Genomic DNA, 57,671 nt, shown 5'->3' with positions numbered 1-57,671 from the left:
CTTCGTAGGCGAAGGCGCGGCAAAGGCTACGCAGCGCGGCACGACCGTCTCTGCGGAGGCGAAAGCCTTCGTCACCAACTGGCTGCAAGAAGCCTATGGCGTTTCGCTGAAGTAAGCGGAACCCTCTCGGCCCCGGGTCAATCCCGGGGCCACCCCCCTTTATTCTAACATTTCGAGGTCGGTGCGATGGATCTGTTCGCAACCGCTCTGCCTGCGCTTGGCGAGGCATGGGCTCTAATTCTGCAACCTATGGTTCTGGGATATCTGGTGCTGGGCGTGGTCATGGGCCTCGCTGTCGGGGTCTTTCCCGGCCTCGGCGGGATCGCGGGACTGTCGCTGCTTTTGCCCTTCATGTTCGGCATGGACCCTGTGCTGGGTCTGGCGCTGATGATCGGCATGGTCGCGGTGGTGCCAACCTCTGACACATTCGCCTCGGTCCTCATGGGCATACCAGGGTCTTCGGCCAGCCAAGCCACGGTGCTCGATGGCTTTCCGATGGCCAAAAAGGGACAAGCCGCACGGGCGCTTTCGGCGGCTTTCACCTCATCGCTCTTCGGCGGTCTGGTTGGCGCGGCTTTCTTGACGATGTTCATCGTCATCGCGCGGCCCATCGTCCTGTCCTTCGGCCTGCCCGAAATGCTGATGATCTCGATCCTCGGTCTGTCGATGGTCGCGGTTCTGGCCGGGCGCGTGGCGCTCAAAGGTCTGGCGGCCGCGGGTCTCGGCCTGTTGATCGGCACCATCGGTGAGGCCGATGCGGGCGGTTCCCTGCGCATGGCGACCTATGACATCCCCTACCTCACAGACGGCTTGAAACTGGTGATCGTGGGTCTTGGCATCTTTGCCGTACCAGAAATCGTCTCGCTTTTGCGCCAAGACCGGGCGATTTCCAAAGAAGCCAAACTTGGCGCGGGCTGGGGTGAAGGCGTGCGTGATTGGGTTGCCAACAAATGGCTGTCGGTGCGCTGTTCGCTGATCGGCGTGGTCGTCGGCATCATCCCCGGCCTTGGTGGGTCAGTCGTTGACTGGATCGCCTATGGCCACGCGGTTCAAACGACGAAAGACAAATCGAATTTCGGCAAAGGCGAAGTGCGCGGCGTGATCGGGCCGGAAAGCTCGAACAACGCGAAAGAGGGCGGCGGCTTGGTCCCTACCCTGCTCTTCGGCATTCCGGGTTCTGGCTCGATGGCAATTTTCATCGGTGCCATCGCGCTTTTGGGCTCTGGCGAGATCGAAGTCGGCCCCTCGATGCTGCGCGACAACCTCGACATCACCTATTCCATCGTCTGGTTGCTGGCGCTGGCCAATGTCGTCGGCACGCTCTTGTGCATCGCGGCCTCGGGCGGCATTGCCAAGCTGACCACCATCCGCTTCACCTACCTCGCGCCGTTCCTCTTCATGCTGATCTCTTTCGCGGCGTTCCAGTCGGGGCAGAACTTCGAAGACATCCTCGCGCTCTTCGTGATCGGCCTAATCGGCATCTTCCTGCGCCGCTTCGACTGGTCGCGCCCAGCCTTCTTGATCGGCTTCGTGCTGTCCAACCCGGTCGAGAAATTCTCGAACCAAGCGTTCCAGATCGCATCGTTCCGGTTCCGCAAATCTTTTGAGGAAGGCATGGAGTATGTCTTCTCCCCCATCGTCATCGTGCTGCTGATCATCACTGTGGTCTCTGTCGTGCTGGGCCTGCGTCAAGCCAAGTCGATCATGGCCGAAGGCGACGTTCAGTCAGGCTCCAAACGCGCGCCGTTGGTCTTTTTGCTGATCATCATGGGCTACGTCGTGGCCGCGCTGATCAATGCCTCGCTGATCCCCGACTACAACATGACCGACAAGATCGTGCCGCTGGTCGTGGGGGGCATCGCCTTGGCCGCGCTGCTGATCTTGCTGGTGCAGATGATCCTGCGGCCTGAAGGAGATTCGATCTTTGCCGACAAGGAAGTCTCAGGCGAGGACGCTGATGCACCCTATGGCCTCTGGAGCACGCTCGCGTGGTTCGTGGGGCTGATCGTCGCCACCTATTTCGTCGGCTTTATCCTCGCGCTCTTGGGCTTTTTGATCAGCTTCCTGCGGGTTCGTGCACAGGCGCATTGGCCGAAAACCCTGATCCTGACCGCCTGCGGCATCGCGCTGATGTGCGTCATGGCCGGGGCACTCAACCGTGATTTCCCGCCGGGTCTGCTGCAAGGCGCAGTCGACCTGCCCTGGCCGCTGAACTGAGGAGTTTAGAGATGACACAGACAGCTATCCCCTATCTCTTCATGCGCGGCGGCACATCGCGCGGGCCATACTTCAACCGCGCGGATCTGCCTGAGGATCGCGAAACTCTGGCCGAAGTGCTGCTCGCCGTCGTCGGCTCCGGCCATCCGCTCAACATCGACGGCATCGGCGGCGGCGCGGCGGTGACCACCAAGGTCGCGATGCTTTCGCCTTCTGATGATGACTGGGCCGATGTGGATTATTTCTTTGCCCAAGTCTCGGTCGAGGACCGGTTGGTCGATTTCAAACCCACCTGCGGCAATATCCTGTCGGGTGTCGGCCCGGCGGCGGTCGAGTTGGGCCTCGTCCAACCCTCCGGCGATGTGACGGAGGTCAAGATCCACGCCGTCAACACCGGGGCCAAGGTGCTGTCCAAAGTGCTAACCCCCGGCGGCGTGCTCACCTATGACGGCGACACCGAGATCGCGGGCGTGCCCGGTGCCGGTGCGGCTGTCGCGTTGAACTTCATGGGCGTCGTCGGCTCTTCGACCGGAGCGTTTTTGCCCACGGGCAACATCCGCGATACCTTTGACGGGATCGAAGTCACCTGCATGGATGTCGCCATGCCGATGGTCATTGCCCGCGCGGCGGACTTTGGTCTGACGGGGTATGAAAGCGTCGCCGAACTCGACGCGAACAAAGATTTCTTCGCGCGGATGGAGGCAATTCGCCTTCAGGCCGGGGCCGCCATGGGCATGGGGGATGTGGCAAAATCCGTCACGCCAAAGTTCGGTCTGCTGGCCCCTGCGCGCGACGGCGGCACCATCGCGACGCGCTATTTCATGCCTTGGAACACGCATCCCTCCATGGCGGTGACCGGGGCGCAATGCCTCGCGTCCTGCGCGCTCACGCCCGGCAGTGTGGCCGATGGCCTGCTCGACCGCCCCACCCAAAGCCCCGCCGACGTTGTGCTCGAACATGCTTCTGGCACGATTGACGTGCTGGTGGATTATGACACGTCGGACGGCTTCGCGCTGAACTCTGCCGGTCTGCTGCGGACGGCGCGCAAGCTGGCGGATGGCTGTGTCTTTGTCCCCTCACGCATCTGGGAGGGTCGCTGACATGCCCGTGATGAACCTTCTTGTCGCCTTCAACGGCTCCGACGCCTCCGTCGCCGCATTGCGCTATGCCGCCTCACTGGCCAAACAGCGCGGCGCGCATGTCACGGCGATCCTTGCCCATACCGCGCATGAGGTGATCGACCGCCGCTCGCGCTGGATCCCCGAAGAGGCCCGCGCCCTATTGGAGGCTGCCAACAGCGAAATCTTGGCCGAAGTCACCCGCCGGTTCGAAGAGCTACGCCCGGCCCTTGGTCTGGGCGACGCGCTGGATTTCCGCGAGGAGACAGGCCGCGTCGACACGCTGCTTTCCGAAGGCGCGCGGTACTATGACATGCTGATCGTCGGTGCCCGCGCCGAGAGTGATGATGCCCATGTGACCCACCACCCAGACCGCATTGCGCTGCAATCCGGGCGACCGGTGATCGTGGTTCCGGCAGGCTATGACGCAGGCGCGCAGCATAGTCATGCGGCATTGGCGTGGGACGGCGGACGCGCCGCCGCGCGGGCACTGTCGGACAGCCTGCGCCTGCTTGAGGCCGATGGCCGGGTCAGCGTTTTGACGGTCGGCAAACGCACCTCTTGGCCGATCGCCGATCTGATGAGCCATCTTGACCGCCACGGCGTCGAAGCGGTGCATGAGAACTTCCCCACCACCCATCCGGTGGCGCAGACCCTGCTGTCCTACTGCGAGCGGCACGATCCCTCGCTGCTGGTGCTCGGTGCCTATGAGCACTCCAAATTCCGCGAAGATTTCCTTGGTGGCGTGACCGCCGAGGTGCTGGAAAAGATCAAAATCCCCGTTTTGTTGTCCCATTGAGAAGCGAATGATGACCAATTACGAGAAAATCCACGTCGCCCGCCGTGATCTGGAAAAACTGCGCGCCGAGTTGATCGCCAGCATCGGCACGCAGAAGGACCGCGACCCTGATCTGCTGATCCTGCATGAGCGGGTCAGCAAAGCGATCAACGCGCTATCCGCATAAGGTGCCGGGATGAAGGTCCATATCCTCGACGACTGGTTCGACACCCTGCGCGGGTTGCCTTGCTTTGACCTGCTGGCGGGACACGACGTGACCGTCTGGACGGATCATCAGCCTGACGAGGCGGTCTTGGCCGACCGTTTGCAGGATGCCGATTGCGTGGTGCTCTTTCGCGAGCGGACCAAGGTTACGCGGGGGCTGCTTGAGCGCCTGCCGAACCTGCGCCTGATCTCGCAACGTGGCGCTTATCCGCATGTGGATGTCGCGGCCTGCACCGATCAGGGCGTGCTGCTGTGTTCCAACAAAGGCGCGGATGGGGCCAACCACGCGGCAGCTGAACTAACCTTTGCACTGATCCTTTCAGCCATGCGGCAACTGCCGCAGCAGATGGCGAGCGCCAAGGCGGGCAACTGGCAGATGGGGGTCGGACGCAGCCTGCGCGGGCGGCGGCTGGGGCTTTATGGCTATGGGCGCATCGGGCGTGTTGTGTCCGATTATGCCCGCGCCTTTGGCATGGATGTTAACTGGTGGGGCTCTGACGCCGGACGCGCGCGGGCGAAAGCGGATGGTGAGACCGTCGCCGAAAGCCGCGCGGCGTTTTTCGGGTCCTGCGACGTGGTCTCCCTGCATCTGCGGCTGACACCTGAGACCCGCGGCAGTGTCACCGCGGAAGACCTCAGCGCCATGTCGCCCCGCGCGGTTCTGGTGAACACCTCCCGCGCCGGGCTGATTGCCGAAGGCGCGCTGCTGCAAGCGCTCAACGCCGGGCATCTGGGCGCAGCGGCAGTGGATGTCTTTGATACCGAGCCGCTAACGGATCCCAATGACCCGCTCCTCTCGCACCCCAGATTGATCGCCAGCCCGCATATCGGCTTTGTCACCGAAGACGAATTCGACAAGCAATTCACCGATATTTTTGAACAGGTGAATGGCTTTGCGGCAGGCGCGCCGATCCATATGATCAACCCTTCCGTCTACGCGCCATAAGTCCCGCGACCAGCGGCGCGCCGACGATCACCAGCACAATACGGGTCAGGTGGTGCGTGATGACAAAACCCAGATCCGCGCCGGTGACGATGGCCAGCACCGTCATCTCGGCCTGCCCGCCCGGCGCGAAGGCAAGGAACGCCTCGACCGGATCGCCCAACCCGGCCCAAGTGACGAGCCCGGTGAAACCTGCGGCCAAGACGGCGAGCACCAGCACATAGGCGATGCCTGCCAGCACCACCCGTGTCAGCTCGCCCCATGTCACGCCCAGAAAATGCACGCCGATTCCGCAGCCGATAAAGAACTGCGCGGCAAGGATGGCCTCGGCTGGCGGGCGGCTGTGGATCAGGCCCGAGAGTGACAGAACGGCGGTCACGATCATGGGGCCAAGGATGGACGCGCCGAACAGGCCGATCCGCTCTCCTCCCTTCCAACCGATCAGGGCTGCGGCCGCCATCAAGGCCATCTCCCCCACCGGCAGTTCCGTCACCGGCGCGCCGATGGGATTGGTCAGCCCCGCCCCGTAAGCCAGCGTCAAGAAAGCAGGCGCGAGGGTGACGATGATCAACACCCGCGTGGCATGGATCAATGACAACGCCCGCGGATCGCCCCCTGCTTCGGTGCCAAAGATCACCATGTCCTGCAAGCCGCCCGGCATCGCGGCGTAATAGGCCGTCGGCGCGTCGAACCCCCAAACATGCCGAAAGAAAGGGACGCCGATAATCCCGATCAGCGCGATAAAGACCGGGACCAGCGCCACCGACATCGCCATCTGTGGCAGTTGGTGGAAAAGGTCAGGCGTGATCGAGGCCCCCACCGCCACCCCAAGGATCGTGCGCGCCGCGACCGAGACTTGGCCGAAGCCTTTGATCGGCACGTTCGACAATGCCGCGATAAGGCAGGCGGCCATCGGCCCGAAAAGGAATGGCAGCGGCAGATTGAGCCACCAAAAGAGCAAAGTTCCAGCCGCGGCGAGGATCAAGGTCAGCGCACGACGGCGGGTCGGTTGGGAGAGGCGCATAGGGTTCAACTTACTTCTTCTTCCGGGCTTGACCCTTTCTGGATACGATTGTATCCACCTGTATGCAATACCTATCGGAGGGGGTTTCATGAGCGAAGAAGACCGCACACCGCAAGGCAACTCTGCCTACAATCAGTTGATGGATGAACTTCGCGCCGGACGGCTCAACCCCGGCGACCGCCTGCGTGAAACGGAGTTGGCCGAGCGCTTGGGCGTCTCCCGGACCCCCGTGCGCGAAGCGATCCGACAGTTGGAGGCCGATGGCGTCGTGGCCCATATCCCCCGCCAAGGGGCGAGTATCCGCACACTGGACTATGCTGAGGTGATGGAGCTTTACGAGATGCGCGCCGTGTTGGAGGGCACCGCCGCGCGGCTGGCCGCCCGCGCCGCCTCGGATATCGAAATCGAAGAACTTCAGGACATGAACCAGTCGCTCGCCACCTTGGGCAACGTGCCCGAAGCCTTCACCCTCAACCGCCAGTTCCACGCAGCCCTTCTGGACGCCGCGAAGAACCGTTTCCTGACCCGGTCGATCCATACGCTGCAAAAGACGCTGATGATCCTCGGACCGACGACGCTCACCGATCCTGACCGGGCCGAGAAAGCGGTGGAGGAACATTTTGGCGTTCTGGATGCGATCAAGGCCCGTGATGCCGCCCTCGCCGAAGCGGCGATGCGCGCGCATATCGAAGCGGCCCAACGGGTCCGGGTGCGCGCCCTGCGCGCGCAGCCCTCGCGCGGTGAGACCTATGACGGAGACCTGCTGTGACCGAGGCTTACGATATCGTCGTGATCGGCGGCGGCAATGCGGCGCTTTGTGCCGCGATCACCGCCGCCGAAACGGGCGCCCGCGTGCTGATCCTTGAGACCGCGCCAAAACCGTACCGGGGCGGCAATTCGCGCCACACCCGTAACTTCCGCTGTATGCACCACGGGCCACTGGGGCCGCTGGTCGAAAGCTACACCGAAGACGAATATCTTGCGGACCTGATGAAGGTGACGGGTGGCAAGACCGATGAGCATCTCGCACGCCTCGCCATCCGCACCTCTGAGGAATGCCTGCCATGGATGGAAGAACATGGCGTGCGGTTTCAGCCGTCGCTCTCGGGCACTCTGTCACTGGCGCGGACCAACGCCTTCTTTCGCGGCGGTGGCAAAAGCCTTGTAAACGCCTATTACCGCACCGCCGAAGGGCTGGGCGTGGATGTGCTCTATGAAGCTGCCGTGACCCATCTGGAACTGGAAGGCGACCGGGTGACACGGGTGGATTATACCCATGAGGGGGCGGCCAAGAGCCTCTCGCCCAAATCCGTCGTCGTTGCCTCTGGCGGCTTTCAGGCGGATACCGACTGGCTCGCCCGGGCATGGGGGCCAGCGGCGAAGAATTTCCTGATCCGGGGAACGCCCTACAATCGCGGCGTGGTGCTGGCCAATCTGCTGGACCAAGGCATCGCACAGGTGGGCGACCCGACGCAGTGCCACGCGGTCGCCATCGACGGGCGCGCGCCAAAGTTCGACGGCGGAATCGTCACGCGGTTGGATTGCGTGCCCTTCTCCATCGTCGTCAACAAGGACGCACAGCGGTTCTATGACGAGGGCGAGGATGTCTGGCCCAAACGCTACGCCATCTGGGGTCGTCTGGTGGCTGCGCAGCCTGACCAAGTCGGCTATGTCATCATCGACGCGAAATCGCTGAACCTGTTCATGCCTTCGGTCTTCCCACCGATCAAAGCCGATACGCTGGCGGAACTGGCGGGAAAGATGGGCCTGCCTGCTGATGCGCTGGAGCACACCGTGGCCGAGTTCAACGAAGCCTGCGGCGATCAAAGTAACTTCCACCCAACCGAACTTGATGGCGTGGCGACCACGGGTCTGACCCCGCCCAAGACAAACTGGGCGCGACCGATCACCGAGCCGCCGTTCTACGGCTATTCCCTCAGGACCGGCGTCACCTTTACCTACCTTGGCCTGAAAGTAGATGAAAACGCGCAATGCTCCATCGGCGACCGCCCTGTCAGCAACCTCTGGGCGGCGGGCGAAACCATGGCGGGCTCGATCTTGGGCCAAGGCTATCTTGCCGGATTTGGCATGACCATCGGCACCGTCTTCGGACGTATCGCAGGCAAGGAGGCCGCAGCCCATGCAAATTGATCTACTCCAAGAAGCACGCCGTCAGGCCGAAATCTGCAACGCCTGCCGCTATTGCGAGGGCTACTGTTCGGTCTTCCCTGCCCTTCAGGCCGAACGCGCCTTTTCTGACGGGGATTTAACGCAACTGGCGAACCTTTGTCACAACTGCCGGGGCTGCTATTACGCCTGCCAATACACCGCTCCGCATGAGTTTGACCTGAACCTGCCCCAAGCCTTGGCCGATGTGCGCCAAGACAGTTGGGAGGAGTTCGCCTTTCCACGTGCCGCCGGGAAAACGTTCCAGAAAAACGGCCTCGCCATCGTGCTCGCCACTGTCGTGGGCTTTGCCCTGCTGTTCTGGGCTGCCCGTGCGCTGGCCGCCGCAGGAGGCGAAGGTTTCTATGCGGTGCTGTCTCACAATGCGATGGTGTCGATCTTTCTGCCCGCCTTTCTGTTTCCGCTGATCAGCATCGCCATCGGGCTGCGCCGTTACTGGCAAACCGTCGGCGGTGCCCCGGTTCGCCTCTCGCATCTGCGCGGGGCCGTTGCCTCAATCGCGTATATGCGCAATCTCAAGGGCGGGCACGGCGACGGTTGCAACTTTGAAGACGAAGACCGTTTCACCCACGCCCGCCGCTATGCGCATCAGGCAATCATGTACGGCTTTCTGTTGTGCTTTGCTTCGACCAGCGTGGCGACGCTTATGCACTACCTGCTTGGTATGCCCGCTCCTTACGGGCTGTTCTCCGCCCCCAAAATCCTTGGACTGTCGGGCGGTGTTCTGTTGGTGTTGGGCTGTGGCAAGATGGTCTGGCTCAAGCTGCGGTCGGACAAATCGCTCGGTGCGACCAATGCCTTTGGCGGAGAGATCGCCTTTACCGGGTTGCTGGGGTTTGTCGGGCTGAGCGGGCTGTTGCTCTATGCGGCAAGCGGTTCTGGCTGGATGCCGGGGCTGTTGGTTATACACCTCGGCGCCGTGCTCGCGTTCTTTTTGCTGACACCCTTCACCAAAATGGCCCATGGGTTTTACCGAATGGCGGCTTTGGTAAGGGATGCGCAGCGGCGTGAGGCGGTTTGAGCGAAATGGTACAGCGGGGCGGGGCGCGCGGCGGCGCAGGTTCATGACAAAACCGATGTTGGGAATTTTCATCCTCTGAGCCGATAAGGCCAGCATTGGGTTTTACCCAGCATCCAATTGCGGTAAAAAGCGCCTATCCGCTGAAGCTTAGGCTTTGGCGGCTTACAGGGTCGGGCGTTGCATGGAGCCGGAACATTGAGTTTTACAGCGCCTGATCCAGACCAATTGCCCCGCACATTGAACGATTATTACAGCCGTGCACGCGCAGGGATGAGCCAACGCAACCGCGCGTATTTCTTGGCCGGTGCCGGGGATGGGCAGACTGCTTCAGCCAATGAAACCGCTTTTCAGCAGGCTGAGGTCACGCCACGGATGTTGCGCGATCTGCGGGGCGGGTCGACAGAGGTGTCGCTGCTGGGACAAAAGCTTGTTGCGCCCTTTCTGATTGCGCCCTTTGCCTATCACCGACTGCTGCATGACGCAGGCGAGAGCGCAACCGCCCGCGCGGCCGAGGCCCAGTCGATCAAGATGGTGCTGAGCGCGCAGAGCAGCGAACCGCTCGACAGGGTGCGCAGCAGCGGCCCCGGCAGTGACTGGTTTCAGCTGCACTGGTTGGGGAGCAGAGAGGCCACGCAAGCGCTTGCGCAGATGGCACTGGACGCGGGTTTCACCAGATTGATCCTGACCATTGATGCGCCCGTCCAAGGGGTGCGGGACCGCGAAATCGAGGCCCAGTTTCAGCTGCCGCCCGATGTCAGCGCGGTCAATCTCGCGCGGTTCACGCCGCCTGCCTTCACGCCGCGTGAAGACGCGCAGTCGATCATCTTTGACCACATCGCCGAGACCCTGCCCACATGGGCTGATATCGCTTGGCTGATCGAGACGTTAGAGGCTCCGCTGCTGCTGAAAGGCGTCCTGCATCCCGAAGATGCAGCGCAGGCGCAGAGGATCGGCGCGGCGGGCGTTATCGTGTCAAACCATGGTGGCCGGGTGCTGGACCGCGCGCCCTCAACGCTAAGCGCCCTGCCCGCCATAGTTGCCAAGGTCGGACCGGATTACCCTGTGTTGATGGACGGAGGCATCCGGCGCGGGGTCGATATCCTGATCGCGCTGGCCCTCGGGGCAAAGGCCGTTTTGATCGGGCGGCCCATCGCCTGCGGATTGGCGGTGGCTGGCGATCTGGGCGTCAGCCATGTGTTGCGCTTGCTGCGCGACGAGTTGGAAATCGCTATGTTGCTAAGCGGCTGCGCAACGGTGCAAGACATAGAGCGCGATATGGTTCACCTGAAACTATAACGCAGCGGGATGATCAGTGTGAATTCGTCGCCTTTCAGATAGTTGGGCGGCGTGGGCATCTTTTCCAGCGTCTTGACCGTCTGCACGGCAGCCATGTCGAGGATTTCTGAACCCGAGGATTGCGCCACCTCAGCCGCGATCAGCGCGCCGTAGCGGTCCAGCGTGAAACGCACCTGCACCTCGCCTTCGATCCGGTCGTTGCGCGCCTTGGCCGGATAGGTTTTGCCACCGCTGATCAACAACACGATGTTTTTCTGCCAGTCGCGGATCTCTTCCGTCTGTTCGGCGGTCAGCCCTTCACTTTCAGCCTTGGCGGTTTCCGCTTCGGTGTCTGCCTCAACCCCGGCGACAGACTGCTCAGAGGCCTGCCGCGCCTCGGCGCCGATCTGGCTTTCCGCGTCGATTTGCTCGGGGTCCTGCTCGGCGGCGATCTCTTCGGCCACCTCCTCCGTCTCGGCTTCGGGCTCGGGGGCGGCCACGCCGAATTTCAGGCTCTCGTCCTCAACGTCATAGGGTATCTGACTTAGAATTGGCTGTTCGGCGGCCTTAGCGGCCTCCAAAACTTCAGGGCTTTCGGTTACCGTCGGCGCATCCTGGGCCTCGATTTGCGCCACGCTGTCTTCTTGCAAGGCCGAGGGGGCCGCGATGATATCCGACAGATCGAACATCACCGCGCCGGTAATCCCCTCTGTCTTGGGCTCGGCGGGTTCTGCGGCGGGGGGCTGATCAAGCAGCAAGACGGGAAGCCCTGCATGCAGCGCACCGCTTAGGGCGATCGCGACGCCCCAGAAAACGGGCCTGACGCTGCGCGAGGCGTAGGTCAGGCTCACTGCGCCGCCTCCGGCTCAGGCATGGCTGCCTCTTCTACATTTTCATCCAGTCCGACCAGCCCGACTTTCAGAAACCCGTCTGCGCGCAGGATGTTCATCACCCGCATGAACTCACCATAGGGCACGGATTTATCCGCGCGGATGAAGATCCGCGTGTCGCGTTTTTGCAAGGTGGCGATGCCGACGTCGATATAAAGCCTGTCGTGCGTCGTGGCCGTCTCGCCCACTGAAAGGGCGAGGTCTTCAGTGATGGTGATGAAAACCGGCTCGGCGGGGCGCTCCGGGGCTTCGGCGACCGCTACGGGCAGTTCCACCGGGATGTCGACCGTCGACAGCGGGGCCGCGATCATGAAGATGATCAGCAGAACCAACATGACATCGATAAAGGGGGTGACGTTGATCTCGCTGTTTTCGCTGAGATCGCCATCGTCGTCACCGCGTAGCCGCGCACCCACGCCGCCTACTCCGCCGCCGGGGCTGAAACGGACCCCAGATGGTAGGCGGGTCGTGCCCCTGCCATCTCGTCATCGGCAAGGTCCAGATCGCGCGACAAGGTCCGCTCGACCAGCGCGCCCGCATCGGCCAGCATCACCTTATAGCCCCCCAAGCCCCGCGCGAGGATGTTGTAGAAAATCACCGCAGGGATCGCCGCGACAAGGCCGATGGCCGTGGCTAACAACGCCTCGGCAATGCCCGGCGCGACGATGGCCAGATTGGTGGTGTTGCTTTCTGAGATCGAGATGAAGCTGTTCATGATCCCCCAAACGGTGCCGAACAGCCCAACAAAGGGTGCAACCGAGCCGACATTGGCCAAGACCCCTGCCCCCAGCCCCATGCGCCGGGCGGCCCCGGCCTCAATCCGCGCGATTTCCGACCCCGCGCGTTCCTTGATCCCGGCTTTGATCCCGGACTTCATCCCGGCACTGGCGCCCGAGGCTGCGCGCTCTCGTTCGGCTGCACGCACCATCTGCCCCATGACGCCTTTGCGTTTGGCGAAACGCGCACGCGCCGCAACCAGCGAGCCTGCCTTGTCCAAATCGCGATACCGGCGGCGCAGCACGCCGCGTTCCCATCGCAGGATCATCACCCGTGCAACAAAAATCACCCAGACCAGAGCTGAGGCAAAGAGCAGCGACAGCATGACGCCTTTGACAACCCAATCGGCCGCCATGAACATGCCAAGGGGCGACATCTCGTCATGCTCGGCCTGCTCAAGCAGCGTGGTCACCGTCTCAAGATCGAAAGCGGCGGCGGGGGCTGCGGCGATACAAAGCGCAGCAGCGGGAAAAACCAGAGAAAACTTCATCGTTTAAGTCTCGGCCCATGTGCGAATAAGGTTGTGATAGATGCCGGTCAGTCGCACCGTTTCGGGATCGTTGGCCCCGATGCTGTCGCTGAGCGCCTGAATGGATTGATCCAGATCGAACAGGATGCGGCGGTTCGCGTCAGAGCGGATCATGCTTTGCAGCCAGAAAAACGACGACACACGCACCCCTCGGGTCACGGGGGTGACCTCATGCAGGCTGGTGGCCGGATAGAGGATCATATCCCCCGCAGGCAGTTTCACGGTCTGGCGGCCATAGTGATCCTCGATCACCAATTCGCCGCCGTCGTAGTCTTCTGGCTCGCTGAGAAATAGCGTCATCGACAGATCGGTGCGTAGCCGTTCCTGGGTCAGCGGGTTCACCCGAATGGCATTGTCGATATGCGCCCCAAAGGTTTCGGCCTGCGCGTATTTGTTGAACATCGGCGGCAGGATTTTTGCGGGCAGCGCGGCAGACAGAAACAGCGGATCACTGGTTAGCTTTTGCAAGATGAACTTGCCCAATGTCTGTGCCGTGTCCGAGGTTGGCGGCAATTGTTGATTGCGTTTGACCTCCCGAGATTGCGCGCCTGCGGTCTTGGCTCCGTCCTCCCAATCAGCTGCATCAAGATGCGCGCGGATCTGTTTGACGTCGTCTTTGCTCAGGATCGAAGGGATCGTGATCAGCATATCATACCTCTTGCTGTCAGCGGGCAACCCCAAGAGGGCTGCCCGCCTTGATGGCTGCGGTTTAGAACTTCATTTCCAAAGAGAAGGAAACTTCACGGCCCGGCGCGACATAGGTGAATGGCGTGCCCGAACGGTAGGCAGCGTCATAGACCGTTTCATCCGCGACATTGGTGACTGCCATCTTCAACATAGTGTTGTCGGCGAATTCGTATTCACCCAGCAAGTCAAAGGTAAATGCGTCGGGAATGGACCGGCCATTGGCGGCCACACTGCCCAGATCAATCGCACCTTGATAGTTCACACGCCCGCCCAGCATCAGCTTGTCGGTCACCTGATAGGTGGCGAGAAGATTCAGCTGCTCATGCGCAACGTTCGCCACCGAGAGGCCGATGTTGTCGCTGTCGGCACTGCGCAAGACTTCGCTGTCCATGAAGTTGGCGCCGCCGAAAAGGCTCAGCCGTTCGGTCACCTTGCCCGCAACGCCGAGTTCAAGACCCCGCATGCGGTACTTCAGCGTGTCGGAGGTGACGATCGCACCGCGTGGCCCGATATCCTCACGCGCTTGGTCTTTGGTGGTTTGATAGAGCGCCGCAGTGAACAGAAGGTTCGGCGTGAAGCTGTATTTCGCACCGATTTCAAGCGAGGTGTTCTCTTCGGGTGCAAGCCCTGACCCGTTATCATCCAGCCCGCCGTAAAAACCGCCGCCCGCTTCCAGTTCCTGCCCCGCCGGGTTGGTCGAAGTAGCCGCCGCTGCATAGATGTTCAGACGGTCGGTGAAGGCATAGGTCGCCCCCAAGTTCCAGTTCAGCATGACATCATCGCGCGACAGCTCATAGGCTTCTTCGCCGGTGCCGCCACTACGCGAGATGTCATACATATCCACCCGCAGCCCGCCGTTGACCTTTAGGCGGTTCGACAGGGTCACGGTATCCAGCGCATAGAGGGAGGTGGTCTTGACCGTCGTTTCCGTAAGGTCCGTTCCCAATACGGGTTCTTCGCCGCTCCAGCAGCCTTCCCCGATGGGATCGGGATTGACGGCGCTGACGGTGCAGCCGCGTTGGCCAGCCGGTGGCTCATAATCCTCGCTGGAGAGGTTCGAGTAGCTCAACTTCTCGATTTCTTCCCGCGAGGTGGCAAGGCCCAACACATAGGAATGCGATGCTCCGGCGAATTGGGCCGCCCCGCTGAGTTCCAGCACATTGGCAAGCACATCGGTCTGCTGATCCCAGCTCTTGAAGCTGAGCCCGACGTCCCAGTCCTCGGGATTGGTGGAACCATTGTCGATCAGGCTGCTTGGCGCTGTCAAAACATAGTCGTTGGTCGAGCGTGCTGCGCGGAATGTGTTGGTAAGCGCTATGCCATTGTCAAAGGCATAGGTTGCCTTGGCCGTGGCCACCGTTTCTTCGGCAGTCTGGAAGTCGCGCCCGGGCACCCCGTAGAAGGTATCGCGGTCGATGCCGTATTCGGTAACAGGACCGATCAGCCCCAACTCTTCGTTATTGACGTAAGGCACCCCCCAGTCCGGCGTCTGCTCAATCTTGGTGTAGCTCAGGTTGCCTTCCAAGGTCAGCGCATCGGTCGCCGCGAATTTCAGTGCCAGCGCCGCGCCTTGGCGGTCATCGGTGATCTTATCGCGCCCGGCCACTTCGCCGTCTTGCAACATGCCATTAAAGCGCAGTTGCAGGCGGTCGTTGATGACCTTGTTGGTGTCGATGGTCTGACGCACGGTCGCCGCGTCGGTCACAGTTGTTACTGTCTTAGTAAAATCGACGTTCTGCGGGCTTTTGGAGATCACATCGATCGCGCCGCCGGTTGTGCCGCGTCCGCCAACTGTGCCAGCCGGGCCTTTGGTGACTTCGACCTGCTCGGTGTTGAACGTCTCGGCGACACCGGTGCCGGGGCTGCGGATGCCATCGGTATAGGTGTCGTTATTGGCTTTGAACCCGCGGATATAGATGTTGTCTCCAAAGGAGTTCCCGCCCTCGCCGAAGCCAAGCGAAATGCCCGGTGTCGACCGCGCCAACTCGCGCACGCTGGTTGTGCCGGTGGTTTCCAAGACCTCTTGGGTGATCGCTGTCACCGTGCGCGGATTGTCTTTCAGCGGGCCGGGCATCCGACTGTTGGCAAGCGTGTTGGCTTTGAATGGGGCGTCTTGATCAACGTAAGAACTGCCACCTGCCGCCGCTTTTGCGGCAGCGCGGGCCTGCGCATCGGACAGTTCCTGCGCTTGGCGTTCCGCGGCTTCCTCGGCGGCGCAGACGGGGGTGCCCGCCAATGCAGCTGTGCAGGCCGTGGGTTCAGCCGCCCGCGGCTGGGCCGCTCGGCGTGGCGCTGGCTGGGCGGCGCGCGGCGCAGGCTTTACCGCCGGCTGGGGGGTTGGTTCTTCGGTCGTCTCGACCTCGACTGTTGGCAGGATGATCAGATCACTGTCCTGCGCGGCGCCGGGTGTGGCCATGCAGGCCATGGCCAAGGAGGCTCCGAAGCCCCCGACCACCAGCGTGGAATGTCTGTGAATTTTGTCTGTGCAGTTTTGGGTGTCGTTGGTACGGCGCATAAGTCCCTCGCGGAGAAGATTTTTTCTTGCTGACCGCGCTTCCAACGGCTGGCTATTTGAATGGGTCACCGCTTAATCTGAGTATTTTAGTAAGTAAAGATATTAATCCTATTAAAATAGTCAAGTATAGCGCCCTGTTGTGAAGCTACACCACTCTGGTAGCGGCGTTTGCGCCCGGGCGCGGGTAATGAAGGATTTCATGCCATAGCATTTTAGGTTTTGACCAAAAAAAAGCCGCCCCAAAGGACGGCTCAGTCGCAAAAACTTCTTTGGTCTAAAGGTCGGAAAGCCGGTAGAACTCTGCTTTTACCATTGTTGGCTCCCACACCGGCAGGATATCCATTCGAGCTAATTTGGTACGAAGACGATCTGGGTCGCCCGCCCAGAACCCATCAATCAAAGATAGCTTGAGATATCGCTTCTTGAACCGTGTTACGCTGTCCTGGTCGACAAGGTCGCGCATAATTCCCATGTGCCGAACTTGACCGCTAAGCTCTAGCGCGCCTTGATCACCGTCCGAGCAGTTCAGAAGCAACTGGACGGTTTCGGCGGTTACCCCGAGGGCTGAGCTACTCCCCATTTGTTGGACAGGATCTGGCGTAGTTTAAGCTACTCTTTGCACTTGCTGATCGTGGTTGGTTGTTTCAATTCTCTGCCAATAGACCACAGCAGGTGGTTTGCCGCCAAGGGCAGAATGCGGGCGCTTGTGGTTGTAGAACTCGATCCATTTTCTGACGCCATCTCGGGCCTCTGACCCGGTTTCCCAGGCATGCAGGTAGACGCATTCATACTTCAGTGACCGCCACAGCCGTTCGACAAAGATATTGATCCCTTGCCCGGCAGGGTATCGCGCAGCGATGTCCCGAGAGGGGAGGAAGCGGCCCTTGCCGTCCATTGAGATGCGCACGTTTGCGCTCCGCAACCTGTTCGTCCAAGCGAAAGACGTGAACTGGCTGCCCTGGTCCGTGTTCATTATGTCTGGCGGGCCGAACTTGTGGATCGCCTCATTCAGCGCATCAACGCAGAAGCCAGCCTCCAACGTGTTCGAGATGCGCCACGCCAGAACCTTGCGCGTGTGCCAATCCATGATGGCCACCAGATAAAGGAAGCCGCGCCGCATCGGTAGATATGTGATGTCGGCGCACCAAACTTGATTTGGCCGATCCACGCGTAGCCCCCGCAGCAGGTAGGGGTAAATCTTGTGACCCTTCGCCGCCTTGCTCGTGTTGGGTTTCTGGTAGATCGGCATGAGACCCATCAACCGCATAAGGCGTCGGATGCGCTTTTCGTTCACCAGATGCTGTTCATTGCGCAGGTGCCACGTCATTTGGCGCACACCGTAAAACGGGGTTTCCAAGAACTGCTTATCGATGACGCGCATCAGATCGAGGTTCATCTCGCTCTCACCCTTGGGTTCATAGTAAAATGACGACCGCGAGATCGACAGCAGGGAACATTGCTTGCCGACGGACAGACCCGGAATGTTCGGCTCAATCATCTTGCACCTCACTTGCCGGTCCAGGGTTTGAGCTTTCTGGCCAAAAAATCGTTGGCGACGGCCAACTCCCCAATCTTGGCATGCAGGCCTTTGACCTGCTCTTCATCGACTTCCGGTGCCTTCCGGCTACCTCGCTCGAACACACCAGATGCGCCCTCAAGCAATGCACGTTTCCATTGATGGATCATCGTCGGGTGAACTCCAAACCGACTGGCCAGCTCGCTGACAGTCTCTTCGCCTTTCAGCGCTTCCAACGCCACCTTGGCTTTGAATTCTGGGTGATGTTGCTTCCGTTTCGACATTCCTGATCTCCTTCGTGTTGAAGATCAGCAAACTACAAATCGCAGCTTACGTCAGTGTCCGATGTTCGGGGGGTAGCTCAGTGTGTCTTACGAGTTAAAGTTCGAGTTGTTGGTATGACGATCTATTCTGCTGGGAAGCGCCTTTAAGAAGCTTGGGCCCAGCGGCGAGGTATCAGTCCCATTTCACGGGTTGAGGAGCCAACAATGGATGAGCAGAGAACTATGCAAGATATCGTTTTAAAAGCCATGCCGCGCCTCTTTGCACTTTGGAAGCTTGAGCCCGCTGAATGCGCAGGCTTGTTGTCAATGACAGAGGAACAATGGCGTCAAGTGGTCGACGGAAACTACAGAATGGATCTAACTGAAGGACAGGTCTTACGGACCAGTGCTTTGTTGGGCATCTATCGCTCCCTTGAAATTTGTTTCAGCAAGCCGATATTAGATTGTTGGATTTCGCTTCCCAATAACGGCCCGACAACGCAGGGTCAGCGTCCCGTGGACGCAATGATCGAGGCTGGGCTTCCGAAATTCTTAGAAATACGGAAATACTTGGAATTCCAAGCCGGCCCCTGAGCCGAGCCGTATACTCACGCCCACAGTCACAACCTTTCCAACACAAAGATCTCATGTGTGGGAAAGGGCCTGATGTTGCATGATCGCGCTTCGGGAGATTGTATGTATATGGATGCATTGGTTCTTTAGGTCTCAGCCAGAAGGGACTACGGTAGAAACGGTTTTGCAACTAAATAGCAGCCATGGGTAGCGGCCCCTCTATGCTTCTATCAAGATCGGTGCCCGCCATCACGAGCACCAGAACCCGTGTCAGCTCAAACGCGTTGATATAGCACGCAGCCCACCAGTTCCTGTTCGCTCCCGCCGGGCAAAATCGGAATTCGCCCTTCATGTCGCGCATTTTCGACGGCCAAAAAACTGATAGAGGTTGCCCAGATTCCGCTTCTAGCCCCCAATAACCGCGGCGGGATTACCTTGGCGCGCAAGCTTTGAACTAAGTAACTTCTGATTGAACCTAGGCTTGATCGAATACTGGAAAACGGTAGTCTTCTCTCATGTCCCGTCGATTTTCTTATGTACTCCTATCGACCGCCCTATCAGGCCTAACTTCCACGCCCGCGGAGGCTCAGGTCAGCTTTGGCAAAGGAAAATGCGCCGTTATCGCGGCCTCTAGATCGACACTCTCGGAAGCCCGGCAGTGGATCTATGAAAGTGGTTATGAGGATGAGGCTCATGTCTACTTCAGCCAGAATGGATGGTACGCCATTACCCTCGGGTTGGTATCGAAATCAGAATCCCGCTCGATCATTGAGCGGAGCATTCGTATGGGAAATCTGCCTTCTGATGCCTACTGCTCTTCAGGGGGAAACTACATTCGAAAAGTAGAGTGGAGGCATGCCGCGGCGCAGCCTACTAGCTCACCAACAAACTTGTGGTCGCCCTTCGATGCGAGGCCGCTCACAAGGGCTGAAAAAAGGTTCCTGCAAGCTGGCTTGGCCTACACTGGGTATTATGCAGGGCTTTTGGATGGCGTGTGGGGGCGCGGAAGTCAGAGGTCGTTGAAGGCCTACGCGCGAGCGGAACACGATAACATGGAGCCGTTGAACGCTGACGCGGCTTTCTTGGCCATGACCTTCGTTGTGGATGTCGATGATGGCGGATGGCGCCCGGTTCCGCTACCCAATCTTGGCATGAGTATCGCAATGCCGACCAAGCTGATGTCCTTGAAAGATCGTTCCGGGACAACTTCGGCTTGGGAGCACCGGCAAAAAGAGCTGTATATCATGGCTGGCCGGCACACCGCAGATTTTGTCGGGGAGCAACATGCCTTTGTAGAGCGAAATGCCTCCTACCAAGATGAGGTCTATAAGGTTCGTGATAGGGAGCGGTGGGTAACCTCATCTAAGAACGACAAGGGGTCGTCCTACATCAGGAGTGAGTACATCAATGGCGGCTGGTCTTCTGTGTTCATCACAGGGACACCGCACACAGAGCCCGAATTAGGGCTCATGATTTCGAGCATTTCCACAGACGGGACGACCCCTCTGTTCCCCTCTGAGGAGGGTGTGCTGATGCGCAATGCGATGCTCCTTCTTGATGAGATCAATTCGGCCGAAACCGAAGGTCGCGGTTCTGGTGATACAGTTGGAGTGTCCGTTGAGCCGCGAAAGGTGCCACCAGCGGCCGACAAAGAGCCTCCTGCCGCAGGTGGAACCGGCACTGGGTTTCTAGTCAACGCTGACGGGGTCCTATTGACGAATGCCCATGTCGTAGAGGACTGCTCACTGATCGAGGTGAATGGTCAAAAGGCCAACCTGCTTGCTTCCAGCAATATGTTCGACCTTGCTGCGATTTCCGTTCCAGGCGCCTTGCTGGGTGAACCACTTCAGTTCTCTTCGAGAAGCGCTGGTCTGAATGCAGATATCACCATCGCTAGGTATCCACTGCACGGGCTGCTCGGAGGCCTGAACATTGGGCGGGGCTCAATTTCCGCTCTAAAGGGTTTGAGGGGTGACGAGATCAACTTTCAGATTTCGGCTCCAGTCCAGCCAGGCAATAGTGGTGGGCCCGCAGTTGATCGGTTCGGCAACGTGGTGGGGGTTGTCGTATCCAAGCTCGATACTGTTGAGGTCGCTGATCTTACCGGCGACATCGCTCAGAACATCAACTTTGCAGTCCGTGGTGATCTCGCAAAGGCCTTCTTATCCTCAAACGGGATCACCTTCTCAGAAGCGCAGGGAGGCGATCCTATGGATGGAGAAACTATCGCTCAGCGCCTGCAGCAAGCTACACATCTGGTTCGATGCTCCGGATAATAGCTACATTTGTCGTCGGAGATATATCACGCACAAGACTAGTTGGGTCGCTCTGAAAGAGCTGGTTGAAGGTTTCTACGAGTATACTACCCCTACCCCGCAATAAAAATTTCTGAAGTATATTGGAACAGGTCTGATTCCCCAGACTTTAGCAAAGTCAACCCTCTCTGATCTCCACAACCTCGGGCGACACCCCCTTCAGCGATACCTCGACGAGAGCTAAGGCGGTGGAACCATCGCGTTCCTGGCCCCAAAAACTACTCGAATTTCGGGTGAAGTTTTTGTCAGATGCAAATATGCATGCAGGCTCGCGAGGAAAGAGCGTTTATTGGATGGCTCTGAGGCAGGCAAACAATCGAAGCCTATGCGGCAACTGCGATTTGACCTAATGGTCGTCAGTTGCACGCAACGGAAACTCCCCAAATTTCTGCCTGATCGTTCCTGCAAAGTGGGCAGCATGTTAAAGGTAAAAATTCTCGCCGTCGGAAAAATCGGTTTGCCCATTTCACTATCGGTGCTCGGCTCCGCAGTCATGCTATTGGCGGAAGCGCAACGGACTGAAAGTCAAGACGCCGTGTGGCATGATGCTAGCGAATTCGTCCGTGCTTGTTCTCCTTAGGCCTCAAAAGCCGACATTAGAACCGCGGAGGTGAACGGCAGCAAGGTCCCGCATAGCGGGCCGGCCTAAGCGGACCTTGGTAATTTTACCAGCTAAAGGCCGGTTCGAGCCCATTTTGCAAGATTTCTGCTTCGCAGCGAATGTCGTCTGTCAGGAGACGGTCAAAAACCTTCAACAAGGTCTTGGGTTTGGAATGGGGTTTTTGGCAGCCTCCAATTAGGTAGTTTGCACCTGTTCCAAAAACGAGCGTTTGTGCCGCATAGGTATTGGCAATAGGTTTTTGTCCAGCAGCGGTCGTTCGTGACCTAGGAGGGGAATGCTACCGAAGAGCCTTCATTGAGTGTTTTTCGCAATGCAGCCCATGTCCGTTCGAAGGAAGATCGCTTGACCCTCCAGTTGGCGGAAGGTCTAGCATCAACCTGTTAGCTCAATGAGATAAAAGGCACTTATGGAAATAACTGATCAAACGCTGCTGCTCGCATTTGGCCTTGGCTTACTCGGCTTCGTCGAACCCTGCACGATTGGGGCTCATATGCTGTTCCTTGGGGGGCAGAGACGCCGCCCGATGGGCCAGAGGCTTGGGGCGGCGTTGGTCTTTCTGCTAGCCAGGCTCGTCGTGATGGGTGGATTTGGCGGTTTTATAGTGGTGTTGGGCCAGAATCTTATCGGCGTGCAGACCGGTGCATGGCTCGTTTTCGGGACAATCTACCTTGGCCTCGGATTTGCGATCTTCGCAGGATGGGACAAAGTAATGCGCCGCCGCATCGGATTCGCGCCCGAACACTGGAAGATCGCTTCCAATCCACTCCTTCAGGGACTGGCATTCGGGCTGAACATTCCCGCCTGCGCCGCGCCTATCCTATTTGGGCTTATGGGCACCGCGACAGCAAGCGGATCAGCTACCACGGGATTTCTGATGATGGCGGTCTTTGCCCTCGCGCTGTCGCTCCCGCTGCTCCCGCTTTCTGTCCTTCCCAGTCTTGCCCGGCCCCTCGACCGGCTTGCCGACTGGCTGCGGCCCCGTCGCTGGCTATTGGGGGTGATCTTCGTTGGGCTTGGTATCTGGTCCGTCTGGTTCGGCCTGTTCGTCGACCCTGTGGACTGGAGCGCGACATGACCCCCCGCCGCCGCTTTTGGCATGTTGCAGGTGCAGGCACCGCGTTCCAGGCCGGGTCTTCGGCGGTTGACAGTGCAACCGTCATGTCTGCGCTGGTCTACCAACTGACGGGCAGTTCCGTTGCCGTCGGCGCAGTTTCAACGATCCTGCGGCTCGGCTGGCTTCTGCCTCAACTCTTCGTCGGCTATTTAGCTGGTCGTGGCGCCTCTTCAATGCCGTTTTATGTCGCGGGCGCATTCGGGCGAACGGCGGCCATTGCAATACTATCAATCGTTCTTTGGTTCGGCGCGAACATTGGTTGGGCGCACGCCACACTTGGCGCGGCGACTCTTGGGCTATGGGTTCTCTACGCCTTCCTCAGTGGGATCGTTGGCGTTCCATATAATGATATCGTCGCCCGATCTGTCCCGTCCGAGCACAGGAGCCGGATGCTCTCGATCCGCTTCTTTGGTGGAGGACTCGTTGCACTTCTCGTCACCGCGCTGGCAGACAGACTACTGCGGACGCTTGAATTTCCGATCTCATACGCCGCCGTGCTTGGGATCGCGGCGTTCCTGATGTTGCTCTCGTCCATTGTCTTCACTGCGATGGGAGAGCCTGAACAGGCTACGCCCAGCAAAGCTGCCACAAGTTTCACAGCCTATTTGCAGGAAGGTGTTGCGACGTTCCGGGACGATCCGGTGTTCCGTCATTTCGTTTTTGCGCAATGGTGCGGGGGCGCTGTTCTCATCGCCGGGCCGTTTTTTGTCATCGCGGCCGCAACGCTTGGGGTGGGTTTGGAAAATGTGGCGCTTTTGCTCGGTGCCCAGACCGTCGGAGCGCTCGCGGGAAATCCACTCTGGGGCTGGTGGGGCGATTACCGGGGGAAATTGAGCCTGATGCGTGGAATCGCAATAGCGCGCACGGCTCCGCCAATCGCCCTTTTGTTCCTTTTGCTGACACCCGTGCCGCCAGAGGCAATCCTACCAATCCTTTTGGTCGTATTCTTCGTTCTTGGCGCATTGGCAAATGGTCTGACGATTGCGGTCATAGGGCTGCTGATGGAGATATCCCCGGACGACCGACGCCCCGCTTATAGCGGATATTTCAACGCGCTGACGGCACCCGCATTCGTTCTGCCGCTTTTCGGAGGCTTTGCCATCGTCGCCATGGGGACATGGATCGTCTTTGCAATCGCGTTTGGGGCTGCACTTGGTCAAGCCACGTTTCTCACGCGCATCGATGTGAAAGAATGAACGGGGTAGACGGGGTGCTTTCTTGTCCTGTTAAAAAGCGTGCATTCGGCCAAGGTCAGAAATGTCCGCGACCACCTCTTAGTGGCCAATACCCACACGTTTTTGTCACCGGCACAAACGACCGTTTGTTGAACGGTTCACCAGACCGGACATTGGTGCACGTGCACCGAAGGTCTGAAAAGTCCGCATTCCAGCCCGTGGTTCAGACCGCAGCGAAGGTCGGGTCCGAGCCCAATTTGACTAAGGCTGCGGGGCGCGAGGATGTACGTTAACGCAGAATAGGCAAAATTCTCTTACAACTACTCGGGTTTCGGGTGAAGTCTCCCGAAGTTAAGAAGGGGCCGTCATTCAGGCAGTCAAGAAAAGAGCGTTTACTGGATGGTTTTAAGCCAGCCGAACATGCAAATCCGGTCCGGTAACAGTGTGAGCTACCCCCCGAACATCGGACACTGACGTAAGCTGCGATTTGTAGTTTGCTGATCTTCAACACGAAGGAGATCAGGAATGTCGAAACGGAAGCAACATCACCCAGAATTCAAAGCCAAGGTGGCGTTGGAAGCGCTGAAAGGCGAAGAGACTGTCAGCGAGCTGGCCAGTCGGTTTGGAGTTCACCCGACGATGATCCATCAATGGAAACGTGCATTGCTTGAGGGCGCATCTGGTGTGTTCGAGCGAGGTAGCCGGAAGGCACCGGAAGTCGATGAAGAGCAGGTCAAAGGCCTGCATGCCAAGATTGGGGAGTTGGCCGTCGCCAACGATTTTTTGGCCAGAAAGCTCAAACCCTGGACCGGCAAGTGAGGTGCAAGATGATTGAGCCGAACATTCCGGGTCTGTCCGTCGGCAAGCAATGTTCCCTGCTGTCGATCTCGCGGTCGTCATTTTACTATGAACCCAAGGGTGAGAGCGAGATGAACCTCGATCTGATGCGCGTCATCGATAAGCAGTTCTTGGAAACCCCGTTTTACGGTGTGCGCCAAATGACGTGGCACCTGCGCAATGAACAGCATCTGGTGAACGAAAAGCGCATCCGACGCCTTATGCGGTTGATGGGTCTCATGCCGATCTACCAGAAACCCAACACGAGCAAGGCGGCGAAGGGTCACAAGATTTACCCCTACCTGCTGCGGGGGCTACGCGTGGATCGGCCAAATCAAGTTTGGTGCGCCGACATCACATATCTACCGATGCGGCGCGGCTTCCTTTATCTGGTGGCCATCATGGATTGGCACACGCGCAAGGTTCTGGCGTGGCGCATCTCGAACACGTTGGAGGCTGGCTTCTGCGTTGATGCGCTGAATGAGGCGATCCACAAGTTCGGCCCGCCAGACATAATGAACACGGACCAGGGCAGCCAGTTCACGTCTTTCGCTTGGACGAACAGGTTGCGGAGCGCAAACGTGCGCATCTCAATGGACGGCAAGGGCCGCTTCCTCCCCTCTCGGGACATCGCTGCGCGATACCCTGCCGGGCAAGGGATCAATATCTTTGTCGAACGGCTGTGGCGGTCACTGAAGTATGAATGCGTCTACCTGCATGCCTGGGAAACCGGGTCAGAGGCCCGAGATGGCGTCAGAAAATGGATCGAGTTCTACAACCACAAGCGCCCGCATTCTGCCCTTGGCGGCAAACCACCTGCTGTGGTCTATTGGCAGAGAATTGAAACAACCAACCACGATCAGCAAGTGCAAAGAGTAGCTTAAACTACGCCAGATCCTGTCCAACAAATGGGGAGTAGCTCACGCTTCCACGTTTTGCCCTCCGGCTTTATGCGCTCGGCAACTTTCGCAAGTTCGCTTTCATCGAGCGAGGTTGAACGAAGTGTAGCTACCGGCGCGTTTTGGTCGCCTCTGACCCCACGACTATCCAAAACACGTCCGATCAACCGCAGGAGTTCGGTATTTTTTGATTGCTCTACCGAAATGCGAATAGACGATATCCCGCTTAACTCATTGCGGGGAAATCGGTTGTGCCCATTCCAGTACACTAAGCGATCCGCAATTTCGTCCCCCACGACGATGTTGACGCCACTTCGGCTCAAGGAATTCTTCGGCTCGAGGTAATGGCAAAATAACTCGGACAACTGGGATGGCGGCAGAACCGATCTCGGCTCAGTAAGCGCTTCTAAAAGGGCGCGAGGGTCATTCTCATACTTGGCGTGTTCGCTCTTTCCGTATTGGCGATTTTCCAAGGCTTTCTTTGAAATCAACGTCAAGCACTTAAACAACTCAGGAGCTGAATCAGCCAGTTGGCCATTGCGAAAGCTGGTCGAGATGAAACCAAAATTCTCGCGAATAAAGGGATCCTCAGAATCGTCCCAAGACTTGTCAAAGCTCACAATGTCTCGCGGTTTATCGCCGAAACCCCAACGACGGCTGGCAAACATCGGCAGAACTGACAGGCATGACAAACCTTGAATCGGAAGCTCAATGCGATATCGGCGGTCGCCTTCAGGATCGCTATATCGGTCTTCGTGATGTTGAAGGATTCCTGGCGCAAACTTTTCGTCTAGCAAGGCGATGGCATCGTCAGTCAGATCAGCAAAACTGTAGATTATGTCTGCGTCGAACGCGTGCAACCACGACACATAAGCGGGGTCAACTCCATCAGAGGAAGCTAAGATAATCGGGGTACGCCGACCGGACCAGCGACTAAAACTCTCTGCAATGATCTCATCAATCAAAAGGTCCTCGCACGTCTTCAAATCAACGAGATAAGCCACGCGCAGTGGTCTTGCTGTCCCTTCTACTGTGCGATGAGTGCGTTTTTCCCACATAACAAAGCCCTAAACCAAAGATCTTTTTCGAACAGCAAAGGTAGTGCCTTCAATTTGTTCTTGGTTGAGCATCCCACTGAAGAAGGATTTTGAGATAATCTGCAGATCAGCACGCGTCCCGATCATAGCGGGCTTCACTGCGAATGGTGCTAACTGCCTCTTGATATGCGACTCGGTCATCTTCCAAGAGTTCTTCCAAACAATGGATGTCCCGTCTTCGGTCACAACTTCCAGCGACCAACCGTCCCCGCCTTCGAATTCGTAGATCTCCATTTTAAATGGAACCCTATTCTCAAGGTTGCGCTGCGAGGCGTTGGAAATAGCAAAGCTGAGTTCGCGCTCCATGTGAATACCTCTTTGAACTGCGGTAGATGATACAAGCACTGATCACGGAAGCAAATGTCCGCAGAGCGGGGGGCTGTCGCAGGATCTTAAGAAATCTACGAAACGCCGCTCTGGGTCGGAAGTAATGTATTCGATGATACGGGACGCGGCTCGTCGCCGAAGTTTCAGGAGGAGACAAGTAGTTTCGAACAGATGAGTAAGTGCTCTAAACGTGCAAAGAAAAGCCAGACCTACAAAGATCCGGCTTCCTTCTTAAAAACAATAGCTTACCAAAGGTTGGGCGCTAATGTGTTTGCCTATGGGCGTCAAACGTCCACAAATGGGCTTAATATGCTTGGCACATCAAAATGAGCGCCACAACCCCGTTTAGCTACAGCCGCTGGTGCCGCCGCAGGTGTTGCACTTCATGCAGGTGCCGTTGCGAACCAGCGTATAGTTGCCGCATTCGCCGCAGGCTTCGCCTTCGTAGCCCTGCATCTTGGCCTTGGCCCGTGCATCAAGGCTGACCCCGCCGGAACTGACAGCAGTGGAGGATTTCACCGCCAAGGCCATGTCACCGCTGCTGCTGATCTGTGGCGCGAGGCCCTGCAGGCCCGCATCTGTGTCCGCGCTTTGCCCGCCTTGCAGCACCACAAGATCTTGCGGCAGGCGGTTGCGCAGATACCCGGACGAGCTGATTTGCTTGAGCACCTCAAGCGATTTATTCGCCGCGTTCTCACTCAACTCGCTCACATTGCCAAGGTTCTCTTCCTCACCTCGACCCAGATCGTCAAAGGTCGCGCCTTCAGGCTTCACATGCGCCAGATCGGTCCGGTCGAGGTAGGACACGGCGAGTTCGCGGAACACATAGTCAAGGATCGAGGTCGCCTGTTTGATGCTGTCGTTGCCCTGCACCATGCCCGCGGGCTCGAATTTGGTGAAGGTGAAGGCGTCGACGAACTCCTCCAGCGGCACGCCGTATTGCAGGCCCACGGAAACCGCGATGGCGAAGTTGTTCATCATCGCCCGGAAACCCGCGCCTTCCTTGTGCATGTCGATGAAGATTTCACCCAGCTTGCCATCTTCGTATTCGCCGGTGCGCAGATAGACCTTATGCCCGCCGACATTCGCCTTCTGGGTATAGCCCTTGCGGCGCTGCGGCATCTTCTCGCGGTGCGATTTGATGATCTCTTTGACGATCACCTTTTCGACGATCTTCTCGGCCAACACGGCGGCTTTCTCATGCGCGTTGCCGCTTTCCAGCGTTTCGGCGGCGTCATCGTCGTCTTCGACCAGCGCGGCCGCCAGCGGCTGGCTCAGCTTTGAACCGTCGCGGTAAAGCGCATTGGCTTTGATCCCCAAGGACCAGCTTAGCTCATAGGCCTTTTGGCAGTCCTCGATGGTGGCGTCATTCGGCATGTTGATCGTCTTGGAGATCGCCCCCGAGATGAAGCTCTGAGCCGCCGCCATCATATGGATGTGGCTGTTGACCGACAGATAGCGTTTGCCCTTCTTGCCGCAGGGGTTGGCACAATCGAAGATGCCGTAATGCTCGGCCTTGAGGTGCGGCGCGCCTTCCAGCGTCATGGTGCCGCAGACGTGGTCATTGGCCGCTTCGATATCCGCCTTGCTGAAACCGAGGGAGCGGAGCAGATCGAAGGTCGGGTCGTTCAGCTTTTCGGTCGGGATGCCCAGCACCTGCGTGCAGAACGCCTCGCCCAGCGTCCATTGGTTGAACACGAAACGGATATCAAATGCCTGCTTCAGCGCGGCATCTACCTTGGCCAACTCATTCGCGCCAAAGCCGTGGCCCGCCAGCGTGGTATGGTTGATCGCAGGCGCGTTGCCGATGGTGCCATGGCCCACGGCGTAGCTGACGATCTCTTCGATCTGGGCCGACCCGTAGCCGAGTTTCTCAAGCGCTGCGGGCACGGATTGGTTGATGATCTTAAAGTACCCGCCCCCGGCGAGTTTCTTGAATTTCACCAGCGCGAAGTCCGGCTCGATCCCCGTGGTGTCACAATCCATCACCAGACCGATGGTGCCGGTGGGCGCGATGACAGAGGTCTGGGCGTTGCGGTAGCCATGCACCTCACCCAGTTTCAGCGCCTCGTCCCAACAGGATTTGGCGATGTCGACCAACCCGGCCTGTGGGCAATTGCCATGATCCAGCGGGACTGGCGTGACCGAAAGCTGCTCATAGCCATCCGCCTTGCCATAGGCGGCGGTGCGGTGGTTGCGGATGACGCGCAGCATATGCTCAGCGTTCTTGGCATAGCCCGGAAAGGCCCCCAGTTCGCCCGCCATTTCCGCCGACGTTGCATAGGCCACGCCGGTCATGATCGCGGTCAACGCCCCGCCAAGGGCACGGCCCTCGTCACTGTCGTAGGAATAGCCCATGTTCATCAGCAGCCCGCCGATGTTCGCATAGCCAAGCCCCAGCGTGCGGAAGTCATAAGACCGCTGCGCGATCTCTTTGGAGGGGAACTGCGCCATCATCACGCTGATCTCAAGCGTCACGGTCCACAGACGCGAGGCATGCATGTAATCCTCGACCTGAAAAACGCCGTCCTTGAGGAAGGTCAGCAGGTTCATCGACGCCAAGTTGCAGGCCGTGTCATCAAGGAACATGTATTCCGAACAGGGGTTCGAGCCGCGGATCGCACCGTCTTCGGGGCAAGTGTGCCAGTCGTTCACCGTGTCGTGGTACTGGATCCCCGGATCGGCGCAGGCCCATGCGGCATGGCCGACCTGATCCCAAAGATCGCGGGCCCGGATGGTTTTCACCACACGGTTTTCGGTGCGGCTGATCAATTCCCAATCGGCGTCCTTTTCCACCGCCTTGAGGAAGGCGTTGGTGACCCGGATCGAGTTGTTGGAGTTCTGGCCCGAGACCGAGTTGTACGCCTCAGAGTCCCAATCGGTGTCATAGGTCGGGAATTCGATGCCGGTGTGGCCCTGTTTGGCATAATCCAGCACGCGCTTGACGTAGGTCTCGGGGATCGCGACCTTTTTGGCCTCGCGGATCGCGGCCTTCAGCTGGTCGTTCTTAGCCGGGTCGTAGGCATCCGCCTCGGCGCCGTCCCATGCCTTGATCGCGTCGAACAACAGGTTCAGCTTCTGCTCATGCATTTTGGAGCCAGCGACGATGCTCGCCACCTTTTGCTCTTCGAGCACCTTCCAGTTGATGAAATCTTCGATATCGGGGTGGTCGGCGTCGACGATCACCATCTTGGCCGCGCGACGGGTGGTGCCGCCGGATTTGATGGCGCCAGCGGCGCGGTCCCCGATCTTGAGGAACCCCATCAAACCCGACGACTTGCCGCCGCCCGACAGCTTCTCGCCCTCTCCGCGGAGCGATGAAAAGTTGGTGCCCGTGCCTGAGCCGTATTTGAAAAGCCGCGCTTCACGGACCCAGAGGTCCATAATACCGCCGTCGCCCACCAGATCGTCGGCAACTGACTGGATAAAGCAGGCATGGGGCTGCGGGTGCTCATAGGAAGACTTCGAACGGGTCAGTTTCCCGGTCTTGTAGTCGACGTAGTAATGCCCCTGCGCCGGGCCATCGATGCCGTAGGCCCAGTGCAACCCGGTGTTGAACCATTGCGGGCTATTGGGGGCCGCGCGCTGGCTGGCCAACATGTGGCGCATTTCGTCGTAATAGGCGCGGGCGTCTTCTTCGGTCGAGAAATAACCGCCCTTCCAGCCCCAATAGGCCCAAGCGCCCGCCAGACGGTCAAAGACCTGCTTGGAAGAGGTTTCCCCCCCCATCTCGGCGCCCTCGGCGGGGACCGAGCGCCAGAGGAACTCCGGCACGCCCTTTTCTTTGACGCGGCGCGTGGCGCTTGGCACGCCCGCTTTGCGGAAATACTTCTGCGCGATCACGTCGCTTGCGACCTGGCTCCAGGATTTCGGGACTTCGACGTTGTCGAGCTTGAACACCACCGAACCGTCAGGGTTGCGGATCTCTGACACCGTGGTGACAAAGTCCAAATCCGCATAGGCGTCCTGCCCGGCTTTGGTGAAATTCCGTTCAATCTTCATCGTCGCTGCCCTTTTCCAAACTTTTAAAATCCTAAGCCGACCCGCTCTAAGCAGACCGTCTCCCCCCGCTTGTTGGCAGTTTGGACAGAGCTTCGCCGTGCCACCTGCTGGCGCGGGCGGCTGGAATCCCATTGAAACACTGGTGCTTGTATTCTGTCCCCACTGCCAAAGCGCCGGCTGCGTTACACACAACATCTTGTGGCGCTCTACTTGACCCCCACAAACTGACGTAGATAGACCTAATCGGTCAACGGTTTTTTTACGTTTTATTTCCGGCAAGACAGTTGACCGATGCGCCCCTATTTGCGCCATCCGCGCGCGAAGTGATTCAGCCTCAGGATATCCCCAAAGATACCCGCAAGCCCGGTGCAGCGTTGAATTCCAAATAATCCATTGCCCCGGCAGAGTTAGGGGCGGTGCTTGAGGGATTGGTCGAATTCATCCACAGGCCGAGACGCCTGTGAGGGCGACAGCCTCGCCGAAGCTGGCCGCACATCGCCGCCAAAGGCGGTCCAGCGCCCCTGCCCGTCAGCTCAATGCAAAACCGCGACAGAATCATCACGGTCTTCGCAGGCATTGGCGCAAATCTGCCAAAGCACAGGCGGCAGACACTATATCTTGTGCAGAATGGAAATATTCCAGCCGATACAGCCCCTAGATCGCTAAGGACTGAGATAATCTCAAGACTGGAAGAAAGTGGTCGGAGCGAGAGGATTCGAACCTCCGACCCCCTGTACCCAAAACAGGTGCGCTACCAGGCTGCGCCACGCTCCGACTGGGGCTTCTTTAGCCATAAGCCCGCCGATTGAAAAGCCCCGAATGACCTTAAACTCAGAAAAACGACGAAGTCTTTAGCAAGGCCAGGCCGGGGTGTTCCCAGCAAAGGCCGGATGGCGGATTTCGCTGCCTTCGGTGATGCCCAGACGTTTCGCCAGACCGCCATTAATCTCCAAGACCGACAGCAGATCATCCCCGCCCGGAATCGGTGTCTCATCCAGTGGTTTGGCGGAGTGGTGAATTTTCTGCACCACGCCTCTCTCGTCGATGAACAACAGGTCGAGCGGGATCAGCGTGTTGCGCATCCAAAAGCTCAGCGGTTGGGGGGTCTCATAGATAAAGAGCATCCCCGCACTCAGCGGCAGAGAGCGCCGGTGCATCAGCCCCTTGGCGCGTTCCGCCGTGTCATCCGCCACTTCGACGGAGAACCGCGCCTTGCCCCAGTCGCCCCGCAGGCTCACGCTATCGGCGCGACAGACCTCGGCCAGCGCCGCACCGGTCAGCAGCAGGCTGGCAAGCGCCGCCCCTGCAATTTGCCCTGTCAGATGTCGTACATTCAGCCGTCTATCACCGCGTCCCATGAACTTACCTCCGCCGCCAGATGGCCCCGATCGCCAACAATCACCCGCATGGCAAGCGCTTCGCCCGGTTGCAAATCACAAAGTCCGGATTGGCGCAGTACATCGATATGCAGAAACACATCTTCCGCGCAGCCAAAGACATTTGCAAACCCAAAACCCTTGGCCTTGTCGAACCATTTCACACGGGCGGGCTCGAACTCGGCGGCGGCAAGTTGATCGGGGTCAAATCCTGCGAATTCGACCACGGCGGCGGGCGGCTCACTGGGGGGCGTGACGGCAAGCACCTCGACCGCCTGCGCGCCGCGATCGGTCTGCTGCACCCGCACCGTCACCCGGGCCCCATCAGCGACAGAGCTTTGGCCGAAATTGCGCAGAACATTGACGTGCAGTAATATGTCGGCCCCGCCCGCATCGGCCACGACAAAGCCGAAGCCTTTGAGCGGATCGAACCATTTGACCACGCCCTCAAGGGGATCGTTTAGCCCCGGCGTTTCTGCCGGTTGGGTATCAGACACATCTTTCATCGCTAATCCGTGCCGTCCTATCAAGGATTGAGCCGTGTGACGGCCCAGGGCGCTGCGGCATCCGCGCGGCGCCATTGAAAACGGTCATGCAGGCGGAATTCGCCATCTGCCCAGAATTCGATTTCCAGCGGGGTGATCCGGTATCCGCCCCAGAACGGCGGACGTTTAGGGTTCACCCCCTGCTGCGCGGTCACTTTGGCGACTTCGGCCATCAACGCCCCGCGCCCCGACAGAGGCTGCGATTGGCGCGAGGCCCAAGCCCCCAAACGGCTCTTGAGCGAGCGCGATGCGTAGTAGTCATCGGCCTTTGGCCCGTCTTCGCGGCTAATCAGCCCGCGCACCCGCACCTGACGGCGCAATGATTTCCAATGCATGACAAAAGCCGCCTTGCCCGCGCCATCCAGCTCTTGAGCCTTTTGGCTTTCGTAATTGGTGTAAAAGACAAAGGCGTCCGGTTCGATCTCTTTCAACAGCACCATGCGGGCGTTTGGCAGCCCTTGCGAATCTACCGTGCTCAGCGCGATGGCGTTGGGGTCATTCGGCTCACTCGTGTCTGCTTCGGAAAGCCAACGCTGCGCAATCGCAAAGGGATCGTCCCCCGCAAATATACCAGTCCGCGTTTCCATTCGGCATCCCCTCCTAGAGTGTTCGAGCCCGTAACCGGTTCTTCGCCGGAGTCTGAGTTATTCGCTAAGACATTTGTTAACGATCGGCAACTCAAAGGACAACCTTACCCGATTTCCGTCAGTTAGCCGCCGATCTTATGGCAAATCACGGGGGTGAAGCCGCCTGTGCAGTCTTGATGGCCGCGCTGCAATCGCCTAGACCAAGACAACCTAAACGGAACATAGACAAGGCGGCGGAATGGGAAACGAATTGATGCGGGGCAAGCGCGGGCTCATCATGGGTCTGGCGAATGACAAATCCATCGCATGGGGCGTGGCCAAAGCGCTGGCCGATGCGGGGGCGGAACTTGCCTTTTCCTACCAAGGTGACGCGCTCAAGAAACGTGTGGGGCCATTGGCCGAGCAGCTTGGCAGCGACATCGTTCTGCCCTGCGACGTCGGCGACGAAGCCTCGATCGACGCGATGTTTGATGGGCTGAAAGAACGCTGGGACGGGCTTGATTTCATCGTTCACGCCATCGGCTTTTCCGACAAGGGGGAACTGCGGGGCCGCTACGTCGACACCAGCCGCGGCAACTTCGCCATGTCGATGGATATCTCGGTATATTCCTTCACCGCCGTGATGCAGCGCGCGGAAAAGATGATGTCGCCCGGTGCCAGCGCCCTGACGCTGACCTACTACGGCGCCGAAAAGGTGATGCCGCATTATAATGTGATGGGTGTGGCCAAGGCCGCGTTGGAGGCGAGCGTTAAATACCTTGCCGAAGATCTGGGCAAGGACGGCATTCGCGTCAACGCGATCTCGGCGGGGCCGATCAAGACGCTGGCGGCCTCCGGCATCGGTGATTTCCGCTACATCATGAAATGGAACGAGTACAACTCCCCCCTGCGCCGCAATGTCACGACCGAGGATGTCGGCAAGGCCGCCCTCTTCCTGCTGTCGGATCTGGGCAGCGGCACCACGGGAGAGAACCTGCATGTCGACGCGGGCTATCACGTTGTCGGCATGAAGGCGGTTGACGCGCCCGACATGTCCAAGGAATAAGCCGCCCAAATTAATTCGCGCGGGTGCCCGCGCCAGCTGCTGCAAAGGACCATCATGACCAAATCCAAGGACGCCTCGCGCCTGCCCCATGAAAAGGGCTTTCACATCTCCTGGGATCAGATCCACCGCGACAGCCGTGCGCTGGCGTGGCGGCTCGATGGTCTTGGTCCCGACGATGGCGCGTGGCGTGCCGTGGTGGCGATCACCCGCGGCGGCATGGCCCCCGCGATGATCGTCGCGCGTGAGTTGGATATCCGCACCGTCGATACGATCTCGGTCATGTCCTACCATTCGGGCGGCGGCGCCGCCGACCAGCGCCGCGAGGCCAAGGTCCTGAAATCCCCCGACGCTGAGATGATGGGCGATGGCACCGGCATCCTGATCGTCGATGATCTGGTCGACAGCGGCAAGACCATTGAACTGGTGCGCGAACTTTACCCCAACGCCCATTTCGCCACCGTCTATGCCAAGCCCGAAGGCGAGCCGCAGGTCGATACTTTCATCACCGGCGTCAGCCAAGACACGTGGATCTTCTTCCCGTGGGACATGGCGCTGCAATATGTCGAGCCCTACCGCGGCAAGGACTGAGGGGCCCTGCGCCACCTTCCCCTGCCCCTTACCTGACCGGATACACCTATGCCGCTTTCGCGCACCGCCACCACTTTCTTCCCTCCGGTGATGGAGGCGCGGCGCTGGCTGGATGGCGTGACATTCACCGATGACCGTCCGCTGATCAACGTAAGCCAAGCCGCCCCCGTCGATCCGCCCCCAGAGGGGCTGCGCCGGGCGATGGCCGAGGTCACGCTGAACAACGATGAGGCGCATCTCTATGGCCCCGTGCTGGGCTTGCCGGAACTGCGCGCCGAACTGGCACGGCAAACGGCAGAGAAATACGCGGGCGTGGTGACCGACGAACAGGTCTGCATCACATCCGGGTGCAACCAAGCCTTTGCCGCCGCCATTGCCACGCTCTGCGGCGAAGGCGATGAGGTGATCATCCCGACGCCTTGGTACTTCAACCACAAAATGTGGCTTGACATGAGCGGGGTCACCGCCGTGCCGCTGCCCGTCGAAGCCGACATGCTGCCCGACCCCAACAAGGCCGCAGCCGCCATCACCCCGCGCACCCGCGCCATCGCGCTGGTCACCCCCAACAACCCCGGCGGCGTGGAATATCCCGCCGCCCTCGTGCAGGAATTCTTTGACCTCGCGCGCCGTCATGGCATCGCGCTGATCCTCGACGAGACCTACCGCGATTTTCACAGCCGCCCCGGCGCGCCGCATGCGCTGTTCCGCGACCCCGACTGGCACGACACGCTGATCCACCTCTATTCCTTTTCCAAAGCCTACCGCCTGACCGGCCACCGCGTCGGCGCGCTGATCGCCAGCACGGCGCGGCTGGCGGAAGTTGAGAAGTTTCTCGATACCGTGGCCATTTGCCCGGCGCAGATCGGCCAACACGGCGCGCTCTGGGGGATGCAGAACCTGGGCCCGTGGCTGGCAGATGAACGCGAAGAAATCCTTGCGCGCCGCGCCGCGATTGCTGCGCTGATGCCCAAGATCGAACCGCTGGGGTGGGAATTGCTCGGGCTCGGCGGCTATTTCGCCTATTTGCGACATCCCTTTGACCTCTCCTCGGCAGAACTGGCCCCGCAATTGGTGCGCGATGCAGGCGTGCTTTGCCTGCCCGGCACGATGTTCCAGCCCGAGGGAGACGCGCGCGGCGAAAGCCAGTTGCGCATCGCCTTTGCAAACCTCGACACCGCCGGTCTCGAAGTGCTTTTCGACAGGCTTGCAGCCCTGCCACGCAACGCATAGACAGGTCCGAAATTAACGAGGGACCGTGTCATGGCCAAAAAAGGCTTCAGCTTTTCGAAAACCGCCGTCTGGGCCTTGATGGCCCTTTTGATCTTGGGTCTTGGCGGCTTTGGTGCGATCAACCTCAGCGGCAATCTGCGCAGCATCGGCAGTGTCGGGGACAAGTCGATCTCGGTCGATCAATACGCCCGCCAATTGCAGCAGGAAATCCGCGCGATTGAAGCACAAACCGGCGAGAGCCTGTCCTTTGCCCGCGCCCAAGAAATGGGTCTGGACCGCGCCGTTCTGCAACGGATCGTCCGCAACCGCGCGCTGGATCACGAAGCCGATGAAATGGGCCTCTCCATCGGCGATGCCACCCTGCGCGATGAGATCGTGGCTATCTCGGCGTTCCAAGGGATCGATGGCAACTTCGACCGCGAAGGCTATCGTTTCGCCCTTCAGCAAAGCGGCATGAGCGAGGCCGAGTTCGAGCGTTCGATCCGCGAAGAGGCCGCGCGCGGCCTGTTGCAGCGTGCGGTTCTGGGCGGTGTTTCCATGCCCGACACCTATGCCCGCACGTTGGTCGACTACGTCGCCGAACAGCGTAGCTTTACTTGGGCCCGCCTCAGCGAGAGTGACCTCGACACCCCCGTGGCCGCGCCGACAGAAGAAGAGCTTCAGGCCTATTACGACGCCAACACCGATGACTTCATGCTGCCCGCCAGCAAAAACATCACCTATGCATGGCTCCGCCCCGAAGACCTGCTGGACGAGGTTGAGGTGCCCGAAGAAGAGCTGCGCGCCGAATATGACGCCCGCAGCGATGAATACGACCAGCCCGAGCGTCGCTTGGTCGAGCGTCTGGTCTTTGCCAACGAAGAGGCCGCCACGCAGGCCGCAGCAGCGCTCGAAGTTGACGGCACCACCTTTGAGGCGCTGGTCGAAGAGCGCGGCTTGGCTCTGGCGGATGTGGATATGGGCGACGTGGCCAAATCCGATCTCGACGCCGCAGGTGACGCGGTGTTTGGAGCGCAAAGCGGCGACATCGTTGGCCCTCTACCCACTTCGCTTGGGCCGGCCCTCTTCCGCGTGAACGCGGTTCTGCCTGCGCAGAACGTACCTTTCGAAGAGGCCCGTGAGGTGTTGGAAGAAACCCTCGCCATTTCCCGCGCGACCCGCGCCGTCGAAGCCCGCGCACAGGAAATCGACGACCGCCTCGCCGGAGGGGCCACGCTTGAAGATCTGGCCGAGGAAACCAAAATGAACCTCGGCACCATCGACTGGACCCAAGAAAGCAGCGAGGGCATCGCCGCCTATGGCGCCTTCCGTGAAGCCGCAGCAAGCCTGAGCGCGGATGCCTTCCCGCAGATCGACCAGTTGGAAGACGGCGGCGTTTTCGCCATGCGCCTTGATGAGACCAAGCCAGAGCGCCCCGAACCTTTTGAGCAGGCCCGCGATGCGGTTGAGACCGCGTGGCGCAATGCCCAGATCGTGGAGGCGCTGACCGCCAAGGCCGAGAGCCTGACCGGCACATTGGCCGAAGCGGACGGTTTTGAGGCCGCCGGTCTCACGCCGCAGCTTGGCGAAGGCCTGACCCGCAGTTCCTATGTCGACGGCACGCCCGACGATTTCATGGATCAGGTCTTTGACCTCGACGAGGGTGGCGTCGCGGTCCTGCCCGCAGGGGACAGCGTCGTGGTGCTGCGCCTTGATGCCGTGACCCCCGCGGGCGAAGACGACCAGACCCAAGCGCTGATGACCCGTCTGTCACAGCAGTTGGATCAGGCGCTGGCCCAAGGTCTTTTCGATATCTACAGCAATGCAGTGATGCGCGATGCCGATCCCCAGATCGACCAGCGCGCGGTCAGTGCCGTGCATGTGAACTTTCCCTGATAGGCAAATTTGATGGCCCTGACCCCGGATTTCGACACTTTCGCCCGCGCTTATGAAGCGGGCGAAAACCAGATCGTCTACACCCGCCTTGCTGCCGACCTCGACACGCCGGTGTCGCTTATGCTCAAACTGACGGGCGCGGCGGAGAATGCCTTTGTGCTGGAGTCTGTCACAGGCGGTGACGTGCGCGGACGCTATTCCATCATCGGCATGAAGCCCGACCTGATCTGGCGTTGCCGGGGTGAGACCGCAGCACTGAACCGTGCGGCGCGCTATGATGCGGATGCCTTTGAGGACATGCCCGGCGATCCGCTGGACCGTCTGCGCGATGTCATTGCGGAATCGCGCATCACCCTGCCCGATGACCTGCCCCAAGCCGCCGCCGGTCTTTTTGGCTACCTTGGCTATGACATGATCCGGCTGGTCGAACATCTGCCCCATGTGAATCCTGACCCTCTGGGCCTGCCTGATGCGGTGATGATGCGCCCCTCGGTCGTGGCCGTGCTGGATGGGGTGAAGGGCGAAGTCACCATCGTCTCCCCCGCTTGGGTGTCCGAGGGCCAGACCGCGCGCGCTGCCTATGCCCAAGCCGCCGAGCGGGTGATGGACGCGGTGCGTGATCTGGAACGCGCCATGCCGCAGACCTCCCGCGATTTGGGAGAGGCCGAAGACGCGCCGGAGTCGGTGAGCAATTTCACCCACGACGGGTACAAGGCCGCCGTCGAAAAGGCGCGCGATTACATCAAGGCGGGCGATATCTTTCAGGTGGTGCCAAGCCAGCGTTGGGCCCAAGAGTTCACACAGCCCCCCTTCGCACTTTACCGCAGCCTGCGGCGCACCAACCCCTCGCCCTTCATGTTCTATTTCAACTTCGGCGGCTTCCATGTGGTCGGCGCAAGCCCCGAAATCCTCGTGCGGGTCTTTGGCAACGAAGTCACCATTCGCCCCATCGCCGGCACCCGCAAACGCGGAGCCACGCCGGAGGAAGACCGCGCGCTAGAGGCCGATCTGCTGAGCGATCCCAAAGAGCTGGCCGAACACCTCATGCTGCTCGATCTGGGCCGCAACGATGTGGGCCGGGTCGCCAAGATCGGCACCGTGCGCCCCACCGAAGAGTTCATCGTCGAACGCTACAGCCACGTCATGCACATCGTCTCCAACGTGGTCGGTGAGTTGAAACAGGGCTGCGATGCGCTCGACGCCTTCTTTGCCGGAATGCCCGCAGGCACCGTCTCGGGCGCGCCCAAGGTCCGCGCGATGGAGATCATCGACGAGTTGGAACCCGAAAAGCGTGGCGTTTACGGCGGCGGCGTGGGCTATTTCAGCGCGGGCGGCGACATGGATATGTGCATCGCCCTGCGCACGGCAGTGGTGAAAAACGAAACGCTCTACATCCAAGCCGGTGGCGGCGTTGTCTATGACAGCGATCCAGAGGCCGAGTTCATGGAGACTGTGCATAAATCCGGCGCGATCCGCCGTGCCGCAGCCGATGCGGCGCGCTTTGGCGGTAAAGGGAACAGCTGACCATGCCAAACCGGGTCCCCTTTCAGATTGCGGGGCATTCCGTTGCCCCCGGCAGCAGCCTTGCGGTTGACCTGCCCGTTTCGATCCTGCCGGATCACACGCCGGTGCATCTGTCGCTTGAGATCTATCACGGCAAACGTCCGGGGCCGACGATGTTCGTCTCGGCTGCCGTGCATGGGGATGAGGTCATCGGCGTTGAGATCACGCGCCGACTGCTGCGCGCGCCGCAGCTCTCCGCCCTGCGCGGTACACTGATCGTGGTGCCGGTGGTGAACTCCTTTGGCTTTCTGAACCGCTCACGCTATCTGCCGGACCGGCGCGATCTAAACCGCTGTTTCCCCGGCTCGCCTTCGGGCAGCCTTGGCGCGCGGCTGGCGCATATTTTCCTGCAAGAGGTGGTGCTGCGCTGCGACTTTGGTGTCGATCTGCATTCGGCGGCGATCCACCGCACGAACCTGCCTCAGGTGCGTGTTTCGCCCGCGGACAAGGTGACCCATAAGATGGCGATGGATTTCGGCGCCCCGGTGGTGCTGACCTCGCCGCTGCGCGATGGGTCGTTGCGCGCGGTTGCGGCGCGCGAAGGCACGCCGATTCTGCTTTATGAAGCGGGCGAAGGGCTGCGCTTTGACGAGATGGCCGTGCGTGCCGGGCTCGCAGGCATCCTGCGGGTCATGCGCGGACAAGACATGCTGCCCGCCAAGGGCATCGCCAGCGCCCGCAGCGCGCCCTATATCTGCACCGCCTCGCATTGGCTTCGTGCCCCTGCGGGCGGCCTGCTGCGCACCTTCCGTGCCGAAGGTGAGACGGTGGCCGAAGGCGATCTGCTTGCCATCGTGTCGGACCCCTTTGGCAAAGAAGAGGCCGAACTGCTGGCCGATGCGCCGGGCATTCTTATTGGGCGTGCCATTCTCCCGATCGTCAACGAAGGCGACGCGGTCTTTCACCTCGCCAAGCTCAGCCCCCGCGCGGCAGAGGCGACGGTGGATGAACTGGTCAATCAGTTGGAAGAAGACCCGCTTTTCGACGAAGACGAGATCATCTAGTTCAGGGCCATACCCTGCGCGGGGTCATTCCTCGCGCAGCAGCACTGCCGAGATCGGAACCAAGGCCACATCGCTGGCCCGGTCCTGCAAGCCCCAAAGCAGCAGCGCCGAAACGGTATCGGGCCGCAGACGGCCCAGCATGATCACCGCCCCCTCTTGCCCGGCCTTGAACGCCGCTTGATCGAGGAAGCGGCGGATCACCCGTGCGGTCTGGTCCTTGCTGTCGAAATCGCGAAACACCGAATCCGCAGGCACCCCGGCCTTCCGCGCCAGTTTCGGCATGGTGTTCAGCCCTTTGTCCTGCGTCACCAGCCCGTGGCCGGACTGCGCAAGGATATCCGTCACTTGATCGGCCAGCGCCCGGCTGCCTTGAAAGCCGCTCTGGGTCCCTTCCAGCACACCGACCACGGGCCCGATCCGGTCGAGCGTGGCGGCAAAGGCGGTCTCGGCATCGCTTGGCTGTGCGCCCTGCGGCAGATCGACCAGCGCCAAGACCTCAAACCCGGCCTCGCGATAGGTTTCCACCCGTTCCGCCGCGTCCGAGAGGCCGCTGTCGACCGCAAAGCTCAGCGGATAGGGAAAACTGCGCAGCGCGGCCAGCCCGGCGCTGCCCGCAGTGACCGACGTGCCATCGTCGATCAACACCACGCTCATAAGCGGTTTGCCCTCGGGCAGGTCTCCGGCAAGGCTGTTGACCACCACGGGGCGCGGATCGTCGTTCACAATCTCGTCAGCCTCGGCGGGCTCTGCCGCGGGTGTCGCACCGGGGCGGTTGATCACCACCCCCGTATCACGGTCTGACAAAGTGACTGCGGGTGTGCCGATGTTCGGTCGGCCATCGCTCTCCGTATCGGCGGGTTCAGGCGTCGCTTCCGCAGACTGCGGCTCTTCCACCGGCGCGGGGGCGTCTGCTGCGGTGGATTGAGGAGCAGCCTCGGGTGTAGGCGCATCTTCCTCGGCATCAACGACAGGCGAAGTTTCGACGATATCACTCACCGGTGCCGGTTCCGGCACCGCATCCTCTTCAACGGCAATCTCTTCCGCTGGCAGGGTGATCGCCTCGTCCTCCTCGACCTCCGGCGCTTCCATGCCTTGCGGCGCGTCAAACGCCCCTTCGATATCGGCCACATCCGGCGCAGGCGGCTGCGCGGGTTCGGTGCTGATCGAAAGCTCGTCGGCGGCCTGCGGCGCATCGGGGGCCACGGCCTGCGGATTGGGCAACACCGGTTCTTCCGCGCCCGGAGACATCGGGGTTTGCCCCTCTGGTGCCGCGGGGGTGCTGAGCCCCTCTGCGCTGCCGGTCTCTGGCAGGCTGGCCGACGTCTGCGTGTCGGGGTCAAGCGCGGCTAGGCTGTCTTGCTCAGGCACATCGGCACGCGGCGCGGGAGCATTCAACACAGGCGCAGAATCGCGGCTGCGCCCCTGCTCACCTGCATCGGTCACATTGATCCGCGCCGGGGCGGGACCAGAGCCGGGCGCATCACCCACCTGCGGCGGCAAGGGCAAGGGCATCATCAAAGACACTGCACCGGCCACACCGATGCACGTCACCCCCCCCCAAATCAGCCCGCTCAGAACTCCGCGTGCCATCTGCGCTACTCCTGCTGTCTGCGCCATGGCCAGAAAGCCCGGCGTTCCCCTCAATTGGCTTGCCCCAAACTCTTGACGATGGGGTTCAAGCCTGAACATGTATGCCAAAACCTATACCGCGCTCCGGCGCGGTTTCTCCAGTCCTAATACAAAGAAATGCCTGCCTGTGCTGCTGCTCATCGATAACTACGACAGCTTTACCTATAACTTGGTCCACTATCTGGGCAGCCTCGGGGCGGATGTGCAGGTGCACCGCAACGACGCGCTCAGCGTGGACGAAGCGATGGCCATGAACCCCGCCGGTATCTTGCTGTCCCCCGGCCCCTGTGACCCTGACCAAGCGGGGATATGCCTAGAGCTGACCCATGCCGCTGCCGAAGCGCGGGTGCCGCTCTTGGGCGTCTGCCTGGGCCATCAGACCCTTGGCCAAGCCTTTGGCGGCAAGGTCGTGCGTGCGGATGACATCGTGCACGGCAAGCTGGGCCAGATGCAACATGAGGGGCGCGGTGTCTTTGCCGGACTGCCCTCGCCCTTTGGGGCCACGCGCTATCACTCGCTGGTGGTGGAACGCGCAAGCCTGCCGGAGTGTCTTGAGATCACCGCAGCACTCGAAGACGGCACGATCATGGGTCTGCAACACCGCGACTTGCCGATGCACGGCGTGCAATTCCATCCAGAATCGATCCGGTCCGAGCATGGTCACGCCCTGCTGCAAAACTTCCTGAATGAGATGAAGGTCCCGGCATGAGTAGCGCGTTGAAACCCTTGCTTGACGCCGCTGCCAACGGGCCGCTCACCTCGGAACAGGCTGTGGAGGCCTTTGAAATCCTCTTCGAAGGCGAAGCCACGCCAAGCCAGATCGGTGGCTTTCTCATGGCCCTGCGCACGCGCGGCGAAACGGTCACCGAATATGCCGCCGCCGCAAAGGTCATGCGCAGCAAATGCAACGCCGTGCGCGCGCCCGAAGGGGCAATCGACATCGTCGGCACGGGCGGCGATGGCAAGGGGACGCTGAACATCTCGACCGCCGCCGCGTTTGTGGCCGCAGGCGCAGGCGCGGTCGTAGCAAAACATGGCAACCGCAACCTTAGCTCGAAATCCGGCGCTTCCGACGCGCTGTCGCAGCTTGGCATCAACGTCATGGTCGGCCCTGCGGTGGTCGAGCGTGAATTGGCCGAGGCGGGCATCGGTTTCATGATGGCCCCCATGCATCACCCCGCCGTCGCCCATGTTATGCCCACAAGGTCCGAGCTTGGCACCCGCACGATCTTTAACATCCTCGGCCCGCTCACCAATCCCGCAGGCGTCAAACGCCAGCTTACCGGTGCCTACAGCCGCGATCTGATTGAACCGATGGCGCTGACGCTAAAACAACTCGGCTCTGAAAAAGCGTGGCTCGTGCACGGGTCCGACGGCACGGATGAACTGACCATCACCGGTGTAAGCTGGGTCGCCGCACTGGAAGACGGCGTGGTTAACTTGCGCGAATTGCACCCCGAAGACGCGGGCCTGCCGGTCCATCCGTTTGAGGCCATCGCCGGGGGTGAACCTGCCGAGAACACCAAACATTTCAAAGCGTTGTTAGACGGCGTTCCATCGGGTTACCGCGACGCTGTGTTGCTCAACGCGGCCTCTGCCTTGGTCGTAGCGGATGTGGCCCCCGATCTGAAAACCGGCGTCGAAATGGCCCGTGAAAGCATCGACAGCGGCGCAGCGCGTGACCGGATCGAAAAAGTGGCGCAGATCAGCCAGTCGAAATGACACCGCCAAGCCTCAGCGCGCTTGGCGATTGGGCCGAACTACCCTTTTTCGCTGCGGACTGGCCGCGCATCGCCCAACGGCTAGCTGCCGAGCCGCGTGAGATTTTGCCGCCCGCTCCCAAGATATTCGCAGCACTTGAACACCTTCAGCCCGCAGCGGTAGAGGTGGTGATCCTCGGCCAAGACCCCTATCCCACACCCGGCCATGCGCACGGCTATGCCTTCTCAGCCGAGCCTCACGTGCGCCCGATACCACGATCTCTCGCCAATATCTTCAAAGAGTTACACGGCGATCTTGGCGCACCGCCTGAAGATCCAGATCTGCGGTTCTGGGCCGATCAAGGTGTCCTGTTGTTGAACAACGTCCTAACCGTTCCGGCAGGCTGTGCGAATGGACATGCGAAACTTGGCTGGCAAACGCTGACCGCTCAGGTGCTGGCCCGCCTCTCAGATCGCCCCCGCGCCTATCTGCTTTGGGGCGCACATGCGCAGAAGGCCGCGGCGCAGATTGACCCGGTGCAAAACCTCAAGATCGAGACACCGCACCCTTCGCCGCTTTCCGCCTGCCGCGGCTTCTTTGGCTCGCGCCCCTTCAGCCGGGTGAATGACTGGTTGCAGGGCCAAGGCAAGCCCGGCATACATTGGACAAAGCCGTGAGGATGCCATGACCGCCACTATTCTGGAAAAAATCAAAGCCTATAAGCTGGAAGAAATCGCCGCTGCCAAGGCCGAAAAGTCGCAGGCTGACATGGAGGCCGCCGCCCGTGCAGCACCGCCCGTGCGCCCCTTTGCGCAGCGCCTGCACGAAGCCTCCCGCGAGGGCTATGGCCTGATTGCCGAGATCAAGAAAGCCAGCCCGTCGAAAGGGCTGATCCGGGAAGATTTCGAACCCGCCGACCTTGCCCGCGCTTATGCTGCAGGCGGTGCCACCTGCCTATCAGTTTTGACCGATACGCCGAGTTTTCAAGGCGCGAAAGAGTTCTTGGTCGAGGCTCGCGCGGCCTGCGATCTTCCGGTGCTGCGCAAGGATTTCCTTTACGACCCCTATCAAGTCGCCGAAGCGCGAAGCCTTGGTGCGGATTGCATTCTGATCATCATGGCCTCTGTTTCTGATGCGCAGGCCGCTGAGTTGGAGCAAGCCGCGCAGGACTGGGGCATGGATGCGCTGATCGAAGTGCATGACGCCGCAGAACTGGCCCGTGCCGAAAAGCTTACGAGCCGGATGATTGGGATCAATAACCGCAATCTCAATACCTTCGAGACCTCTCTTGATGTGACACGTCAACTCTCGGAAGCGGTGCCGCCCGATCGGATGCTGGTCTGTGAATCCGGCCTCTACACCCCTGCGGACCTCGCCGATATGGCGGTTTATGGCGCGCGCTGTTTCTTGATCGGCGAAAGCCTCATGCGGCAAGAAGATGTTGAACAGGCCACCCGCGATCTACTGGCCAGCCCCCTCATCCCGGGAGGCATGTAATGGCGCTAACGCATTTCGACGCCGAGGGTGACGCGCATATGGTCGATGTCTCGGACAAGGCCGTCACCTCTCGCGTGGCCAGAGCCGAAAGCTACATCAAGATGGCACCCGAAACGCTTGAAATTATTACCGAAGGGCGGGCCAAGAAAGGTGACGTTCTAGGCGTCGCAAGGCTTGCCGGGATCATGGCGGCCAAGCGTACGGCGGATCTGATCCCGCTTTGTCACCCATTGCCGATCACGAAAGTCAGCGTTGATCTAACGCCCGACGCCACCCTACCGGGCATCCGGATCTCGGCCACCGTCAAGACCACCGGTCAAACGGGCGTAGAGATGGAAGCCCTCACTGCCGCCTCTGTCACCGCGCTCACGGTCTATGACATGGCGAAAGCGGTAGATAAGGCGATGGAAATTGGCGGCACGCGGGTCACATTGAAAGACGGTGGCAAATCAGGCCGTTATGAGGCGACATGATCAGCGTTGAAGCGGCAATGGCGGGTGTTCTAGACCTCGTCACCCCGCTGGAAACCGAAGAAATCGCTCTGCGGGCCGCAAATGGCCGCGTCTTGTCACGACCCGTGATGGCGCAGCGCAGCCAACCGCCCTTTGCCGCGTCCTCCATGGACGGCTACGCACTGCGCCGGGCTGAGGTCGAGCCGGACGCGATGTTCAAGGTGGTCGGCGAGGCTGCGGCGGGCCATGGCTACGCAGGTACGCTCCGCGCCGGGCAAGCCATCCGCATCTTCACAGGCGCACCGATCCCCGATGGGGCCGATTTCGTGGTGATCCAAGAGGATGTCACCCGGCGCGGCAACCTTATCACGCTCGGCCACCGCATTGGTGACAAGGACAATATCCGCCCTGCGGGGGGTGATTTCATCCAAGGCGAAGAGCTCACCGCCCCGCGCATTCTGCGCCCCGCCGACGTGGCGTTGCTCGCCGCGATGAACGTCGCGAAAGTGCCCGTCACGCGCAAACCCGTCATCGCGATCCTCGCCACAGGGGATGAATTAGTGCAACCCGGCGAGAGCCCCGGCCCTGACCAGATCATCGCCTCCAACAGCTACGGCCTTGCCGCGATGATCGAGGATGCAGGCGCCGAGGTACGTATGCTGCCCATCGCGCGCGACACTGCGGCCTCGCTCAAACAAGCTTTCGCCTTGGCCCGCGGCGCGGACCTTATTGTCACGATCGGCGGCGCTTCGGTAGGCGATCACGACCTAATTGCGCCGGTCGCGGCAGAGCTCGGCATGGAGCAGGCTTTTTACAAAGTCGCCATGCGCCCGGGCAAGCCCCTGATGGCAGGCAAAATCGGAGCCTCAGCAATGATCGGGCTGCCGGGAAACCCAGTCTCAGCAATGGTTTGCGGGGCGGTCTTCGTATTGCCGATGCTGCGGCGGATGTTGGGGTTGCAAGACGTACAAGCCCCCCTGCGCGATGCGCCCCTCGGGCGCGGCATTGGCCCAAATGGACCGCGAGCGCACTATATGCGAGCTCAGCTTCGCGATGGAGCGCTTTATCCGGACGATCGTCAGGATTCATCCCTTCTGTCCGTCTTGGCACAGGCGGATGCTTTGATGGTTCGTCCGCCCGCGGATCCAGCAAGGAATGCCGGGGATATACAGCAGTACATTTTGATTTAACGCCCGCAGCGGTTGACACAAAACAAGAACATCCGTAGAACAAAAGCAATAAAAGCTTCAGGGGCCGTGCAATGCTGACCAAAAAACAACTCGATTTGCTTTCTTTCATTCACCAGCGCGTGCAGCGCGACGGCGTCCCGCCGAGTTTTGATGAGATGAAATTGGCACTCGATCTGCGATCGAAGTCTGGCATTCACCGTTTGATCACGGCACTAGAAGAACGCGGATTTATCCGGCGCCTTGCCCATCGTGCCCGCGCAATCGAAGTGGTCAAACTTCCTGAAAGCCTCGGCGGTGCGCCCGGTTTTGCCCCGCGCGTGATTGACGGGGATCGCCCCGACACCCCGCCGCCGCCCGCAGCACAATCGGTCACGGCGCAGCACGCCTTTGATGTGCCGGTCATGGGCCGGATTGCTGCCGGTGTTCCGATTGAGGCGATTTCACAAGTCTCGCACAGCGTTACGGTTCCCGGTGGAATGATCGCCGGTCAAAGCGAGCATTACGCGCTTGAGGTGCGGGGCGACTCGATGATTGAGGCGGGCATTAACGATGGCGACATCGTAGTGATCCGCGAGACATCTGTGGCCGACAACGGTGATATCGTGGTCGCGCTGGTCGAGGATCAAGAGGCAACGCTGAAACGTTTCCGTAGGCAGGGGTCTTCGGTCGCTTTGGAAGCGGCGAACGCGGCCTATGAAACCCGCGTACTGCCCTCGGACAAGGTTAAGGTTCAGGGCCGACTGGTGGGGTTGATCCGCACCTACTGACGGTTTGGCCTGCTGTTCCACAAACGCAGGCCGGCACGGTCCCTCGCGGTGGTGATCTGCCAACCGTGGGACGATTTGGTTAGCGCCAGGGCGCCGGTTTCACGTAGGCGAACAGGATCATAGATCGGGCAGCCCCAAGTCTGGGCTGTCGCTATCTCGACAGATGCCACCACGATATCTTCCGGCTGACAGCCGGTAAATGCGGCGACCGCCCGTTTTCCTGAAAGGTGGATAATTCTATCCTCTTGCGCGGCCCACCTTTGAGCGGCCATGGCCTGATCAACGCCGTCGCCGTCATTTTCCAACCAATTGCGGGCAACAAATCCTGCGCCCCTCTCTTTGCTGAGCGCCCTGCCCGCCGGGGTCATTACACCCACCAGCGTCCCAGTATCGGCGACAAGCACATCGGGGCGCGTGGCCCCCTGCCAAAGGGCGAAGGACAGCAGCATCGCGGGCGCGCCCAACCAGCGCATGCGGCCTTGCCACAGGATGAGCCATAGAAATCCAAGCGACAGAAGCGGCAGCACCCATCCCCCCGGCCCCGGCACGAAACTGCGCGCGCCGGGCAGATGCGCCACCAGATCCGCGACCGATAGTATCCACCTCAGGCCGAGCCCCATCGCCCAAAGCGGCAGCCCCTCGCCCCCTATGGGCGCGAGGATGGCGGCCAGCACGGCGGCGGGAATGACCAAGACGCCCATCAACGGGACCGAAAGCAGGTTTGCGACCAGCCCGTAATGGGCGACCGTGTTGAAATGCGCGGCGGAGATCGGCGCGGTGGCGAAACCCGCAACGGCTGAGGAGATCACGATAGCAGCGACCGGGCGAAGGCGCTTGGGGATGACCTCACCTTCAAAGTCGCGCATCCAGCCAAAGACTGCGACAAGCGCAGTGGTCGCGGCGAATGACATCTGGAAGCCCGGCCCCATCAGCGCCTCGGGGCGCAGGATCAGCACGATGATCCCCGCCACGGCGACGGCCCGCAACGAAATCGCCCGCCGCCCGATCATCAGCGCGCACAAGGCGACGGCGCACATGATATAGGCCCGCTCGGTCGCGACATTTCCGCCCGAGAGCGCGAGATAGCCGGTGGCGGCGATAAGCGCAGCTGCCGCCGCGATGCTGCGGCTGGGCCAGCCTGTGGCCGAGACCGGATGCAGAGCAAGGATCAACCGCGCCGCGCCAAAGACGACCGCGCTGAGCAGCCCCATGTGCAGCCCCGAGATCGCCAATAGATGCGCCAGATTGCTGCTGCGCAGGTTTTGTAGCGCGGCTTGCGAAATGGCGCTGCGGTCGCCGGTGGTGATGGCGGCGGCAAAACCGCCAATGTCTCCGGGCAGATGCGCGCGCACCCGTGCCGATGCGGCCATGCGCAGCCGAAACAGGGCCAGACCGGGGTCCCTTTCGGCTGGTTCTGCGATGCCCAATAGCGGCACCCGGGCATAACCGACCGCCCCCAGCCCCGCGAACCAAGCGTGGCGCTGGAAATCAAATCCGCCGGGCTCAACCGGGCCCGCGGGCGGCGACAGATGCGCGGTGGTCATCACCTGCATGCCCGGCTTGGGCGCAACCGCGCCGGAGAGTTTCGAGTGGAGCGAGACCCGGACCCGGCTCGGCGTACGCGCGGGCGGCACCCGCTCTAACCGGACCTGATCAAGCGTGACACGCGGCACATCAGATTGACTGCGGTCAAGCGCCACGACGCGCCCTTCGACAGCGCCATAGTAGCGCCAGCCGAGCACGGGGGCGCTTATCGAATGCGCCCGAAACGCCGCGAGGAGCAATCCCAGCAGAACCAAGGCCAAACCGACCGCGAAGGGTGCGGTAACCTCAGGCAATGCCCGCGCCACAACCGCCAACGCGGCGACGGCGAGTGCGGTGGCCCAAAGCAGTGGTATCGAAGGCTCCGCCGCCAGCGAAAAATACCATCCGATCCCCAAGGCGAGACAGACCGGCACCCAGCCGAACAGATGCCCCCGCTGGCGCAGCATCACGGTGCTGAACTGGTTCCAAAGGCCCATGCTTGCCCCCGCGGATCGCACTGGGTAGACAGACGTCAAATCCTAGGACCGGTCGGGTTACCAAACGGTAAACGCCGCTCCGAGCACAATATCTCTGACCGAAAGGCCCACCGCCATGAACGCCCCTGTTGTGACCCGTTTCGCCCCGTCTCCTACCGGGTTCTTGCACATCGGCGGGGCGCGTACCGCCCTGTTTAATTGGCTCTATGCCCGTGGTCGGGGGGGCAAATTCCTGCTGCGCATTGAAGACACCGACCGCGCGCGGTCCACCCCAGAGGCGACGAAAGCGATTCTCGCCGGCATGTCTTGGCTGGGCCTAGATCACGACGGCGAAATCGTCAGCCAGTTCGAAAACGCCCCCCGCCATGCCGAAGTCGCACATGAGCTTCTTGCGGCGGGCAAAGCCTATAAATGCTTCGCCAGCCAAGAAGAAATCACCGCATTCCGCGAGGCCGCACGCGCCGAGGGACGCAGCACGCTCTACCGCTCGCCCTGGCGCGACGCCGATCCGGCAAGCCACCCCGACGCGCCCTACGTGATCCGCATCAAAGCGCCGCTGGAAGGCACCACCGTGATCCGCGATCAGGTGCAGGGGGATGTGACCATCCGCAACGATCAGCTTGACGATATGATCCTGCTCCGCTCGGACGGCACGCCGGTCTATATGCTGGCCGTGGTGGTGGACGATCACGATATGGGCGTGACCCATGTGGTGCGCGGCGACGATCACCTCAACAATGCCGCCCGCCAGATGATGATCTATGAGGCGATGGGTTGGGACGTGCCGGTCTGGGCGCATATCCCGCTGATCCACGGCGCGGACGGCAAGAAGCTGTCGAAACGTCACGGGGCCTTGGGGGCGCAGGAATATCAGGTAATGGGCTACCCGGCAGCGGGGATGCGCAACTACCTTGCCCGGCTGGGCTGGAGCCACGGGGATGATGAATTCTTTACCGACGCACAGGCCCAAGAGTGGTTCGACCTTGACGGCATCCGCAAAAGCCCCGCGCAATTCGACCTGAAAAAGCTCGAAAATCTTTGCGGCCAGCATATCGCGCAGGCCGATGATGCCGCGCTGCGGCGCGAAATCGAAGCCTATCTGGAGGCCGCAGGTCAGCCTGCCCTTACGGCACCCCAAGCCGAGGGTTTGGAGCGGGCGATGTATTGCCTCAAAGATCGCGCGAAGACATTCCCGGAACTGCTTGAAAAAGCGACCTTTGTCTTAGCCGAGCGCCCGATCATCCCGGATGAGAAAGCGGCAAAGAACCTCGATACGGTATCCCGTGGCATACTGTCGGAATTGACGCCGCAATTGCAAAATGCTAGCTGGAACAAAGAAACGCTGGAGGAGGTACTGAACGGCTTTGCTGCCGCGCATGACACCAAATTTGGCAAGCTGGCGGGGCCGCTTCGGGCGGCTTTGGCTGGCAGGGCAGTCACCCCATCGGTTTTTGACATGATGTTGGTGCTGGGGCGCGATGAGACCCTTGCCCGACTGACGGACGCCGCGGCCTAAGTTTTGGTTCACCACTTCTTTGGGCGGCAGGTATAACTGAACGGGACAGCCCCATTTGGGGCTAGGCCCAGACGGCGGGGAGCATCTCCGCAGCCTACATTCGGGAAGGGATTTCATGACCAATAACAATAAAACCGCAACGCTGACGATCGACGATCAGAGCTTTGAGCTGCCGATTCACAGCCCCACCGACGGCCCCGATGTTGTCGACATCCGCAAGCTTTACGCTCAGGCGGGTGTCTTTACCTACGACCCGGGTTTCACCTCGACGGCAGCCTGCGACAGCACGATCACCTTTATTGATGGTGACGAGGGCGTGTTGCTGCACCGTGGCTACCCGATCGAGCAATTGGCGAGCAAATCGCATTACCTCGAAGTTTGCTACCTGTTGCTTTACGGTGAACTGCCCTCCCCCAAGGCGCTTGAAGATTTCGAATGTCTGGTGACCAACCACACCATGCTGCACGAGCAGATGATGAACTTCTTCCGTGGGTTCCGTCGCGACGCGCATCCGATGGCAATCATGGTGGGCGTGGTCGGCGCGATGTCGGCCTTCTATCACGACAGCACCGACATCAACGACGAGCATCAGCGCGAAGTCGCGACGATCCGTCTGATTGCCAAGATGCCGACCATCGCGGCGATGGCCTATAAATACACCATCGGCCAACCCTTCGTCTATCCGCGCAACGATCTGGACTATGCCTCGAACTTCCTGCGCATGTGCTTTGCCGTTCCGGCCGAAGACCATGAGGTAAACCCGATCCTGAGCCGCGCGATGGACCGGATCTTTACCCTCCATGCCGATCACGAGCAGAACGCCTCGACTTCAACCGTGCGTCTGGCGTCTTCTTCCGGCGCGAACCCCTTCGCTTGTATCGCCGCCGGCATCGCCTGCCTTTGGGGTCCGGCACATGGTGGTGCGAACCAAGCCTGCTTGGAAATGCTCAAGGAAATCGGCACGCCCGATCGCATTCCTGAGTTCATCGCCCGCGCCAAGGACAAAAACGATCCCTTCCGCCTGATGGGCTTTGGCCACCGCGTTTACAAAAACCACGACCCGCGCGCGACCGTGATGAAGGAAAGCGCCGACGAGGTTCTGGAGCTGATGGGTGTTGAAAACAACCCGATCCTTCAGGTCGCCAAGGAACTTGAAAAAGCGGCATTGGAAGATCCGTATTTCGCGGAGAAGAAACTGTTCCCCAACGTGGATTTCTATTCCGGCATCATCCTCGAAGCCATGGGCTTCCCCACATCGATGTTCACTCCGATCTTCGCGCTGGCGCGGACCGTGGGCTGGATCTCACAGTGGAAAGAGCAGATCAGCGATCCGCAGCTTAAAATCGGTCGTCCGCGTCAGCTTTACCTTGGTGAAGACAAGCGCGACTACGTCGATATTGAGAACCGCTGAACCAACCGACAGTAACATCGCAAACGCCCCGGATTTCCGGGGCGTTTCGCATTTTGCCCCGGCCCTGCAATCGGTACCCGCGTCGGACGTTGTTGACCCTAGGGCAACAATTGAGATGCGAAGCGGCGTGCGAATACCCCGGCTCCGAATCGCGTAAATCAACGCCACTTCTCGCGACGTATGCAATGGGTCCGAAAAACAGTGAATGTTTCCAAGCGTTTTGCCGGTTGCGAAACACCGAGGCGCAAATTACGGCCAAATTACGGCACTGTTTCGCCTTGCGTGACAATGACCCAGTCCCGCTTGACGGGAATCCCCCCGGGGCGATACCCTCACATCAAGAGGCCTTTTCGGGGTGGGAAAGGCATCATCGCGGCACTGCATTGAGGGATTTCCCCTCTCGCGGTCCGGCTGGAGTCCGCCCCAAAGGTAGATGACATTTGGCAGCTTAGCAGCCCGCCCGCGACGAAGGAAAGCACGATGACCGGATCAGAACGGACCAAAGGGCTTCGCTGGGACTGCGCCACCGGTCTGACGCCCGCCAAGGCCAGTGAAATCCCCGGCCCTCAGGGTGCACTGGTGCCCGACACGCTGCATGATTGCGATCAGATCGCCGTGGTCTATGACAAGGGCCAGACCCCGCCACGGATCACCATCGCGCAGGTGTCGAACTCCGTACATACGGTTTTGGCGGATGGGGTCGCGGTGGCGGTGGTGGCGCGGGCCAATGGCCCGGCACCTTCGGCAAGCGATGTGCTTTTGGTCGAGCGGAGCTGCTAGCCTTACCGACCCTGAAACTTGGGGCTGCGCTTTTGGGTAAAGGCCGTGACCCCTTCGGCAAAGTCTTGTGACTTTCCGCAGCGGCCCTGCGCTTCGGCCTCGAGCGACAGTTGATCCTCCAACCCATTGTCCCAAGACGCGCGGATCGCTTTCTTGGCCTCTGCATAGGCCGCTGTGGGACCGGCGGCCAGTTGCGCGGCCTTGGTGCGCCAATGGGCGTCGAATTCGGCATCCGGTACGGCTTGCCAGATCATGCCCCAGTCATCGGCCTGCCGCGCGGTGATCTTATCGGCGAAAAGGGCCGCGCCCATCGCCTTGGCCATGCCCATCTGGCGCGGCAGCGCATAGGTGCCGCCCGCGTCAGGGATCAAGCCAATGCGGGTAAAAGCCTGCATGAAATAAGCGCTCTCACTGGCAAAGACGACATCGGCGGCCAGCGCGATATTCGCCCCCGCCCCCGCCGCCGGACCGTTCACGGCGGCGATGGTCGGCACGGGGCAGTTGATAATGGCGCGCAGCAGCGGGGCATATTCTTCGCGCAGCGTTTTCTCCAGATCGGCGACGCCGCCTGCCCGGTCGGCCAAGTCCTGCCCCGAGCAAAAGGCCCGGCCCGCCCCCGTCAGGACCACGACCCGCGCCGCGCGCCCGCCTTCGGTCACCGCATGTGTCAGCTCCGCCCGCATTTGGGTGGTCAGCGCATTCATCTTGTCGGCGCGGTTCAGCGTGATCAGCGCGACATCATCGGTCAGCGCATAGGTGATCGTTTCATAGTCCATCTTGCTATCCTTGATTGCTTGGCCGCAGCATATCAAAGCAATTTGCCACTGCCAGTGCAACGGGGCGTCAGCGGTCGAGAATATCGCGCAGGCGGGCTTCTTCCTCGGGCGAGAGTGGGGCCTCGGTCGGGGTTTTGCTGCGCGCACGGCCACGCAGATAGACCACCCCGAGCCCTCCGGCCAACAAAAGCATCAGCGGTCCCGCGCCCCACAGCAGCCAATTGGCCCCCGTGGCCTGCGGGTTCAGCAGGACATATTCACCGTAGCGGTCGACGATGAAATCCACCGCTTCCTCATCGCTGTCGCCGGCCACCAACCGCTCGCGCAGCAGAATTCGCAGATCGCGCGCAAGGCTTGCGTTGCTCTCATCAATACTCTCGTTACGGCAAACGAGACAGCGCAGACCTTGGCTGAGCTCCCGCGCTCGGGCCTCCAATGCGGGATCGTCCAACACCTCGTCAGGCTGAACCGCCCAAAGCGGGCTGGCGAGCAAGGCCAAGATCAGCAGCAGTCGCTTCATTCCGCAGGCACCCCTGCTGGTTGTTTGCGTGCGCCCGCCGCGACACGGAAGCGCCGGTCGCTCAGGCTCAGTACCCCGCCAAGCGCCATCAGCGCACAACCGATCCAAATCCAATTGGTCATCGGTTTGATATAGGTCCGCACGGCCCAACCGCCGCCGTCCTGCGCATCGCCGATCACCACATAGATGTCCCGCGCGAGGTTATAGTCGATCGCCGCCTCGGTCGTCGGCATCTGCGCCACGGGGTAGAACCGCTTTTCGGGCCGCAGGGTCGAGATCACATCGCCTTCCTGCGCCAGCGTGATCTCGGCCATAGTACTGAGGTAGTTCGGCCCCCTGACTTCACTCACGTCGCGGAGGGTTAGCGTATAGCTGCCCACGTCAAAAGGCTCATCAATCCGGGCCACGCGGATGTCATCCACGGCCCAAGCCATCAGCCCCGCGATCCCGGCCATGGTGATGCCCAGCCCGCCATGCGCCGTGGCCTTGCCCCAATCAGCGCGCGGCAGACGCCGTAGACGGCGCAACTTACCCGGGCCGCGGCCCAAACGCTGCATCACATCCACCGCGGTGCCCATCAGCAGCCATGCCCCAAGGAACATGCCCACAGGCCCCAACAGCCCGCGTCCGGACTGCATGGCAAAGGCCAAGCCCCCAAGCGCCAGCGCCAGGAGGAAGACATAGCGCAGCGGGTATAGTGCGCGCATGATCTTGGCCCGTTTCCACGGCATCGCGCTGCCGATCGGCAGGATCAGTCCAAGCGCTACCATGAAAGGAGTAAACGCAGCGTTAAAGAATGGCGGGCCGACACTGAGTTTGCGGTCAAGGAACATCTCGGCCACCAGCGGCCACATGGTGCCCACGAAAACGACGAAACAGGCCACAGCCAGCAGCAGATTGTTCACCACCAAGGCGGTCTCACGGCTCAAAAGGCCAAAGACGCCCTTGGCCTCAAGCGCCGATGCGCGCAGCGAGTAGAGCACCAGCGCCCCGCCGGTGAAAGACCCCAGAATGGCCAGAATAAAGACCCCGCGTTCAGGGTCGTTGGCAAAGGCGTGAACAGAAGTCAGCAGACCAGAACGCACGATAAAGGTGCCGATCAGCGAGAAACCGAAAGCAAGGATCGCCAGCAGGATGGTCCAGCTTTTCAAGCTCTCGCGTTTTTCCACCACAATCGCCGAATGCAGCAGCGCCGCCGCCAAGAGCCAGGGCATGAAGCTCGCATTCTCGACCGGATCCCAGAACCAGAAACCGCCCCAGCCAAGCTCATAATAGGCCCACCAAGACCCGAGCGCGATGCCGATGGTCAGAAACACCCAAGCCGCCAGTGTCCAAGGCCGCACCCACCGGCCCCACGCCGCATCCACGCGCCCTTCGATCAGCGCCGCCACGGCAAAGCTGAAGGCCATGCTGAGGCCAACATAGCCGAGATAGAGAAATGGCGGGTGAAAGGCCAAACCGGGGTCTTGCAAGAGCGGGTTCAGGTCTTGGCCATCAAAAGGCGGCGTGCCCATGCGCAAGAAAGGGTTCGAGGTGAAAAGGATAAACGCCAGAAAAGCCACGCCAATCGCGGCTTGGACCGAGAGCACCCGCGCGCGCAGGCGCGGCGGCAGATTGCCGCCAAACCACGCGGCCATGGCACCGAAAAGCGCCACGATCAGCACCCACAGCAGCATCGAGCCTTCGTGGTTGCCCCATGTCCCGCTGATCTTATACAGCATCGGCTTGGCGGAATGGCTGTTGGCCACCACCAGTTGCAGGCTGAAATCCGAGGTGATGAAGGCCCACATCAGCGCGCCAAAGGACAGGGCAATCAGGATGAACTGCGCCGCCGCCGCCGGTTCGGCCATCGCCATCCAAGCAGCACGGCCCCGCCAAGCGCCCCACATCGGCACCACCATCTGTACAAGGGCCACGCCAAAGGCGAGCACAAGCGCGAAATGTCCAAGTTCTGTAATCATGGGGCGGACTATAGGGGGCCTAAGCCCCCTAAGCCATGGCAAATCAAACCTAGGAAACGGTCAATCGGTCGCAGTCAGGCGCGGCTGCGGCGCCATGCGTCTAGGGCCGGATTCTCCGATGGCGTGACTGCGGCAAGGGCCAAGCGGCTGTCGGCACCGGTGGCGGCCACCTGCGGGCTGTCGGCACGCAACGCGCGCAGCGTCTCGATATTCTCGACCACCTGCGGCACCCGCGCGATGGTGCCCACGATGGCGCGCTGAAACTCCTGCGATTTCATCTGCTGCCGCGCCCCGAAGTAGAAGGACACGATCACGCCCAACAGCCACCAAAGCGGCTCTGGCACCAGCGCAATGCCCTGCATCCGTTCGGCAAACCACAAAGGGTTAACCATGGCCGTTACGAACAGCCCCAAGGTGCCGAGCGCAAGCATCGGGCGGGGCAAACGGTTGATCCCATCCATGAAGCGGTCAAAGCCGCCCTGCCGAGCTTGGGCGAACTCCGCCCCATATTGCGCCATCGCTTTGCCCTGCACCGCATGAGCACGCTGCGCCCCGGCCTCGGCATTCTCGCGAAACACTTCGACCGTGTCGCGGATGACATTGCGCTCGCCGCCGAAAACCGTCGTAAAAATACGTTCGATCAGCCCCATTGTGCCACCCTCCGTGCGAAATCTGCGTCGCTCATGCGATATTGTGGTGCGATGAACTCTT

General features: G+C 60.5%; 51 protein-coding genes and 1 tRNA gene (2 of these 52 running past the window's edge). 31 read left to right on the top strand and 21 right to left on the bottom strand.

The window, feature by feature from the left end; genetic code table 11:
• From B5M07_RS08435 to B5M07_RS08415, 6 genes are all read left to right on the top strand, one after another.
• A protein-coding gene (locus B5M07_RS08435; protein WP_120350977.1) for a tricarboxylate transporter crosses the window boundary here: on the top strand, positions 1-115 show its end. Its footprint begins 962 nt before the window's first position; the window shows 115 of its 1,077 coding nt (coding positions 963-1,077); the start codon falls outside the window, past its left edge; it ends in the stop codon at positions 113-115.
• A gap of 71 nt (positions 116-186) precedes the next feature.
• Positions 187-2,217: a tripartite tricarboxylate transporter permease gene (locus B5M07_RS08430; protein ID WP_120350976.1), complete on the top strand. Its 2,031-nt coding sequence runs from the start codon at positions 187-189 to the stop codon at positions 2,215-2,217.
• Positions 2,218-2,228: 11 nt separating this feature from the next.
• Complete coding sequence (locus B5M07_RS08425) at positions 2,229-3,317, top strand: 4-oxalomesaconate tautomerase (protein WP_120350975.1); 1,089 nt, start codon at positions 2,229-2,231, stop codon at positions 3,315-3,317.
• Position 3,318: 1 nt separating this feature from the next.
• On the top strand, positions 3,319-4,134 hold the full coding sequence (locus tag B5M07_RS08420; protein WP_120350974.1) for a universal stress protein: 816 nt from the start codon (positions 3,319-3,321) through the stop codon (positions 4,132-4,134).
• A 7-nt stretch (positions 4,135-4,141) separates the two neighbouring features.
• On the top strand, positions 4,142-4,300 hold the full coding sequence (locus B5M07_RS19430) for a hypothetical protein (protein ID WP_162931835.1): 159 nt from the start codon (positions 4,142-4,144) through the stop codon (positions 4,298-4,300).
• A gap of 9 nt (positions 4,301-4,309) precedes the next feature.
• Positions 4,310-5,284 carry a D-2-hydroxyacid dehydrogenase family protein gene (locus tag B5M07_RS08415; protein WP_120350973.1) on the top strand — a complete coding sequence of 325 codons (975 nt, stop codon included), beginning with the start codon at positions 4,310-4,312 and terminating at the stop codon, positions 5,282-5,284.
• Here B5M07_RS08415 and B5M07_RS08410 read toward each other — a convergent pair.
• Positions 5,259-6,305, bottom strand: a complete 1,047-nt coding sequence (locus B5M07_RS08410) for an AbrB family transcriptional regulator (RefSeq protein ID WP_120350972.1) — start codon at positions 6,303-6,305, stop codon at positions 5,259-5,261. The two genes, B5M07_RS08415 and B5M07_RS08410, sit on opposite strands and share 26 nt — an antisense overlap.
• A gap of 88 nt (positions 6,306-6,393) precedes the next feature.
• Here B5M07_RS08410 and B5M07_RS08405 point away from each other — a divergent pair, with 88 nt between their 5' ends.
• From B5M07_RS08405 to B5M07_RS08390, 4 genes are all read left to right on the top strand, one after another.
• Positions 6,394-7,074 carry a GntR family transcriptional regulator gene (locus B5M07_RS08405; protein WP_120350971.1) on the top strand — a complete coding sequence of 227 codons (681 nt, stop codon included), beginning with the start codon at positions 6,394-6,396 and terminating at the stop codon, positions 7,072-7,074.
• Positions 7,071-8,456: an FAD-dependent tricarballylate dehydrogenase TcuA gene (gene tcuA, locus B5M07_RS08400; protein ID WP_120350970.1), complete on the top strand. Its 1,386-nt coding sequence runs from the start codon at positions 7,071-7,073 to the stop codon at positions 8,454-8,456. Before B5M07_RS08405 ends, tcuA begins: the two co-directional genes overlap by 4 nt.
• Positions 8,446-9,513, top strand: a complete 1,068-nt coding sequence (tcuB, locus tag B5M07_RS08395) for a tricarballylate utilization 4Fe-4S protein TcuB (protein ID WP_120350969.1) — start codon at positions 8,446-8,448, stop codon at positions 9,511-9,513. Before tcuA ends, tcuB begins: the two co-directional genes overlap by 11 nt.
• Positions 9,514-9,708: 195 nt before the next feature.
• Positions 9,709-10,809 (top strand): alpha-hydroxy acid oxidase, encoded by a 1,101-nt coding sequence (locus B5M07_RS08390; protein WP_254693910.1) that lies wholly within the window; start codon positions 9,709-9,711, stop codon positions 10,807-10,809.
• On the opposite strand, the gene B5M07_RS08385 is transcribed toward B5M07_RS08390, so the two are convergent.
• The 6 genes from B5M07_RS08385 to B5M07_RS08355 form a co-directional block, all read right to left on the bottom strand.
• Positions 10,794-11,639 (bottom strand): energy transducer TonB, encoded by an 846-nt coding sequence (locus B5M07_RS08385; RefSeq protein WP_120350967.1) that lies wholly within the window; start codon positions 11,637-11,639, stop codon positions 10,794-10,796. The two genes, B5M07_RS08390 and B5M07_RS08385, sit on opposite strands and share 16 nt — an antisense overlap.
• On the bottom strand, positions 11,636-12,094 hold the full coding sequence (exbD, locus tag B5M07_RS08380) for a TonB system transport protein ExbD (RefSeq protein WP_120350966.1): 459 nt from the start codon (positions 12,092-12,094) through the stop codon (positions 11,636-11,638). The genes B5M07_RS08385 and exbD overlap by 4 nt, the downstream gene beginning before the upstream one ends.
• Positions 12,095-12,099: 5 nt before the next feature.
• Positions 12,100-12,945, bottom strand: coding sequence for a tonB-system energizer ExbB (gene exbB, locus B5M07_RS08375; protein WP_120350965.1), 846 nt, complete (start codon positions 12,943-12,945; stop codon positions 12,100-12,102).
• A gap of 3 nt (positions 12,946-12,948) precedes the next feature.
• Complete coding sequence (locus tag B5M07_RS08370; RefSeq protein ID WP_120350964.1) at positions 12,949-13,632, bottom strand: Fe2+-dependent dioxygenase; 684 nt, start codon at positions 13,630-13,632, stop codon at positions 12,949-12,951.
• 61 nt (positions 13,633-13,693) lie between these two features.
• Positions 13,694-16,186 (bottom strand): TonB-dependent receptor, encoded by a 2,493-nt coding sequence (locus tag B5M07_RS08365; protein WP_254693909.1) that lies wholly within the window; start codon positions 16,184-16,186, stop codon positions 13,694-13,696.
• A 604-nt stretch (positions 16,187-16,790) separates the two neighbouring features.
• Positions 16,791-17,986 (bottom strand): IS3 family transposase gene (locus B5M07_RS08355; RefSeq protein ID WP_441351389.1). Its coding sequence is split into 2 segments (ribosomal slippage): positions 16,791-17,734 and positions 17,734-17,986, totalling 1,197 coding nucleotides; the frame shifts between segments, so codons are not numbered across the junction.
• A gap of 204 nt (positions 17,987-18,190) precedes the next feature.
• Between B5M07_RS08355 and B5M07_RS08350 the strand changes: the two genes are divergently transcribed.
• From B5M07_RS08350 to B5M07_RS08330, 5 genes are all read left to right on the top strand, one after another.
• The gene (locus B5M07_RS08350) at positions 18,191-18,559 is read left to right on the top strand and encodes a DUF2384 domain-containing protein (RefSeq protein WP_120350962.1); all 369 of its coding nucleotides are present in this window, start codon (positions 18,191-18,193) and stop codon (positions 18,557-18,559) included.
• A gap of 1,031 nt (positions 18,560-19,590) precedes the next feature.
• Entirely contained in the window at positions 19,591-20,814 is a 1,224-nt protein-coding gene (locus B5M07_RS08345; protein WP_162931834.1) for a S1 family peptidase, read from the top strand.
• A gap of 1,067 nt (positions 20,815-21,881) precedes the next feature.
• Positions 21,882-22,550: a cytochrome c biogenesis protein CcdA gene (locus tag B5M07_RS08340; protein ID WP_120350960.1), complete on the top strand. Its 669-nt coding sequence runs from the start codon at positions 21,882-21,884 to the stop codon at positions 22,548-22,550.
• Positions 22,547-23,785: an MFS transporter gene (locus B5M07_RS08335; RefSeq protein ID WP_120350959.1), complete on the top strand. Its 1,239-nt coding sequence runs from the start codon at positions 22,547-22,549 to the stop codon at positions 23,783-23,785. Before B5M07_RS08340 ends, B5M07_RS08335 begins: the two co-directional genes overlap by 4 nt.
• Positions 23,786-24,289: 504 nt before the next feature.
• Positions 24,290-25,485 (top strand): IS3 family transposase gene (locus B5M07_RS08330; RefSeq protein WP_441351389.1). Its coding sequence is split into 2 segments (ribosomal slippage): positions 24,290-24,542 and positions 24,542-25,485, totalling 1,197 coding nucleotides; the frame shifts between segments, so codons are not numbered across the junction.
• Here the strand turns inward: B5M07_RS08330 and B5M07_RS08325 are convergent.
• From B5M07_RS08325 to pdxH, 7 genes are all read right to left on the bottom strand, one after another.
• On the bottom strand, positions 25,482-26,558 hold the full coding sequence (locus tag B5M07_RS08325; RefSeq protein WP_162931833.1) for a hypothetical protein: 1,077 nt from the start codon (positions 26,556-26,558) through the stop codon (positions 25,482-25,484). The genes B5M07_RS08330 and B5M07_RS08325 overlap by 4 nt on opposite strands.
• A gap of 9 nt (positions 26,559-26,567) precedes the next feature.
• Positions 26,568-26,903, bottom strand: coding sequence for a hypothetical protein (locus tag B5M07_RS08320; protein ID WP_120350957.1), 336 nt, complete (start codon positions 26,901-26,903; stop codon positions 26,568-26,570).
• Between the two features lie 366 nt (positions 26,904-27,269).
• Positions 27,270-30,926 (bottom strand): vitamin B12-dependent ribonucleotide reductase, encoded by a 3,657-nt coding sequence (locus B5M07_RS08315; RefSeq protein WP_120350956.1) that lies wholly within the window; start codon positions 30,924-30,926, stop codon positions 27,270-27,272.
• Positions 30,927-31,623: 697 nt separating this feature from the next.
• Positions 31,624-31,700, bottom strand: a tRNA-Pro gene (locus B5M07_RS08310).
• 77 nt (positions 31,701-31,777) lie between these two features.
• Positions 31,778-32,284, bottom strand: coding sequence for a DUF192 domain-containing protein (locus B5M07_RS08305; RefSeq protein WP_120350955.1), 507 nt, complete (start codon positions 32,282-32,284; stop codon positions 31,778-31,780).
• Positions 32,260-32,808: a cold shock domain-containing protein gene (locus B5M07_RS08300; RefSeq protein ID WP_205570849.1), complete on the bottom strand. Its 549-nt coding sequence runs from the start codon at positions 32,806-32,808 to the stop codon at positions 32,260-32,262. The genes B5M07_RS08305 and B5M07_RS08300 overlap by 25 nt, the downstream gene beginning before the upstream one ends.
• Positions 32,809-32,828: 20 nt before the next feature.
• A complete protein-coding gene (gene pdxH, locus B5M07_RS08295; RefSeq protein WP_120350954.1) occupies positions 32,829-33,434 on the bottom strand; it encodes a pyridoxamine 5'-phosphate oxidase in 606 nt (201 codons plus the stop codon).
• Between the two features lie 238 nt (positions 33,435-33,672).
• On the opposite strand from pdxH, the gene fabI reads away from it, so the two are divergent.
• From fabI to B5M07_RS08265, 6 genes are read left to right on the top strand one after another with little or no spacing between them, the layout of a single operon-like run.
• Positions 33,673-34,479 carry an enoyl-ACP reductase FabI gene (gene fabI / locus B5M07_RS08290; RefSeq protein WP_067629420.1) on the top strand — a complete coding sequence of 269 codons (807 nt, stop codon included), beginning with the start codon at positions 33,673-33,675 and terminating at the stop codon, positions 34,477-34,479.
• Between the two features lie 54 nt (positions 34,480-34,533).
• Positions 34,534-35,067, top strand: coding sequence for a xanthine phosphoribosyltransferase (gene gpt, locus B5M07_RS08285; protein ID WP_067629419.1), 534 nt, complete (start codon positions 34,534-34,536; stop codon positions 35,065-35,067).
• Positions 35,068-35,115: 48 nt separating this feature from the next.
• A complete protein-coding gene (locus B5M07_RS08280; RefSeq protein ID WP_120350953.1) occupies positions 35,116-36,297 on the top strand; it encodes an aminotransferase in 1,182 nt (393 codons plus the stop codon).
• A 30-nt stretch (positions 36,298-36,327) separates the two neighbouring features.
• Positions 36,328-38,172, top strand: coding sequence for a peptidyl-prolyl cis-trans isomerase (locus B5M07_RS08275; protein ID WP_120350952.1), 1,845 nt, complete (start codon positions 36,328-36,330; stop codon positions 38,170-38,172).
• A gap of 12 nt (positions 38,173-38,184) precedes the next feature.
• Positions 38,185-39,696: an anthranilate synthase component I gene (gene trpE / locus B5M07_RS08270; protein ID WP_120350951.1), complete on the top strand. Its 1,512-nt coding sequence runs from the start codon at positions 38,185-38,187 to the stop codon at positions 39,694-39,696.
• 2 nt (positions 39,697-39,698) lie between these two features.
• On the top strand, positions 39,699-40,739 hold the full coding sequence (locus B5M07_RS08265; protein WP_120350950.1) for a succinylglutamate desuccinylase/aspartoacylase family protein: 1,041 nt from the start codon (positions 39,699-39,701) through the stop codon (positions 40,737-40,739).
• A gap of 24 nt (positions 40,740-40,763) precedes the next feature.
• Here the strand turns inward: B5M07_RS08265 and B5M07_RS08260 are convergent, their stop codons facing one another.
• The gene (locus B5M07_RS08260; protein ID WP_162931832.1) at positions 40,764-42,329 is read right to left on the bottom strand and encodes a divergent polysaccharide deacetylase family protein; all 1,566 of its coding nucleotides are present in this window, start codon (positions 42,327-42,329) and stop codon (positions 40,764-40,766) included.
• Between the two features lie 166 nt (positions 42,330-42,495).
• Here B5M07_RS08260 and B5M07_RS08255 point away from each other — a divergent pair, with 166 nt between their 5' ends.
• The 7 genes from B5M07_RS08255 (at position 42,496) to lexA (ending at position 47,975) form a co-directional block, all read left to right on the top strand.
• The gene (locus tag B5M07_RS08255; protein WP_120352194.1) at positions 42,496-43,077 is read left to right on the top strand and encodes an anthranilate synthase component II; all 582 of its coding nucleotides are present in this window, start codon (positions 42,496-42,498) and stop codon (positions 43,075-43,077) included.
• The gene (gene trpD, locus B5M07_RS08250; protein ID WP_120350948.1) at positions 43,074-44,090 is read left to right on the top strand and encodes an anthranilate phosphoribosyltransferase; all 1,017 of its coding nucleotides are present in this window, start codon (positions 43,074-43,076) and stop codon (positions 44,088-44,090) included. Before B5M07_RS08255 ends, trpD begins: the two co-directional genes overlap by 4 nt.
• Positions 44,087-44,746, top strand: coding sequence for a uracil-DNA glycosylase (locus B5M07_RS08245; RefSeq protein WP_120350947.1), 660 nt, complete (start codon positions 44,087-44,089; stop codon positions 44,744-44,746). The genes trpD and B5M07_RS08245 overlap by 4 nt, the downstream gene beginning before the upstream one ends.
• A 7-nt stretch (positions 44,747-44,753) precedes the next feature.
• Entirely contained in the window at positions 44,754-45,566 is an 813-nt protein-coding gene (gene trpC / locus B5M07_RS08240; RefSeq protein ID WP_120350946.1) for an indole-3-glycerol phosphate synthase TrpC, read from the top strand.
• Positions 45,566-46,039, top strand: coding sequence for a cyclic pyranopterin monophosphate synthase MoaC (gene moaC / locus B5M07_RS08235; RefSeq protein WP_067941390.1), 474 nt, complete (start codon positions 45,566-45,568; stop codon positions 46,037-46,039). Before trpC ends, moaC begins: the two co-directional genes overlap by 1 nt.
• Positions 46,036-47,208 carry a molybdopterin molybdotransferase MoeA gene (locus B5M07_RS08230; protein WP_120350945.1) on the top strand — a complete coding sequence of 391 codons (1,173 nt, stop codon included), beginning with the start codon at positions 46,036-46,038 and terminating at the stop codon, positions 47,206-47,208. Before moaC ends, B5M07_RS08230 begins: the two co-directional genes overlap by 4 nt.
• A gap of 71 nt (positions 47,209-47,279) precedes the next feature.
• Complete coding sequence (gene lexA, locus B5M07_RS08225) at positions 47,280-47,975, top strand: transcriptional repressor LexA (protein WP_120350944.1); 696 nt, start codon at positions 47,280-47,282, stop codon at positions 47,973-47,975.
• Here the strand turns inward: lexA and B5M07_RS08220 are convergent.
• A complete protein-coding gene (locus B5M07_RS08220; RefSeq protein ID WP_120350943.1) occupies positions 47,969-49,996 on the bottom strand; it encodes a ComEC/Rec2 family competence protein in 2,028 nt (675 codons plus the stop codon). The genes lexA and B5M07_RS08220 overlap by 7 nt on opposite strands.
• Positions 49,997-50,111: 115 nt before the next feature.
• On the opposite strand from B5M07_RS08220, the gene gltX reads away from it, so the two are divergent.
• From gltX to B5M07_RS08205, 3 genes are all read left to right on the top strand, one after another.
• On the top strand, positions 50,112-51,512 hold the full coding sequence (gene gltX, locus B5M07_RS08215; RefSeq protein WP_120350942.1) for a glutamate--tRNA ligase: 1,401 nt from the start codon (positions 50,112-50,114) through the stop codon (positions 51,510-51,512).
• A gap of 115 nt (positions 51,513-51,627) precedes the next feature.
• On the top strand, positions 51,628-52,923 hold the full coding sequence (locus B5M07_RS08210; protein ID WP_067626303.1) for a citrate synthase: 1,296 nt from the start codon (positions 51,628-51,630) through the stop codon (positions 52,921-52,923).
• 480 nt (positions 52,924-53,403) lie between these two features.
• Positions 53,404-53,703, top strand: coding sequence for a hypothetical protein (locus tag B5M07_RS08205; RefSeq protein WP_120350941.1), 300 nt, complete (start codon positions 53,404-53,406; stop codon positions 53,701-53,703).
• Positions 53,704-53,705: 2 nt separating this feature from the next.
• On the opposite strand, the gene B5M07_RS08200 is transcribed toward B5M07_RS08205, so the two are convergent.
• From B5M07_RS08200 to B5M07_RS08180, 5 genes are all read right to left on the bottom strand, one after another.
• On the bottom strand, positions 53,706-54,479 hold the full coding sequence (locus tag B5M07_RS08200) for an enoyl-CoA hydratase-related protein (protein ID WP_120350940.1): 774 nt from the start codon (positions 54,477-54,479) through the stop codon (positions 53,706-53,708).
• Positions 54,480-54,546: 67 nt separating this feature from the next.
• The gene (locus B5M07_RS08195) at positions 54,547-54,999 is read right to left on the bottom strand and encodes a cytochrome c-type biogenesis protein (protein ID WP_120350939.1); all 453 of its coding nucleotides are present in this window, start codon (positions 54,997-54,999) and stop codon (positions 54,547-54,549) included.
• Positions 54,996-56,960, bottom strand: coding sequence for a heme lyase CcmF/NrfE family subunit (locus B5M07_RS08190; RefSeq protein ID WP_120350938.1), 1,965 nt, complete (start codon positions 56,958-56,960; stop codon positions 54,996-54,998). The genes B5M07_RS08195 and B5M07_RS08190 overlap by 4 nt, the downstream gene beginning before the upstream one ends.
• Before the next feature lie 74 nt (positions 56,961-57,034).
• Positions 57,035-57,610: a holin family protein gene (locus tag B5M07_RS08185; protein WP_120350937.1), complete on the bottom strand. Its 576-nt coding sequence runs from the start codon at positions 57,608-57,610 to the stop codon at positions 57,035-57,037.
• Positions 57,601-57,671, bottom strand: partial view of a holin-associated N-acetylmuramidase gene (locus B5M07_RS08180; protein ID WP_120350936.1) — the final stretch only. The gene runs 541 nt beyond the window's last position; 71 of the gene's 612 nt are visible here — the last part of the coding sequence; its start codon lies beyond the right edge, outside the window — the gene reads right to left on this strand; its stop codon occupies positions 57,601-57,603. Before B5M07_RS08180 ends, B5M07_RS08185 begins: the two co-directional genes overlap by 10 nt.

This window comes from Sulfitobacter sp. D7 (assembly GCF_003611275.1).
In the GTDB taxonomy this organism is placed as follows: Bacteria; Pseudomonadota; Alphaproteobacteria; order Rhodobacterales; family Rhodobacteraceae; genus Sulfitobacter; species Sulfitobacter profundi.
Note: the sequence above shows the minus strand (reverse complement) of the source record. Positions and strands in the feature narration are given on the sequence as shown.

Bases quoted from the DNA above. Each gene is read 5' to 3' on its own strand.
- B5M07_RS08430 (WP_120350976.1), top strand. From the start codon at position 187: ATGGATCTGTTCGCAACCGCTCTGCCTGCGCTTGGCGAGGCATGGGCT.
- B5M07_RS08425 (WP_120350975.1), top strand. From the start codon at position 2,229: ATGACACAGACAGCTATCCCCTATCTCTTCATGCGCGGCGGCACATCG.
- B5M07_RS08420 (WP_120350974.1), top strand. From the start codon at position 3,319: ATGCCCGTGATGAACCTTCTTGTCGCCTTCAACGGCTCCGACGCCTCC.
- B5M07_RS19430 (WP_162931835.1), top strand. From the start codon at position 4,142: ATGATGACCAATTACGAGAAAATCCACGTCGCCCGCCGTGATCTGGAA.
- B5M07_RS08415 (WP_120350973.1), top strand. From the start codon at position 4,310: ATGAAGGTCCATATCCTCGACGACTGGTTCGACACCCTGCGCGGGTTG.
- B5M07_RS08410 (WP_120350972.1), bottom strand. From the start codon at position 6,305: ATGCGCCTCTCCCAACCGACCCGCCGTCGTGCGCTGACCTTGATCCTC.
- B5M07_RS08405 (WP_120350971.1), top strand. From the start codon at position 6,394: ATGAGCGAAGAAGACCGCACACCGCAAGGCAACTCTGCCTACAATCAG.
- tcuB (WP_120350969.1), top strand. From the start codon at position 8,446: ATGCAAATTGATCTACTCCAAGAAGCACGCCGTCAGGCCGAAATCTGC.
- exbB (WP_120350965.1), bottom strand. From the start codon at position 12,945: ATGAAGTTTTCTCTGGTTTTTCCCGCTGCTGCGCTTTGTATCGCCGCA.
- B5M07_RS08370 (WP_120350964.1), bottom strand. From the start codon at position 13,632: ATGCTGATCACGATCCCTTCGATCCTGAGCAAAGACGACGTCAAACAG.
- B5M07_RS08365 (WP_254693909.1), bottom strand. From the start codon at position 16,186: ATGCGCCGTACCAACGACACCCAAAACTGCACAGACAAAATTCACAGA.
- B5M07_RS08350 (WP_120350962.1), top strand. From the start codon at position 18,191: ATGGATGAGCAGAGAACTATGCAAGATATCGTTTTAAAAGCCATGCCG.
- B5M07_RS08345 (WP_162931834.1), top strand. From the start codon at position 19,591: ATGGAGCCGTTGAACGCTGACGCGGCTTTCTTGGCCATGACCTTCGTT.
- B5M07_RS08340 (WP_120350960.1), top strand. From the start codon at position 21,882: ATGGAAATAACTGATCAAACGCTGCTGCTCGCATTTGGCCTTGGCTTA.
- B5M07_RS08335 (WP_120350959.1), top strand. From the start codon at position 22,547: ATGACCCCCCGCCGCCGCTTTTGGCATGTTGCAGGTGCAGGCACCGCG.
- B5M07_RS08325 (WP_162931833.1), bottom strand. From the start codon at position 26,558: ATGTGGGAAAAACGCACTCATCGCACAGTAGAAGGGACAGCAAGACCA.
- B5M07_RS08320 (WP_120350957.1), bottom strand. From the start codon at position 26,903: ATGGAGCGCGAACTCAGCTTTGCTATTTCCAACGCCTCGCAGCGCAAC.
- B5M07_RS08315 (WP_120350956.1), bottom strand. From the start codon at position 30,926: ATGAAGATTGAACGGAATTTCACCAAAGCCGGGCAGGACGCCTATGCG.
- B5M07_RS08305 (WP_120350955.1), bottom strand. From the start codon at position 32,284: ATGGGACGCGGTGATAGACGGCTGAATGTACGACATCTGACAGGGCAA.
- B5M07_RS08300 (WP_205570849.1), bottom strand. From the start codon at position 32,808: ATGAAAGATGTGTCTGATACCCAACCGGCAGAAACGCCGGGGCTAAAC.
- pdxH (WP_120350954.1), bottom strand. From the start codon at position 33,434: ATGGAAACGCGGACTGGTATATTTGCGGGGGACGATCCCTTTGCGATT.
- fabI (WP_067629420.1), top strand. From the start codon at position 33,673: ATGGGAAACGAATTGATGCGGGGCAAGCGCGGGCTCATCATGGGTCTG.
- gpt (WP_067629419.1), top strand. From the start codon at position 34,534: ATGACCAAATCCAAGGACGCCTCGCGCCTGCCCCATGAAAAGGGCTTT.
- B5M07_RS08280 (WP_120350953.1), top strand. From the start codon at position 35,116: ATGCCGCTTTCGCGCACCGCCACCACTTTCTTCCCTCCGGTGATGGAG.
- B5M07_RS08275 (WP_120350952.1), top strand. From the start codon at position 36,328: ATGGCCAAAAAAGGCTTCAGCTTTTCGAAAACCGCCGTCTGGGCCTTG.
- trpE (WP_120350951.1), top strand. From the start codon at position 38,185: ATGGCCCTGACCCCGGATTTCGACACTTTCGCCCGCGCTTATGAAGCG.
- B5M07_RS08265 (WP_120350950.1), top strand. From the start codon at position 39,699: ATGCCAAACCGGGTCCCCTTTCAGATTGCGGGGCATTCCGTTGCCCCC.
- B5M07_RS08260 (WP_162931832.1), bottom strand. From the start codon at position 42,329: ATGGCACGCGGAGTTCTGAGCGGGCTGATTTGGGGGGGGGTGACGTGC.
- trpD (WP_120350948.1), top strand. From the start codon at position 43,074: ATGAGTAGCGCGTTGAAACCCTTGCTTGACGCCGCTGCCAACGGGCCG.
- B5M07_RS08245 (WP_120350947.1), top strand. From the start codon at position 44,087: ATGACACCGCCAAGCCTCAGCGCGCTTGGCGATTGGGCCGAACTACCC.
- trpC (WP_120350946.1), top strand. From the start codon at position 44,754: ATGACCGCCACTATTCTGGAAAAAATCAAAGCCTATAAGCTGGAAGAA.
- moaC (WP_067941390.1), top strand. From the start codon at position 45,566: ATGGCGCTAACGCATTTCGACGCCGAGGGTGACGCGCATATGGTCGAT.
- B5M07_RS08230 (WP_120350945.1), top strand. From the start codon at position 46,036: ATGATCAGCGTTGAAGCGGCAATGGCGGGTGTTCTAGACCTCGTCACC.
- lexA (WP_120350944.1), top strand. From the start codon at position 47,280: ATGCTGACCAAAAAACAACTCGATTTGCTTTCTTTCATTCACCAGCGC.
- B5M07_RS08220 (WP_120350943.1), bottom strand. From the start codon at position 49,996: ATGGGCCTTTGGAACCAGTTCAGCACCGTGATGCTGCGCCAGCGGGGG.
- gltX (WP_120350942.1), top strand. From the start codon at position 50,112: ATGAACGCCCCTGTTGTGACCCGTTTCGCCCCGTCTCCTACCGGGTTC.
- B5M07_RS08210 (WP_067626303.1), top strand. From the start codon at position 51,628: ATGACCAATAACAATAAAACCGCAACGCTGACGATCGACGATCAGAGC.
- B5M07_RS08205 (WP_120350941.1), top strand. From the start codon at position 53,404: ATGACCGGATCAGAACGGACCAAAGGGCTTCGCTGGGACTGCGCCACC.
- B5M07_RS08200 (WP_120350940.1), bottom strand. From the start codon at position 54,479: ATGGACTATGAAACGATCACCTATGCGCTGACCGATGATGTCGCGCTG.
- B5M07_RS08195 (WP_120350939.1), bottom strand. From the start codon at position 54,999: ATGAAGCGACTGCTGCTGATCTTGGCCTTGCTCGCCAGCCCGCTTTGG.
- B5M07_RS08190 (WP_120350938.1), bottom strand. From the start codon at position 56,960: ATGATTACAGAACTTGGACATTTCGCGCTTGTGCTCGCCTTTGGCGTG.
- B5M07_RS08185 (WP_120350937.1), bottom strand. From the start codon at position 57,610: ATGGGGCTGATCGAACGTATTTTTACGACGGTTTTCGGCGGCGAGCGC.